Source organism: Streptomyces sp. LaBMicrA B280 (genome assembly GCF_049222185.1).
GTDB lineage: Bacteria > Actinomycetota > Actinomycetes > Streptomycetales > Streptomycetaceae > Streptomyces > Streptomyces murinus.
The window spans coordinates 226,838-281,782 of sequence record NZ_JBMJCT010000064.1 but is presented as its reverse complement, the minus strand read 5'-3'; the positions used below and the strand labels follow the sequence as shown (position 1 = coordinate 281,782).

The following is a 54,945-nucleotide window of genomic DNA, read 5'->3' as shown; positions in this document are numbered from 1 at the left end:
CGCGCCCGGTGGAGGGCGGGTTCCTGCTCTCCGGCTCCAAGAAGCCGTGCAGCCTGTCGCGTTCGATGAGCCTGCTCACGGCGTCCACCGCGATCCACGGCGAGGACGGCGGCGAGCCCGAGCTGGCGCTCGCGCTGGTCCCCTCCGACGCGCCCGGCCTGACCGTGCACCGGTTCTGGGGCAACGACCTGCTGGCCGGCGCGGAGAGCGACGAGGTGCGGCTGGAGGACGTGTTCGTGCCCAGCGAGATGGTGGTGCGGGCCGGGGCGGACGATCCCACCCGCCTGGACGACCTCCAGTCCGCCGGGTTCGTCTGGTTCGAGATGCTGATCTCCGCGGGCTACGCGGGTGCCGCGGCGGCGCTGGTCGAGCAGGTGCTGACCCGTAAGCGGGGCAGCGCGGACGAGCGGGCCGCGCTCGCCGTCGACATGGAGGCCGCGCTGGCCCTCCTCGAAGGCGTGGCCCGGGGCACCGGGCGCGAGCCGGGCGACGAGGAGTCGGTGGCGCGGGTGCTGGTGGCCCGGTACGCGGTGCAGAACGCGTTGCCGGGGATCGTGGCGCGGGCGCTGGAGCTGCTCGGCGGGATGGACTTCATCACGAACTCCGCCTCCGCGCAAAGCGCTGCCGCTACAAGGGCGTTGGCCTTCCATCCGCCGTCCCGCATAGCTGCCTCGGAGCCGTTGCTGGAGTACTTCGACGGAGGGCCGTTGGTTCTCGCGTAGTCGGTCGGCTGCGGGTCCGTTGTGGCTGAGCGCGCCCACGCGGCGGAGCCGCACATCGAACACAGCCCCGCGCCCCTGAAGGGGCGCTCCCATCAACGGCGTTGAAAAGTCCCCTCTCATGGAGTGAGTGACACGTGACCGTCTTGCACGATTCCCCCCACGCGCCCGTCGTCGACGACGAGGCCGAGATCCTCAACCTCTACCGGGCCCACCTGAGCAAGGGCCGGGCCACGCTCGCCGAGCTGTTCGGCAGTCATATGGAGGTGGCGTCCGAGGGCGCCTGGCTCACCACCAGTGACGGTGAGCGCTTCCTGAACGCGGGCGGCTACGGCGTGTTCATCATGGGCGCCCGGCACCCGATCGTCATGGAGGAGGTGGAGCGCCAGCTGCGCACCCACCCCACCGCGACCCGCATCCTGCTGGAGCCGACGGTGGCCCGCGCCGCCGAGGCGCTGGTGTCGGTGCTGCCCACCGGCCTGGACCGGGTGCACTTCGCGCTGTCCGGCGCCGAGGCGGTGGAGACCGGCCTGAAGCTGGCCCGCGCGGGCGGCTTCAAGCGGACCGTCTCGATGCGCGGCGGCTACCACGGCAAGACGCTGGGCGCCCTGTCGGCGACCGCGAAGGAGGTCTACCAGGCGCCGTTCCGGCCGCTGATCCCCGACTTCCAGCACCTGCCGTTCGGTGACGCGGACGCCCTGGAGGCCGAGCTGAAGGCCCACCCGGGCGAGGTCTGCGTGATCCTGGAGCCGGTCCAGGGCGAGGGCGGCGTGATCATCCCGCCCAAGGGCTACCTCAAGCGGGTCGAAGAGCTGGTCCGCGAGTACGAGGGCTTCCTCATCCTCGACGAGGTGCAGTCCGGGTTCGGGCGGCTCGGCGAGTGGTGGGGCGCCGACCTCGAAGGCGTCGTACCGGACGTGCTGCTGGCCGGCAAGGCGCTCGGCGGCGGTGTGATGCCGGTGTCCGCGGCCATCGCCACCCGCAAGGCGTTCCGCCCCTTCGACAAGGACCCCTACGTCCACACCGCCACCTTCTCCGGGCAGCCGGTGCTGATGGCCGCGGTGATGGGCGCGGTCCGCGCCGTCAAGGAAGAGCGCCTGGTCACCCGCTCCATGGACCTCGGTGCCCGGCTGCTGCCGCGGATCGCGGAGGTCGCCCACCGCAACATCCCCGAGCTGGTCGTGGACGTCCGCGGCCAGGGTCTGCTCATCGGCGTGGAGCTGGTCGAGGCGGGCCTCGCCGGTGAGCTGCTGATCGAGCTGTTCAACCACGGCGTCGTCGCCAACCACTCCATGAACGGCAGCTCGGTGATCCGGTTCACCCCGCCCGCGGTGCTGAACGACACCGACCTCGACTACCTCGTCAACTCCTTCGATCTGGCCACCCGAGACCTCATCAAGGGCGCGGCCACTATGCCGGAAGGCGGTAACTGATCGTGCGGCACGTCGAACTCGAAACCCTGATTCCCGCGGCGCAGGCAGAGGAGGTCCTGCACGCCGTACGGCGCTTTGAGAAGTACCCGGACCTCGCGCCGCACGTCAACGCGACCACCGTGCACTCCGCGTACCCCGAGCCCAAGCCCTCCTCCAGCTGGGAGCTGCACTTCCGCAGCGGTCTGCTGCGCTGGACCGAGGACGACACGGTGCTGCCGGAGGCGGGCGAGATCCGCTTCGAGCAGTCCGACGGCGACTTCGACTCCTTCACCGGTGTCTGGTCGGTCAAGCAGAAGGGCGATGACGTCGTCGTCCGCTTCGACGCCGACTTCGACTTCGGCATCCCGAGCCTCGAGGGCATCCTCGACCCGATCGCCGAGCGGGTCATCAAGGAGACGGTCGCCTGGGCCCTGACCGGTCTGTACCCGGCCGTGCGCATCCAGGGCGGCATCGAGCTGAACACGCCCGCCACGGTCGGCGCGTAACACGGGCCGAAGGAGCTGACCATGGACCAGGCGAACCCCTTCGAGACCCCACGCACCTACTCGCTGCACCGCGCCGAGTACCTGGTGGGCCTCGCCGTCACCACCGGGATGATCATCTACCACTTCGGTGACATCCGCTGGCTGCCGGCGCTCGGACTGTTCCTGTACATCGACGTGATCGGCTACATCCCCGGCGCCATCGCCTTCCGCAAGAGCGGCGGGCAGCCGATCCACAAGGCGTACTACGTCCTCTACAACGTCATGCACAGCCTCATCACCCAGGGCGCGGTCGCCGCGCTGTGGTGCCTGCTGGTCAAGCCGGAGTGGGCGCTGCTGGTGCTGCCGTTCCATCTCTTCGGCGACCGGGGCCTGTTCGGCAACTTCATGAAGTCCTTCGCGCTGCCCTTCGAGCCGGTGCGCCAGGAGGGATACCTCCGCCTCCTGGACGATCTGGGGCTGCCGCACCCCAAGCCGGTCGGGCACGCGATGGACCCGGTGCCGGTCGGGCACGTCCCCGCGCGTCCCGTCGTCCGCGAGACGGAGGCCGTACGATGACCACCGCCGCGACCCCGGTGCGCCGGGCGGTGCGCCAGGACCCGGCCGAGCGCCGGCGGGCCCTGTACCACCTGGCCTCCGCGGTGTCCGTGCTCACCACGGGCCCCGAGGAACGGATGCACGGCACCACCGCGAGCACCGTCACCCTGGTCTCGCGCTCGCCCCTGCTGGTCGGCGTGGTGCTGCGGGCGGGCTCGTCCTTCGCCCGGCTCGCCGCCGCCGAGGGCCGGTTCGCGATCAATGTGCTCGGCGGCGAACAGGCCGATGTGGCACGGCGGTTCGCGGACAGCTCGCGGCCCGACGGCAGCGCGTCCTTCGCCGGCCTCGCCTGGACCGCCGACCGCTACGCCCAGGCCCCGCTGATCGCGGGCGCCCTCGCCCACTATGTCTGCCGGTTCCACTCCGCGCACGCCGCGGGCGACAGCGAGCTGCTGCTCGGCCATGTCGTCCGGGCCACCACGGACGAGGGCCTGCCGCTGCTGAGCTACACCGGCGGGCTGTTCGCCGGTTCCCTGCGTCCGGCGAAGGAGACCGCCGCATCATGACCGCACCCGTTGCCCCCGAGGCCGACTGGGAGAAGGCTCCCGGTCTGCTGGACGGCGCGAAGGAACTCACCCTCGGCCCCGAGGACTGCGACCTCGCCTACTGGTTCACCTCCGTCGCCCAGGGCACCCTGCGCGACCGGGGTGCCACCGGCCACCACGCGAACGCCCTGACCCCCGACTTCCTGAAGGCCCCCGGCCCGCTGCGCGAGGCGCTGATCCTGGAGTTCGGCTTCCGGGCCCTCTCGGAGGAGCTGGCCACCCGGCTGCTCGGCCACTACGTGACCATCGCGCCCTCCATCCCCGACATGGAGTTCTACGCCACCCAGCTGATCGACGAGGCCCGGCACGCCCGCGTCTTCCGCCAGCACCTGGTGGACCTCGGCGTCCCGCAGAGCACCCTGCTGCGGGAGATCGAGGAGATGACCGAGGACTACCGCAAGCGGGTCCTGAACCCGGTGGTGGACTTCACCCTGGACATCGTCCGCGACAGGGCCGACTTCCCCGGCGGCGTCGGTGTGTTCGCCATCATCATCGAGGGCGTCCTCGCCCCCGCGGCCGAGCTGAGCGAGCGCAAGTGGACCCCGCTGTCCCCGGCGACCGGCGAGATCTCCCGCGGCACCGCCATCGACGAGATCCGCCACCTCACCGTGGCCAGCACCATCCTGCGCGACCACCTCATCGAGCACCCCGAGTACACCCCCCGGCTCCTGGAGATCCTGCGCTCGGGCGTCAAGCTGTGGGACGAGCTGCCGGACCGGGAGTTCGTCATCCACCGCGAGGAGCTGTTCCAGGACGGCATGTTCCGGCATGCCGACCTGATCGGCGACTACGAGGTCTGGCCGGGCGTCCGCCTCCTGGACACCAGCCCCGACCAGCGCTACGACATGGCCGAGCAGTGGACCGACGAGATGGCCGAGGTCCGTATGAAGTACATGGGCCTGCCCGTCGAGGTCCTCGCCTCGGAGGCCGGCGCATGAGTACCGGGCGGGCGGCGGTCGTCACCGGGATCGGCTCGTACGTCCCGCCCAACATCGTCACCAACGAGGACCTCTCGCAGCGCCTCGACACCTCCGACGAGTGGATCCGCACCCGTACCGGCATCGCCGAGCGGTTCTACATCACTCCCGGCACCTCCACCGGCGACCTCGCGGTGGAGGCGGGCCTGAGGGCCCTGAAGTCGGCGGGCGACGAGCAGGTCGGCGCGGTGGTGCTCGCCACCACCACCCCGGACCAGCCCTGCCCCGCGACCGCCCCCCAGGTGGCCGCGCGGCTCGGGCTCGGCCAGGTGCCCGCCTTCGACGTGGCGGCCGTCTGCTCCGGCTTCCTGTACGGCCTCGCGTCCGCCGCCGGGCTGATCGCCTCCGGGGTCGCCGACAGCGTGCTCCTGATCGCCGCCGACGCCTTCACCACGATCATCAACCCGGAGGACCGCACCACCGCCGTGATCTTCGCGGACGGCGCGGGCGCGGTGGTGCTGCGGGCCGGCTCGCCGGACGAACCCGGCGCGCTCGGGCCACTGGTGCTCGGCAGCGACGGGGAACTGAGCCATCTGATCGAGGTCCCGGCGGGCGGCTCCAAGCAGCGTTCCGCGGGCCGCCCGGCCGCCCCGGAGGACCACTACTTCCGGATGCTCGGCCGGGAGACCTACCGGCACGCGGTGGAGCGGATGACCAGCGCGTCCACCGAGGCCGTCGAGCGGGCCGGCTGGCGTCTGGACGACGTCGACCGGTTCGCGGCGCACCAGGCCAACGCCCGGATCCTGGAAGCCGTCTCGGACCGGCTCGACATCCCCGGGGAGCGGCGGCTCAGCAATATCGCCCGGGTCGGCAACACCGGTGCCGCCTCGATCCCGCTGCTGCTCGCGGAGGCCACCGCGGACGGCCGGCTGACCGCGGGGAACCGGGTGCTGCTCACCGCGTTCGGCGGCGGGCTCTCCTGGGGCGCGGCCACGGTCGTCTGGCCCGAACTCCAGACCATCTGACCGATCGTCAGAGAAGACCTTCGAAAGGAATCGTCATGCTGGAGCAGCTCAAGGAAATCCTGTCCAACAAGCTCAAGGTGTCGCCCGAGGCCATCACCCCCGAGGCCACCCGGGAGGACATCGAGCTGGACTCGCTGGCCGTCGTGGAGCTGTCGCTGCTGCTGAAGTCCGAGCTGGACCTGGACGTCAGCGACGACGACCTCCTGGAAGCCGAGACCGTGGCCGACATGGTCCGGCTGATGGAGGAGCGGAGCGCGAAGGTCTGATGGCCGCGATGGACATCGCCGTCACCGGGCTCGGTCTGATCACCCCCGGCGGGATCGGGGTCGGACCGAGCTGGGCGGCGGTCTGCGACGGCAGGCCGGCCGCGGCCCTCGATCCGGTGCTGGCCGACAATCCCGTACAACTCTCCTGCCGGGTGCCCGGCTTCGATCCCGAGAGTCTGCTGAGCGCACGCCGGGCCCACCGGCTCGACCGGTTCGTGCAGTTCGCGCTGGTCGCCGCGCACGAGGCGGTGGCCGACGCGGGCCTGGACCCGCAGACCTGGGACGGCGCCCGGGTGGGCGTGGTCCTCGGCTGCGCCGACGGTGGCCCGGGCACGGTCGAGGAGCAGCACCATGTGCTGCGCGAGCAGGGCGCGGACCGGGTGTCGCCGCTGCTGCTGCCGATGCAGCTGCCGAACATGCTGGCCGGTCAGACGGCCATCGAGTTCGGGGCGACCGGTCCCAACCTGGTGGTGGCCACCGCGTGCGCGTCCGGCGCGACGGCCATCGGCACCGCCCGGGACCTGCTGGCGCTCGGCCGCTGCGACATCGTGCTGGCCGGCGGCAGCGAGGCCATGATCACCCCGCTGGTCATGGCCGGGTTCGCCCAGATGGGCGCGCTGTCCAAGCGGCACGACGACCCGGCGTCCGCGTCCCGTCCCTTCGACGCCGACCGCGACGGGTTCGTGGCCGGCGAGGGGGCCGGGATCCTGGTGATGGAGCGCGTCGCCGACGCGCGGGCCCGTGGCGCGCACATCCACGGGCGGATCATCGGGTACGGCGCCACGGCCGACGCCCACCACATGACGTCGCCGCATCCCGACGGCGCCGGCATCGAAGCGGCGGTCCGCGCGGCGCTCGCCGACGCGGGGGCCGACCCCGACGACGTCCAGCACGTCAACGCGCACGGTACGTCGACGCCGCTGAACGACCTGTCCGAGGCACGGATGATCCAGCGGACGCTGCGCGGCGATCCGGTGGTGACGTCCACGAAGGGTGTCACCGGGCATCTGCTGGGCGCGGCGGGGGCGGTCGAGGCCGCGTTCACCGTGCTCAGCGTGGAGCACGAGATCATTCCGCCCACGGCCAACTTGGTGATGCCGGACGCCCGGATGGAGATCAAGCTGGCGCAGACCCTGACCGAGATGCCGATCGATCTGGCGCTGAGCAATTCCCTCGGGTTCGGCGGGCAGAACACCGCTCTGGCGATCGCGCCCGCCTGAGCGTCCGCCCCGAGTCACAACAGCCGTCCGCTGAGCACGTTCCGCGGGCGGCTGTTGGCCTTGATGTCACCCCCCACAGTCCCCACCCCACTCCCCATATCTGGAGCCCCCATGTCCACCACCAGTGGTTCGCCGCCCGTGTCCGGGCGGCTCGGTACCGCGCACATCCTGTTTCTCATCGTCGCCGCCGCGGCCCCGCTCTCCGCGATGGTCGGCACCGTCCCGCTCGCGTTCGCGTTCGGCGACGGGGCCGGGGTGCCGGCGGCGTTCCTGTTCGCCGGGGTGACCCTGCTCTGCTTCTCGGCCGGATACGCGGTCAGCGCGCGGCGCACCGGCGGGTCCGGCGGTTTCTACGCCTCCGTCGCCGACGGGCTCGGCCGGCCCCCGGCGGTCGCGGCCGGATACATGGCACTGCTGTCATACAACTGCGCGACCATCGGGCTGGCGGGCGCCCTCGGCTACTTCACCCAACTGGTGCTGGCCGCCCATGGGTTGACGGTGTCCTGGGAGTGGTGCGCGGCGGTCGGGCTGGTGCTGACCGCGGTGCTCGGCTACCGGGAGATCGCGCTGAGCGCCCGGGTGCTGGCCCTGCTGATGCTGGGCGAGATCGGGGTGCTGGCGGCGCTGGACGTGGCGATCCTGGTCCGGCACGGGGTGCACGCGCTGCCCGCCGCCTCGTTCTCCCCGCACACCGCCGCGGGCCCCGGCGTCGGTGTCTCGCTGATGTTCGCCTTCGTGTCCTTCATCGGGTTCGAGTCGGCGGCGCTGTACGGCAAGGAGGCGCGCAACCCGGAGCGCAGCGTGCCCCGGGCGACATACGCGGCCGCCGCGCTGATCGCCGGGTTCTACGCGCTGACCAGCTGGCTGGCGGTGGGCGCGATCGGCCCGGACCGGGTGCGCGAGGTCGCGGGCAAGCAGATGGGCGATCTGTTCTTCGGGCTCGGTGACGACTTCCTCGGCACGGCGGGCAGCACGATGCTCCAAGTGCTCCTTTGCACCAGCCTGTTCGCGGCGACGCTGGCCCTGCACAGCGCCGCCAACCGCTACGCCCAGGTCCTCGCCCAGGACGGGCTGCTGCCCCGGACGCTGGCCGCCGAGCACAAGCGGCACGGCTCCCCGCACCGGGCGAGCGTCTGGCAGAGCGTGGTGACCGCCCTGGTGCTGGCCGGGTTCGCGGTGGCGGGCCTGGACCCGTACGCCGACCTGACCACCAGCATGCTCGGCCTCGGCACCCTCGGCATCGTCACGCTCCAGGCGCTGGCGGCCCTCTCGGTGCTCGGGCTGCGGCTGCGCGCCGGGCACGGGCACTGGTGGAAGGAGACCCTCGCCCCGCTGCTGGGCTTCGCCGGGCTCGCCACCTCCGTGTGGCTGGTGGTCGGCAACTTCGACATGCTCACCGGCTCCCCCTCCAAGGTGATCGCGGCGCTGCCCTGGCTGCTGCCGCTGGTCGCGCTCGGCGGGCTGGCGTACGCGGCCCGGCTGCGCGGCGCCCATCCGCTGCGCTACCGGCAGCTCGGCACCCGGCACACCGCCGCCCCCGCCACCCCCGACCTCTCCCCCACCCCGTCAGGAGACCGCCATGCACGATCCCAATGAGCTGATCGAGGCCGGCGAGGACGCCAAGCGCCGCCTGGCCCGCCGCCGTTACGACCTCGACCTGGAGGCCGTGGGCGGTGCGCTGCGCGCCCGCTCGGCCGCCAACGCCGAGGTGACCCGGCTGCGCACCGAGCTGAACAGAACGGCCAAGGCGCGCCGTTCGGGCCCGCCCAGCGAGGCCGAGAAGGAGGCCGCGCGGGCACTGCGCGCCGAGGTGCAGCAGGCGGAGGGCCTCGCCCGGGTGGCCGCCGGGGACCTGACCGAGCTGCTGCTCGGCATCCCCAACCTGCCGCTGGACAGCGTCCCGGACGGCGACTCCGAGAAGGAGGCCGTGGAGGTACGGCGGGGCGGTCCCGCGCCGCGTCCGGCGAAGGGTGCCCGGCACCACGCGGAGATCGGCGAGACCCTCGGCATCCTCGACCCGCCGGCCGCGGCCAAGCTGTCCGGCGCCCGGTTCAGCGTGGCGCACGGCGCCGGGGCCCGCCTTGAGCGCGCCCTCGCCGACTTCTTCCTCGACCTGCACACCCGCGAGCACGGCTACACCGAGCAGTCGGTGCCGTTCCTGGTCTCCCGGGACACCATGACCGGTACCGGGCAGCTCCCCAAGTTCGAGGAGGACCTGTTCCGCACCCAGGTCGGCGAGCGGGAGCTGTTCCTGATCCCGACCGCGGAGGTGCCGCTGACCAACCTGGTCTCCGGCGAGCTGCTGGACGCGCGGGCGCTGCCGTACGCCTTCACCGCCCGCACCCCCTGCTTCCGCGCGGAGGCGGGCGCGTACGGCCGGGACACCCGCGGTGTGCTGCGGCTGCACCAGTTCGAGAAGGTGGAGCTGGTGCGGATCTGCGCGCCGGAAGAGGCACAGGAGCAGCTGGAGTTGATGGTCGGGCACGCCGAGGAATGCCTGCGGCGGCTCGAACTGTCCTTCCGCACCGTGCTGTTGCCCGCGGGTGACATGGGCTTCTCGGCGCGGATGACGTACGACATCGAGGTGTGGCTGCCGGGCGGTGACGCCTTCCGGGAGATCTCCTCGGTGTCCGACTGCGGCACCTTCCAGGCGCGGCGCGCGGACATCCGGGTCAAGCGGGCCGACGGCCGCAAGTCGCCCGCCGCCACGCTGAACGGCTCGGCGCTGCCGATCGGCCGGACGGTGGCGGCGCTGCTCGAACAGGGCGTGCAGGACGACGGTTCGGTGCTGCTGCCCGAGGCGCTCCGGCCGTACACCGGGTTCCGGCGGATCCTGCCGGGCGGCACGACCGAGTGACACCACGGGAAGGGGGCGGGTGCCGGTCCGGCACCCGCCCCCTTCCCGTGTCCGCGCCGTCAGGCGCCCATCATGTGCACCCCGCCGTCCACATGGACGATCTCGCCGGTGGTGCGCGGGAAGAAGTCGGACAGCAGGGCGACGACCCCGCGCGCGGCCGGCTCCGGGTCGGTGAGGTCCCAGCCTGCCGGGGCCCGTCCGGTGGTCCAGACGTCGGCCAGTTCGCCGAAGCCGGGGATGGACTTGGCGGCCATGGAGCGCAGCGGGCCCGCCGCGACCAGGTTGCTGCGGATGCCGAACTCCCCGAGGTCGCGGGCGAGATAGCGGCTGGTGGACTCCAGGGCGGCCTTGGCGACGCCCATCCAGTCGTAGTGCGGCCAGGCCACGGCCGCGTCGAAGGTGAGCCCGACGACCGAGCCGCCGCGCCGCTTGAGCAGCGGAAGGCAGGCGGTGGTCAGGGACTTGAGGGAGTACGCCGAGACGTGCACGGCGGTCGAGACGTCGTCCCAGGTGCCGTCGAGGAAGTTGAAGGCGCCCTGGGGGCCGAAGGCGATGGAGTGCACCACGCCGTCGAGGCCGTCGGTGTGCGCGCCGAGGCGTTCGGCCAGGGTGTCCAGGTGGTCCTGGTCGGTGACGTCCAGCTCGATGACGGGGGCGGGCTTCGGCAGCTTCGCCGCGAACCGTTCGATCAGGGAGAGCCGCCCGAACCCGGTGAGCAGCACCTCGGCGCCCTCCTCCTGGGCGATCCTGGCCACATGGAAGGCGATGGAGGCGTCGGTGACCACGCCGGTCACCAGGATGCGCTTGCCCGCGAGGATGCCGCTCATGCCGACACCTTCTTCGGCAGGGCGCTCACCAGCGGGGAGTCATGGTCCTGGGGGCCGACCGCGCTGCCGCCGCCGGGCGAGCCGAGGGCGGCGAAGAAGTCGGTGTTGGAGGCGGCGTGGTCGTCGCCCCACTCCTCGGGCAGGTCGTCCGCGAAGTAGATGGCGTCGACCGGGCACACCGGTTCGCAGGCTCCGCAGTCCACGCATTCCTCCGGATGGATGTACAGGGCGCGGCGGCCCTCGTAGATGCAGTCCACGGGGCATTCGTCGACGCAGGAGCGGTCCTTGATGTCGACGCAGGGCAGTCCTATGACGTAGGCCATGCTCAACTCCTTGATCAATAGGGGTTGTTCACTTCAGGGACACACCGGTGGTGCGCTCGCCGAGGGACAGCACGGTGACGGCGAGGACGGCCATGGCGGCGGCGATGACGGCGAACAGCGCGCCGGGACCGTGCGCGTCGAGGACCGGCAGCAGCGCGAACGGCAGGGCGCCTGCGCTGAGTTTGGACAGCGAGTAGGCGGCGCCCGCGGCGGTGGCCCGGATCTCGGTCGGGTACTGCTCGGAGAGGTAGACGTGCGAGACGCTGGAGAAGACGTTGCTGAACAGGGTGTAGGCGAACCCGCACAGCACGATGAGTTCCGCGGATCCGGCGTAGGCGAAGCCGAGCCCCGCGACCACCATCGCGGCGGCCGAGAGGGCGACGAGAGTACGGCGTTCCATGCGGTCCACGATCGGCAGGACGAGCGCGGAGCCCACCGGGTAGCCGAGGAAGGACAGCGCGGTGAAGCCGAGCCCGGCGACGACGCCGTAGCCCTTGGCGGCGACGATCTGCGGGGCGAGGGTGCCGAAGCCGTAGTAGCCGACGACGGACAGGATGCAGAACACCCACAGCACGAGGGTGCGGCGCAGCAGGCCGGGCCGGAAGATGTCGCGCAGCCGGGTGTCCCGCGCGGGGGCGCCGGTGTCCCGTTGCGGGGCGGGCGGCTCCAGGGGCAGGCCCGCTCCGGCCGCCTCGGCCTCCAGGCGGGCGACCAGGTGGTCGGCCTCCTCGGTGCGGCCGGCGGCGGCGAGCCAGCGCGGGGACTCGATCAGCTGCCGGCGCAGCACCCAGACGGCGGCGGAGCCGAGGGCGCCGAGCACGAACAGCCAGCGCCAGCCGGCCACCCCGAGCGGGGACAGCGGGACCAGCCACAGCGCGGCGAAGCCGACCGCGGGCACCCCGCAGAAGGCGAGGGTGTAGGCCCAGGCGATGAACCGGCCGCGTTTGGAGGCGGGCAGCACATCCGCCAGATAGCAGTCGGACAGGGCCTGTTCGGCGCCGATGCCGAGACCGGCGAGGAAGCGGGTGACGATCAGCCAGGCCGCGTTGGGCGCGAAGGCGCCGAGCAGCGAACAGGCCGAGTAGATCGCCAGGTTGATCAGGAAGGCCCGACGCCGGCCGAACCGGTCCGCGATCCGGCCGAGCGTCAGGGATCCGATGAACTGGCCGACGAACGCGGAGGCCAGGACGAGTTTGAGCGAGGTCGCACCGAAGCCGAAGTCGCTCTGCAGCACCTTGCCGATGGTGCCGGAGAGATTGTTCTCGAAGGTGTCGAAGAACAGTCCGACACCGATGACCGCGGTGAGTCTTCGATGCAGGGGAGTGATCGGCATGCGGTCCAGGCGGGCGCCGATCGAGGCGGGAGCGGTGAGACCGCCGGCCGCGGCGGTGGTCTGGGACATGGGGCTGGCTCCTTGGAAACTGCTGTCGCACGCTTTCGCTGCGCTTTTGGGGAAGGAACCGCCCGGGTCACCGGCGGACCCGGGCGTGCGGCCCGGGGGCCAGGTGTGGGGGTAAGTCGTAGGTGGTCAACGGGGGTTGGACGATCAGGCCGCTTCCATGGCCTGGCGGCGGATCTGCTCGTCGACGTCACCGCGCCGCACCGGCGCGCTGACCTTGTGGAGGAAGGAGGCGACCTCGCGGTACGAGCGCCAGAAGCCGACCTCGTGGTACGGCACGCCGCGTTCGGCGCAGTACTCCATGGTCAGTTCGCGGGCGCGCGGCAGGCTCTTCTGCGGCATGGCCGGGAACAGATGGTGCTCGACCTGGTAGTTGAGGCCGCCGTACAGGAAGTCGATGAACAGGCTGGGGCGGATGTTGCGGGAGGTGAGCACCTGGCGCTGCAGCCAGTCCAGGGTCTCCTCCTCGCCGTCGCGGACCTCCATGCCCTTGTGGTTCGGGGCGAAGATCATGCCGAAGTACACGCCGAGGGCGGCGTGCTGGACGACGATGAAGGCGACCGCGAGGCCCGGGGACAGGACGGTGAAGACGCAGGTGAGGTAGACGGCGGCGCGCAGCAGGATGAGGGAGGTCTCCAGCAGGGGACGTTTGGTCTTGCCACCGGTGATGGACACGACCGCGGTCTTCAGCATCTTGAAGCCCTCAAGGACCAGCAGCACGAAGAACATCACGCTCTGGTAGCGCACCACGAGCTTCTGGGTGCCCTTGCGGGTCGGGTACTGCTTGATGTCGAAGATGGCGGTACGCCGGCCGATGTCCGGGTCCATGTCGAGGTGGTTGGGGTTGGAGTGGTGCCGGTTGTGGTGGTTGACCCACCAGCCGTAGCTGACCCCGTTGACCAGGTTGGCGTGCACGTAACCGACGGCGGAGGCGGCCTTCTTGCTGCGGAACATGGCCTTGTGGCCGGCGTCGTGCCACATGAACGCCGACTGGCCGCCGCACAGGCCCATCCACACCGCGGTGAGCAACTGCCACCAGGTGTTGCCCAGTTCGAAGAACGCGACGAACCCGACGGCCAGCAGGGCGGTGTTGAGGGCGAGCTTGCCCACGTAGTAGCGCGGGTCCAGATCGAGGAGTCCCTCGGCCTTGACCCGTTTGAGCAGTTCGGCGAAGGTGGCCGACGCGCCGGTGCGTTCGCCGCCCGGTGCGGCCGCGGCCACGGCTTCCTGTATGTGCGGACGCTGCATGCGTTGCTCTCCTTGGGAGAAAGTGCCCGATAGCGGGCGGCGGCGCCGGGGCCCCGCGGACCTGCGGACCTGCGGGCGCCGCGAGTCGACTTCAGCTCCCGCGTGGCGTCACCGCCGCGGGCTGTGGCCCGCCCGGCGGACCCGGGCGACGGGAGTACAGTGCGGCACTCCCGGACCCGGACCACCGGGCGAACGTACGTCCAGCGTTCCGTGCACCACTGATGTGGCACTGATACCGGTCTGATCGGGCCAAGGTCGCCCCGGCGGCCGGTACCCGGGCCGCCCGTGCGGCCACTCAGGCGGTCGCCTCGGCGCGCAGGCGGTCGTCCAGGGCGCGCACCGCGGCGTCGGCGGTCTCGGCGACCTCGGCGTCGTCGGGGGCGCCGATGACGGCCATCAGCTGCTCGACCACGGCGTGCGAGAGGTCCTCGGTGGACTGGCTCATCTCATCGTCTCCTTATCGATGCGGGGCGGGGTGGAGCGGGGGTCAGAACGCCTTGCAGGCGCGGAAGATGTGCGCGAAGCCGGGCAGCGAGGCCTCGGGTCCGTCGAAGGCGACGTACTCGGGGATCGACAGATCGGGGGCCCACTTCTGCTTGTACGACAGCTGGGTCTGCGCCGGGTACAGCGCCGCGCCCTCGGCCCACAGGGCGTGCATCAGCCACTGGAACGCCGGGCTGTGGCCCTCCAGTTCGTTTCGGGCGTCGAGCCCGGTGAACGGCGTGAAGCCGAAGTGCAGCCACTCGACGCCCTCGGCCCGGAAGACCTCGATGGCGTGCGCGTTGATGGCCTCCATCAGGCCGGGCGAGCCCTCCGGGATGCGTCGGCTGAGGTCGTGCATCCAGCCGGCCCGGCTGCCGTAGACCGGCGAGTACGAGATGTAGGCGACCGGCTCGCCGTCGATGGTGCCGCTGAACAGCCGGCGCTGGGCCTGGGCGGGCCCGCCGATCTGGCCGACCAGGAACTCCAGTTGCTGCGCGCCGCCCTTGGAGCCGAGCCACGCCTTGTCGATCACGGCGATGTGGTCGGCGACCTCGGCCGCGTCCACCTCCTGGATCTGGAGGCCGTTGCGCAGCGCGCGGGAGATCTTGTTGCGCAGCTGCATGAACTTGGTGCCGCGCAGCGTGAAGTCCGCCAGGCTGACCGCCCAGGAGGCGCCGATCTGGTTGACGACGCAGCCGCGCGCCGCGTACCGCTCGGCGTCGGCCCGCTGGAGCTGCACGCCGACCAGGCTCAGGCCCTCGTCCCGGACGTAGGTCCGGAAGGCGTCCAGGAGGGTGTCGTAGTCGCCCTCGGCCGCGAACGGCCCGCCGAACTGCACGGCCCAGCGGCCGGTGCGGCGGTAGACGACGACACCGTCCACGCCCGGGACGGTGAAGACACTGTTTCCGCTGTTGAGCGCGAGGAAGGAACTCGGGTTCTCGCTCGTGGTGTGGGCGCGTATCGCGTCGAGAATCAGACTGTCCGCACCGGTCTCGGTGGTGATCGCGGTCATTCCCTTACCCCTTTCGGGAGCGTTTTCCGTCAAAGGGAGTACAGCACCGTGACGTTGCCCTGGAAAAGAGCAGTTGGGCATTCATTTACCTGTGTCAGAACCGCGTCAGCATTCCGTCAGCCCTTACTGGCAATGTGGTTGACGTGAACGGCACCGGAATCCGGAGCCGCAGTTCACATCCTGGCCTCTACGCCACGGCCGGAACCATGGCTGGACGCGCTTCCCGCCCCGGGCGGCGGGAAATATCAGGCGTCCGTCCATGAATTCGGCACCACCCAGAAGCCGCCGGCCGCCCCCCGTCCCGGCGGAACTAACGCCCCGGCGGGCCGCGGTACAGATCGAGGCCCGCCGGGGCATGGCGCGTTCGGCCATTCTTTCTTTCACGGCAGCACCACTCCGGAAACACCATCGGCGAGGAATTGTCACCTAGGGGGAAAGATATGCTGAGGTTCTCCGTTCTCGGAGCGCTGGAGATACGCACCGCCGCCGGTGAGGCGGACGTGAGCGGCGATCTCCAGCGCACTCTGGTGCAGACCCTGCTGGTCAGCGAGGGCCGGCCGGTGTCCGGGGAGAGCCTGGCGGAGGAGATGTGGGGCGATACCTTGCCCGACCACCGGGCCAACGCCCTCCAGGCACACATCAGCCGACTGCGGCGCAGACTGCGGGCGTTGGAACCGGACCGCCCGGCCTCCCGGGTGACCATCCACCCGGCCGGCTACCGGCTCAGCGTCGGCGAGGGCGAGTTGGACGCGGCGGAGTTCGTACGGGCCGTACGGCAGGCCGAGTCGGCGGGCCCGCGGGACGCGGAGCGCGCCGCCCGGATGCTCGGCGAGGCGCTCGCCCTGTGGCGGGGCCCGGTGTTCGGCGGCTTTCCCGGCGGCACCATGTGCCAGCTCGCGGGGGCGCGGTACGAGGAGTACCGGATGCGCGCGATGGAACTGCGCTTCGACGCCGAACTGCGGCTGGGCAGGCACGCCTCGGTGCTCGCGGAGCTGGCCGAGGCGCACACCAACCATTCGCTGCGCGAGCGCTTCTGCGAGCAGCTGATGGTCGCCCTGTACTGCTCGGGCCGGCAGGCCGACGCGCTCGACGTGTTCCGCCGGATGCGCCGGAGGCTGGACGAGGAGCTGGGGATCCAGCCGTCGCCCGCGCTGCGCAAGGTGGAGCTGGCGATCCTCTCGCACGATCCGGCGCTCACCGGCGATCACCTGGCCCCGACGGCGTTGCAGCTGGTGTGACCGTGACGGGCGCGGCGGGCCGGATCGTAAGCGGCCCGTCAGCGCCCGGTCAGACCGCGTTGCCACGATCGGGTCCGGATCGCACCGGCGGCGGCCCGGCGCGGGCAGCGTCCGATGTCACGTCACCTCACCGCAGAGGCAGGCAGAGATGAAGTCCCATATCGCGGAACTGGTCGGCATACGCGAGAGCGTGCTCGCCGGCCCGAGCGAGAAGGCGACCGCGGCGCAGCACGCCAAGGGCAAGCTGACGGCACGGGAGCGGATCGAGCTGCTCCTTGACCCCGGTTCCTTCCAGGAGGTCGAGCCGCTGCGGCGGCACCGCGCCACCGGCTTCGGCCTGGAGGCGAAGAAGCCGTACACCGACGGTGTCATCACCGGCTGGGGCACGGTCGAGGACCGTACGGTCTTCGTCTACGCGCATGACTTCCGCATCTTCGGCGGCGCGCTGGGCGAGGCCCACGCCACCAAGATCCACAAAATCATGGACATGGCCATCGCGGCCGGCGCGCCGCTCGTGTCGCTGAACGACGGCGCGGGCGCCCGCATCCAGGAGGGCGTGACCGCGCTCGCCGGCTACGGCGGCATCTTCCGCCGCAACACGGCCGCCTCCGGAGTGATCCCGCAGATCTCCGTGATGCTCGGCCCGTGCGCGGGCGGCGCGGCGTACTCCCCCGCGCTGACGGACTTCGTCTTCATGGTCCGCGAGACCTCGCAGATGTTCATCACCGGGCCCGACGTGGTCAAGGCGGTCACCGGCGAGGAGATCACCCAGAACGGCCTGGGCGGCGCGGATGTGCACGCCGAGACGTCGGGCGTCTGCCACTTCGCGTACGACGACGAGGAGACCTGCCTGGAGGAGGTCCGCTACCTCCTCTCGCTGCTCCCGGGCAACAACCGGGAGAACCCGCCGCGCACGGAGTGCTCCGACCCGGCCGACCGGCGCTGCGAGGCGCTGGCCGATCTGGTGCCGGAGGACGGCAACCGGCCGTACGACATGACGAAGGTGATCGAGGAGATCGTCGACGACGGCGAGTTCCTGGAGGTCCACCAGCGCTGGGCCCGCAACATCATCTGCGCCCTCGCCCGCCTCGACGGCCAGGTCGTCGGCATCATCGCCAACCAGCCGCAGACCCTGGCCGGCGTCCTCGACATCGAGGCGTCCGAAAAGGCCGCGCGCTTCGTGCAGATGTGCGACGCCTTCAGCATCCCGCTGGTCACCCTGCTGGACGTGCCGGGCTTCCTGCCGGGCGTCGGCCAGGAGCACGGCGGCATCATCCGCCGCGGCGCGAAACTGCTGTACGCCTACTGCAACGCGACCGTGCCGCGCATCTCGCTGATCCTGCGCAAGGCGTACGGCGGCGCGTACATCGTCATGGACTCCCAGTCGATCGGCGCCGACCTGACGTTCGCGTGGCCGACGAACGAGATCGCGGTGATGGGCGCGGAGGGCGCGGCCAACGTCATCTTCCGCCGCCAGATCGCCGACGCCGAGGATCCCGAGGCCATGCGCGCGCGGCTGGTCAAGGAGTACAAGTCCGAGCTGATGCACCCCTATTACGCCGCCGAGCGCGGCCTCGTCGACGACGTCATCGACCCCGCCGAGACCCGCGAGGTCCTGGTGCGGTCGCTGGCGATGCTCCGCACGAAGCACGCGGAGAGCCCCGCCCGCAAGCACGGCAACCCCCCTCAATGACGGAGGTCCCCATGTCCGTGTCCACCCCCTCCCCCACTCCCCCCATCCGGGTCGAGCGGGGCGAAGCCACCGACGAGGAACTGGCCGCCCTGACCGTCCTCCTGCTCAGCCGCAGCGCCCTGCCGGGCCCCGGCACCGACACGTCCTCCCCGGGCACGACGTCCTGGCGCCCGCACTCCTTCCACGCGCCGCACAGCTGGCAGCGCGCGTAAGCGCCCGGACGGCCCGGGGAGGCGCGGCACCGGTACGGGTGCGCCCGCCCCGGGCCCCGGCTCCCGCGCGGCCGCCCCACCTCACCCCCGGACCAGGGTGACGTCCTGGTCGGCGGTGGCGTGGAACACCGGCAGCGGCACCAGTCCCACCGGGCGCAGTTCCATCACCGTGGCCTGGACGTGGGCCGTGCCGGGCGTGAGGGTCTCGCCGCTGACCTGGCCGGAGTTGGACCAGGTGTGTGTCGTGCCGTCGCAGCGCGCGACGGTGCCGCCGATGCCGTGCCTCACCCGGGGGTCGCGCCGGCTCAGGGCGGACGTCACGAAGACCGGGCCGGTGTTGCCGGCGCAGCGGTAGGTGCCGGTCAGGGTGACGGTGCCGTCGGCGGCGAGGCGGCCGACCGTGTCGACGGTGACGAACTCGCCGGGCGCGGCGTGGGCCGGTGCCGCGGTGCGGGCCGATCCCGCGGCATGGGCCGGTGCCGCGGCGAGGGTCAGCAGGGCGGCGGCGCCGAGGGCTGCGGCGAGGGCGGGGCGGACGGGCATGGATACCTCCAGGTTTGCACCGTTTCGGGGGCCTCCACTGGTACCCGTCGCCCACCCCGGCGGGCGTGACCGTCACCCGGGCGGTGGCGCGTCACGGCAGTACGGCGAACCCGTCCAGCTCCACCAGCGCCGTTTCGTCCCACAGTCGTACGACCTGAACGACGGCCATCGCCGGATAGTCCCGGCCCGCCGCCGCACGCCACAGCCGCCCCAGTTCCCGCGCCTGCGCGCGGTACGCGGCGACGTCCGTGGCGTACACCGTGACCCGGGCCAGATCCGCGGGGGTGCCGCCGGCCGCGCGCAGGGCGGTGAGCAGATTGGCCAGCGCCCGCTCGAACTGCTCGGCCAGTGTGTCACCGGTGATCTTCCCGTCGGCGTCGAGCGCGGTCTGCCCGGCGAGGAACACCACCCTGGACCCGGTCGCGACGACGGCGTGCGAGAACCCCGTGGGCGGGGCCAGCTCGGGCGGGTTGACACGTTCGGCGGTCACCGGGCCTCCTGATCCTGAGCGGCGTACAACTCCTTGGCGATGATGCTCCGTTGGACCTCGCTGGCGCCCTCGTAGATGCGCGGCGCCCGCACCTCGCGGTAGAGGTGTTCCAGCAGATGACCGTGTTCGAGGGCGCGCGCGCCGTGCAACTGCACGGCGGTGTCGACGACATGCTGCGCGGTCTCCGTCGCGAGCAGCTTGGCCATCGCGGAGCGCCGGGGCACATCGGGCGCGCCCTCGTCGTACGCGCTCGCCGCCGCGTACACCATCAGCCGGGCCGCCTCGGTGCGCAGCGCCATCTCCGCGACCTGGTGCGACACCGCCTGGAGATCCATCAACCGGCCCTTGAACGCCTGCCGTTGCCGGGTGTGTGCCACGGTCGCGTCCAGCGCCGCCTGCGCCATGCCCACCGCGAACGCCCCGACGCTGGGCCGGAAGAGATTGAGCGTCCCCATCGCGACGGCGAAGCCCCGGTCGACCTCGCCGAGCACATCGTCCACGGTGACGGGCACCGCGTCGAAGCCGAGCGCGCCGATCGGGTGCGGGGAGATCATCTCCAGGGCGCGGCCGGTGAGTCCGGGCCGGTCGGCCGGGACCAGGAACGCCGTCACACCCCGGGCACCGGCGCGGGGCGCGGTGCGCGCGAAGACGGTGTAGAAGTCGGCCTCGGGCGCGTTGGAGATCCAGCACTTCTCCCCCGTGAGGCGCCACTTGCCCGCCCCGTGCTCCTCGGCCGCGAGGGCCAGCGCGGCCGCGTCCGAGCCCGCGCCCGGCTCGCTCAGCGCGAAGGCCGCGACCGCGTCGCCGTCGGCGACCCTCGGCAGCCAGCGCTCCCGCTGCGCCGGGCTGCCGTGCGCGTGCACGGGGTGGGCGCCGAGCCCCTGGAGGGCCAGCGCGGTCTCCGCCTCCGTACAGCCCTGCGCCAACGACTCCCGCATCAGGCACAGATCGAGCGCGCCGGACGTGAACAGCTTGGCCAGCAGGCCGAGTTGGCCCAGCTCGGCCAGCAGGGGCCGGTTGACGCGGCCGGGGGCGCCCTTGTCGGCGAGCGGGCGCAGCCGCTCGGCGGCGAGCGTCCGCAGGCGCGCGCACCAGGCCAGCCGCTCCGGTTCGAGTGAGAATGCGGGCACTGCCGGTCCTCCCTCCGGGACGGACCACGGCGACCGTCCACCCGACGACGTTATCGCGCACAGTTGACTGCCGTCACCAACACGATACGCTCCCCCCACGAGCCCACCAGGAATGCCCGTCCGGACGTGCGTCACGGCAAGGGGGCAAAGCCATGCATCTCTCGGCCCACGTGGACACCTTCGCGCGCGACCATCTCCCACCGCCGCAGGAGTGGCCCGAGCTGCGCTTCGACCTGCCGGAGCTGCGCTATCCCGCCCGGCTGAACTGCGCGGTGGAGCTCCTCGACCACGCCGACGGCGCCCGCCCGGCCTTCCGCACCCCGGACGGCCCGGCGTGGACGTACGACGAGCTGCGCGCCCGCGTGGACCGGATCGCCCATCTGCTCACCGGCGAGCTGGGCGTCGTACCCGGCAACCGGGTGCTGCTGCGCGGCCCCACCACCCCCTGGCTCGCGGCCTGCTGGCTGGCGGTGCTGAAGGCGGGCGCGGTCGCGGTCACCGTGCTGGCCCAGCAGCGCCCGCACGAACTGGCGACCATCTGCGAGATCGCCCGGGTGGACCACGCGCTGTGCGACGTCCGCGCGGTGGACGACCTGGCGAAGGCCGGGATCCCCGGGCTGCGCATCACGACGTACGGCGGCGACAGCGCCGACGACCTCCTCCACCGCTCCGCGCCCGCGACCCCCTACCCAGCGGTCGACACCGCAAGTGACGACGTCGCCCTGATCGCCTTCACCTCGGGCACCACGGGACGCCCGAAGGGGTGCATGCACTTCCACCGGGACGTACTGGCGATCGCCGACACCTTTTCCCGGCACGTCCTGCGCCCCCGCCCCGACGACGTCTTCGCGGGCAGCCCCCCGCTCGGCTTCACCTTCGGCCTCGGCGGCCTGGTGATCTTCCCCCTGCGGGCGGGCGCGAGCGCGCTGCTGCTGGAACAGTCCGGCCCCCGCCGTCTGCTCCCCGCGATAGCCGAGCACCGGGTCTCGGTCCTGTTCACCGCCCCGACCGCCTACCGCGCCATGCTGGACGAGCTGGACGGCCATGACCTCTCCTCGCTACGGCGCTGCGTGTCGGCCGGGGAGAACCTGCCCGCGGCGACCTGGCGGGCGTGGCACGAGCGCACCGGGGTGCGGATCATCAACGGCATCGGCGCGACCGAGCTGCTGCACATCTTCGTCTCCGCCGCGGACGAGGGGATACGACTGGGCGCCACGGGCGTGCCGGTGCCGGGCTGGCAGGCGCGGGTGCAGCACCCGGACGGCACCCCGCTGCCGGACGGCGAACCCGGGCTGCTGGCCGTGCGCGGCCCGGTCGGCTGCCGCTATCTGGCGGACCCCCGCCAGCGCCAGTACGTGCGCGGCGGCTGGAACATCACCGGCGACACGTACGTCCGTGAACCCGACGGCTACTTCCGCTACGTGGCCCGCGCCGACGACATGATCATCTCGGCCGGGTACAACATCGCGGGGCCCGAGGTGGAGGACGCCCTGCTGCGCCATCCGGACGTGGTGGAGACGGCGGTGGTCGGCCGCCCGGACGAGGTGCGGGGCCAAGTGGTGGTCGCCTACACGGTGCTGCGCGAGGGCGCGCGCCCCGACCCGGAGGCGCTGCGCGCGTTCCTGACCGCCGAACTGGCGCCGTACAAGTGCCCGCGCGAGTTCGTCTTCCTCTCCGCCCTCCCCCGCACCGCCACCGGCAAGTTGCAGCGGTTCCGCCTACGCACCCCAGGTGACCAGCAGTGATGCCGACGACCTAAGATGATCATCGTGTCCGAGCAGCACGCCCCCAGATCACTCATCGTCACGCTCTACGGCGCGTACGGCCGCTCCATGCCCGGTCCGGTGCCCGTCGCCGAGCTGATCAGGCTGCTGGCCGCGGTCGGCGTGGACGCGCCCTCCGTACGCTCCTCGGTGTCCCGCCTCAAGCGCCGCGGCCTGCTCCTGCCCGCCCGCACGGAGGCCGGCGCCGCCGGCTACGAACTCTCGCCCGAGGCCCTGCAGTTGATGGAGGACGGCGACCGGCGCATCTACGCCGCCGCGCCGCCCGAGGACGCGGGCTGGGTGCTCGCGGTCTTCTCGGTGCCGGAGACGGAACGCCAGAAGCGCCATGTGCTGCGCTCCCGCCTGTCCGCCCTGGGCTTCGGCACGGCGGCCCCCGGCGTCTGGATCGCCCCGTCCCGTCTCTACGAGGAGACCGAACACACCCTGCGCCGACTGCACTTGGACCCGTACGTCGACTTCTTCCGCGGCGACCACCTGGGCTTCGCCCCCACCCCCGAGGCGGTCGCCCGCTGGTGGGACCTCGCCTCGATCGCCAAGGAACACCTCCGCTTCCTCGACACCCACGCCCCGATCCTCCGCGCCTGGGAACGCCGCGCGGACACCCCGCCGGAGGACGCCTACCGCGACTACCTCCGCACGCTCGACTCCTGGCGCCATCTCCCCTACACCGACCCCGGCCTCCCCACCGACCTCCTCCCGGCCGACTGGCCGGGCGTGCGCTCCTCGGAGGTCTTCCGGGCCCTGCACGAGCGACTGCGGGACGCGGGCGCGGAGTTCGCCCGGCCGCCCTCCTGAACCGGCGGCGGGCCGGGGCCACTCAGCCGAAGCCGACGCCCCCCGACCCCTTGGCCCCGCTCCCTGACCCGCCCTCAGATCCGGCCGCCGGTCAGCCGGGTGATCGGCCCGTGCGTACGACGCCCGGCCCGGCGCCCCGCGAGGTACGAGGCCGCCCCCAGCGCCGACAGGGCGACTCCCGCCCCGGCGGCGACGGCCTTGCGCCGGGCGACGACGGTCCACGCCGTCCTGGCGAATCCGACGGCGTGCCCCGACGCGGCGACGACAGCCCGCCGCCCCGCCTGGACGCGCTGCGCCGCGCCCTGCACGACCGCGGCTCCCGCCCCCGCCGTACGCTCGGCCACCCCCACGGCCTCCGACGCCACGTCGTCCGACTTCTCCGCGGCCTTCCCTGCCGCCTTCGCCGCCGGCGCGGTCACCTTGGCGGTCGCCCGCCGTGCCTTGTTCACGGAATCCTGACTGGTGTCACTGTTCGTCTGAGTCATGAACTCCGCGTTGCCGCTGGCGCGGAGGACAAACTCATCGAGGCGTACCGGGCGTTGACGGGCCCGGGTCGGCGGCGGCTGCCGGCCGCTCGTGATCGGCTTGTCCGCTCTGGGCGCTCAAGATCATGGATGATCCGCCCACCCGCGTCGGGAGCAGGGCGCGCCCTGGTGGGCGGAAAGGGTGTCTCTGCCGGGGGTACGCGGGGCTAGGCGGCCTTGGAGCGTGGCCCGCGGGTGTTCGAGAGGGGCGGCTGGGCGTCGTCCGGCGGGAAGGTGTCGGCCTCACCGAAGTCGGGGGCCTGGAAGGGGTTGGTCGCCGGGGTCGGCGATGCCGAGGCGGGGCAGCGGGGCTGCCCTTCCGGGGCGGAGAACAGCGATGTCGAGTCGATGAGTGGGCTCTCTTTCGTGACAGGTCCCCGAACGGGGTCCTGGTGTGCCGTGACCGGGCACAGCGGTACTACAGCTTGGTCATCTTGCTGTACGGGCTCAAGATCCGCATCTGCGAGGAGCCGAAGTCCACGAGGGCCGCGACGCCCTCCTCGATGCCGATCACCCGGCCGAGACCGTACATGTCATGCGTGACCTGATCACCCAGGGCGAAGTGCTTGGGAACCGGTGCGACCGGGGCCTTGAAGGGGCTCGTCGGCAGGTGGCGCTTCGGCGCAGGAGGCTTTGTCATGGCTCATTATGCGCCTTCGCGCAACCCGTTCGCTGTGGCCGTCGGCACAATTCCGGCCACTCACACCCCCTTCACGCCCCTGACCTGCGGTTTCGAGCGGTGGCGGGGCGAAATTGGGCCGTAGATCTAAACTCACGGGTTGCGATCAGCCGGGCTGTCGGTCAAGGGGGGCTTACGTGAGGGTGAGGCAGGGCGCGGTGCCGCGCGGCATGCGGTTCGGGCCGCGGGTCGGGGTGATTCCCGCCGTCTTCTGGGGCATCTTCTTCCGCTTCGTGGCGGTGGCTCCGTTCGGGCCCGGTCCGCTCGCCGTCCTGCGGCCGGGGCTGATCGCCGTGGTGGGCAGCCTGGCGGCAGGAATACTGCTCGGCGTGCCGATGGGGGCGGCGCTCGCGGTCGCGCCGCGGTGGCTGGTCGCCCGCGGCCCGCTGCGGGGGCTGCCGGCGGCGGTCCTGGCGGGAGTGCTGTTCCAGGCCGAGGTGGCGGTCGTGGCCGTGGTCACGGAAGGCGGGTACGGGCCCACCCTGCTGGCCTTCCTGGCGACGCCGGTCGTGGCGGTCGCGGCGGCGGTGCACAGCGACGACATCGCGGGGCGGACCCGCCGCCACCCCTGGCTGTGGTCTCCCGGCACGGTCCGGTCACTGGTCGATCTCTGGGCCGCGCCGGACAGTTGGGGAAGCAAAGGGCGGCGGTTGCTGCGCATGCTGTGGTAGCCCGGCGGGAGGGCCGGGCCCCGAGGATCAGTAGAGGAACGGTGGCGAGGGGAGCGTCGCGGCGTGGTCTACGGCCAGGCCGGTGCCCGGGGAGCGGCCCAGCAGCCAGGACAGGAGGGCGTGTTGGGGGCCCGCCACCGTCGGCGGCAGGCGTTCGGTCCCGATGGTGTGGCGCGCGCCCGTGTCCGTTGCCCGTAGGCGCATCGCGGGGGCGTTCTCGCGGGCGGTGAACGACGCCACGACCCGGCCCAGCATCGTGCTCACGAAGTCCGGCGGCCAGTCGGCCGGGGTGTAGCCCGCGTCGAGGTCGGCATGGTGGATCAGCAGCTCGCTCAGGCGGGCGTCGGCGGCGCGGGCGGCGGGATGCTCCTGGCCGCGGGTCCAGCGGACCGGGCGCTGCCATGCCTCCGGCGGCATCCGGCGGTACTCGGCCTCGAAGGCGTCGGCGCAGGCCCTCAGGTCGGCCAGGAGTTCGGCGGCGGTACGGCCCGCGCCCGATGCGATCTGCTCGTCCCGGGCGGTCAGGCTCGGGTACTCCGGTGTCTTTGTCCCGGTCCTGGCCCAGCTCAGCAGGTTCCGGCCGCCGTCGGCGTTGCGGGCCAGGTGGGTCAGCACATGGCCCCGTGACCAGCCCGGCAGCAGCGACGGCGCGCGGACGTCGTCATCGGTGAACGCGGCCGCCGTGGCGAGGAGTCGAGAGGTGGCGCCGGTGATCCGCGCCAGTGCCGTCGCGGGGTCGAAGTCCGTACGGTCCCTCGTCATGTCGTCGCCTCCGGGAGCAGTCCGCGGGCCGGTGCCGGCGGCCTCAGTCTCCCAGGGACAGCCGGGGTCTGGGAGTGTCGGTGCGGCCCGTCTGGGGGCGGCGGCTGCCCGCGCGGTAGGGGGTGGGCCAGTGGATGCCGGGGCCCTCGTAGGACTGTTCGGCGGCGGCGTGCAGGGTCCAGTGGGGGTCGTAGAGGTGCGGGCGGGCCAGGGCGCAGAGGTCGGTACGGCCCGCCAGGATCAGGGAGTTGACGTCGTCCCAGGAGGAGATCGCGCCCACGGCGATCACCGGGACGCGGACCTCGTGCCGGATGCGGTCGGCGAACGGGGTCTGGTAGGAGCGGCCGAAGTCCGGCTGCTCGTCGGAGACGACCTGGCCGGTGGAGACGTCGATCGCGTCGGCGCCGTGGGCGGCGAAGGCGCGGGCGATCCCGACCGCGTCCTCGGCACTCGTACCGCCCTCGGCCCAGTCGGTGGCGGAGACGCGGACCGTCATGGGGCGTTCGGCGGGCCATACGGAGCGTACGGCGTCGAAGACCTCCAGCGGGAAGCGCAGGCGCCGCTCCAGTGAGCCGCCGTACGCGTCGGTGCGGCGGTTGGTGAGGGGCGAGAGGAAGCCGGAGAGGAGATAGCCGTGGGCGCAGTGGAGTTCGAGGAGGTCGAAGCCGGCGCGGGCGGCGCGCCAGGCGGCCGAGGTGAACTGCTCGCGGATGTCGGTGAGTTGGGCGCGGGAGAGTTCGCGGGGGGTCTGGCTGCCCGGGCGGTACGGGAGCGGGGAGGGGGCCACGATCGGCCAGTTGCCGGTGGGCAGCGGCTCGTCGATCCCCTCCCACATCAGCCTGGTCGAGCCCTTGCGACCCGAGTGGCCCAGCTGCACGCCGATCGCCGTGCCCGGCGCCTGCCGGTGCACGAAGTCGGTGACGCGCCGCCACGCCTCCGCCTGGCGTCCGGTGTAGAGGCCGGCGCAGCCGGGGGTGATGCGGCCCTGCTCGCTCACGCACACCATCTCGGTCATGACCAGGCCCGCGCCGCCCAGCGCGCGGGCGCCGAGGTGCACGAGGTGGAAGTCGCCGGGCACGCCCTCGGTGGCCGAGTACATGTCCATCGGGGAGACGACGACGCGGTTGCGCAGGGTCAGGCCGCGCAGCCGGAACGGGGTGAACATCGGGGGCGTGCCGGGCGGGCAGCCGAACTCGCGCTCCACGGACTCGGTGAAGCGGGCGTCGCGCAGCCGGAGATTGTCGTGGGTGACGCGGCGGCTGCGGGTGAGCAGGTTGAAGGCGAACTGGCGGGACGGCTGGTCCCGGTACCGGTCCAGGTCCTCGAACCATTCCAGGCTCGCCCGCGCGGCCCGCTGGGTGGAGGCGACGACGGGCCTGCGTTCCGCCTCGTACGCCGTCAACGCGGCCGGTACGTCCGGCTGTTCGCGCAGGCATGCGGCCAGGGCGAGGGCGTCCTCGACGGCCAGTTTGGTGCCGGAGCCGATGGAGAAGTGGGCCGTGTGGGCGGCGTCGCCGAGCAGCACCAGGTTGCCGTGCGACCAGCGGTCGTTGACCACGGTACGGAAGGTCGTCCAGGCGGAGTTGTTGGAGCGCAGGGGGCGGCCGCGCAGCGCCTCGGCGAAGATCTTGGCGCAGCGGTCGGTCGATTCGCGCGGGTCCATCTCGTCGAATCCCGCGGCCCGCCAGACCTCTTCGCGCATCTCGATGATGACGGTGGAGGCGTCGGGCGAGAACGGGTAGCCGTGCAGCTGCATGACTCCGTGCTCGGTCTCGGCGATCTCGAAGCGGAAGGCGTCGAAGGCGAAGTCGGCGGCGAGCCAGATGTAGCGGCAGCGGTGGCCGGTGATCCGGGGGCGGAAGACGTCCGCGTGGGCCCCACGGGTGGCGCTGTGGACGCCGTCGGCGGCGACGACCAGGTCGTACTCGGCGCGGAGCCGGTCGACGGGCGGGGCCTCGGTACGGAACTCGATCCGGACGCCCAGGTCCTGGCAGCGGGTGTGCAGGATCTCCAGGAGGCGGTGCCGGCCGAGGGCCGCGAAGCCATGGCCGCCGGAGGTGTGCCGGGTGCCGCGGTGCACGATGTCGATGTCGTCCCAGCGGACGAAGTGCCGTCGCAGGGCCTCGAAGACGACCGGGTCGGCGTGTTCGATGCCGCCCAGGGTCTCGTCGGAGAGGACCACGCCGAAGCCGAAGGTCTCGTCGGAGGCGTTGCGCTCCCAGACGGTCACCTCACGGGTGGGGTCGAGGCGTTTGAGGAGGGCGGCGGCGTAAAGGCCGCCGGGGCCCCCGCCGACGATGGCGATGCGCGGGGGGTGGTTGCTGGCCGCCTGCATGAAAGCTCACCTTCCCTGCCACTTGGGAGGCCGCTTCTCCATGAAGGACGCGTGGAACTCGCGGTAGTCCTCGCCGTTCATCAGCAGCGCCTGGGTCGCCGCGTCCAGTTCGACCGACGCGGCAAGGGGCATGTCCAGCTCCGCCGTCAGCAGCGCCTTCGTCTGGGCGTGGGCCAGGGCCGGGCCGTCGGCCAGGCGGCGGGCCAGCGCGCCCGCGGCCTCGTCGGCGTGGCCCTCCTCGGTCAGTTCGCTGATCAGGCCGATCCGCTCGGCCTCGGGCGCGCGGACCGGCTCGCCCAGCATCAGCAGGCGGGTGGCGTGGCCGAGGCCGACGACCCGGGGCAGCAGATAGGCCGCGCCCATGTCGCCGCCGGACAGGCCGACCCGGGTGAACAGGAAGGCGAAGCGGGCGCTCGGGTCGGCGACCCGGAAGTCCGAGGCGAGGGCGAGGACGGCCCCGGCGCCCGCCGCGACCCCGTGGACGGCGGCGATCACCGGGAAGGGGCATTCGCGGATCGCCCGTACCACCTGGCCGGTCATCCGGTTGAAGTCGAGCAGCTGGGCGGTGTCCAGGGCGAGGGTGGCGCCGATGATCTCGTCCACGTCGCCGCCGGAGCAGAACCCGCGTCCCTCCCCGGCCAGCACCAGGGCGCGCACCGCGCGCTCCCGGGACAGCTCGGCCAGCAGGTCGCGCAGGTCGGCGTAGGCGCCGAAGGTGAGGGCGTTGAGCTTGTCTGGGCGGGCGAGGGTGACCGTGGCGACCCCGTCGGCGATCTGGAGGCGCAGATGCTCCCAGTCGGCGGTGCGGGGGGCGGAGCCGGTGAAGGGACTCATGACGTGCGGCCTCCTTGGGCGGCGGTGCCGTACGTTGCGGGTCCCCCGAAGTTATCACCCGTTTGTGACTGTCGTCACGGGCGCGCGACAAGCCGGGGCGCCGAAGGTGTCTTTTCGGCCAGGATCGTGTCGGCCGTCCTGGGCCGGCCGTCGACTGTCACCGGTCGGCTGCAGCGCCGTAACAGAGGGCCTCGGCGCGCGAGGCGGGGCGCCGGAGGGGGTAGGGCGTCCGGTACCGGGGCGAGGGTCCCAGGCGAAGCCCGCCGACCATTTCGGACGACCGGGCCCGTACCATTCCTACAGTCGAAAGCAGGACAGCCTGCTCCATGAACGGACTCGCCTTGCACGAACGCCCCACCGAATCGGCCTCCTGGCGCATGGCGCTGCCGCACACCGCCGCCGCGGTGCCGGTGGCCCGCGCGCTGGTGCGTACGGCCCTTTCCGAGGTGGAGCACGCGGCCGACTGCGACACGGCGGAGCTGCTCACGGCCGAGCTGGTGGCCAACGCGGTGGAGCACACCGCGGGCCGCGGCCCGATAGAGCTGGTGGTGGAGCTGCTGCCGACCGGCTGCCAGGTCGAGGTGCACGACCCCGACCCCGCGCCGCCCGGCCAGCTGACCCGGCCGGTCATGGAGGAGCCCGACCTGTGGCAGGAGGGCGGGCGCGGGCTGCTGCTGATCCGCGCCCTGAGCGCCTCCTGCGGACACCGCCCCACCCCGAGGGGCAAGGCGGTGTGGTTCACGCTTCCTGCGGTGCCCGCTCCGCGCCGTCCGCTGTGACACCGGCCCGGTCCGCCTCGGCGGCCAGGTCGCGGCCCAGCGTGGAGTGCCGGCGCCCGTAGGCGACGTAGACGAGGAAGCCCACCGCGAGGAACAGCGCGAACTGCAGCCAGGTCCGCCAGCCGGTCTCGTAGATCAGGTACAGGCAGAAGGCGATGCCGAGCAGCGGGCCCACCGGGTAGAGCGGCACCCGGAAGCTGCGGGTCAGGCCCGGCTCGCGGCGGCGCAGGGTCATCACCGCGATGTTCACCACGGCCATGATCGCGAGCGTGCCGATGGTGCACAGGTTCATCACCGCGTCGAGCGAGGCGAAGGCCGCCGGGACCGCGAAGACGACCGCGACGATCAGGGTACCGGCGACCGGCGTGGAGGTCTTCGGGGAGACCTTCTCGAAGACGCGCGGGATCAGGCCGTCCCGGGACATCGACATCAGGATGCGCGTCTGGCCGTACATCACCGCGAGCACCACGGAGGCGATGGCGACGACCGCGCCGAAGGCGATCACGCCGCCGCCGACGGTGGAGCCGGTGACCTCGTTGACGACGTAGGACAGGGCGGCGGGGCGGCCCGCGACCTGCTTGCCGCCGATGGCGCCGATGGCCGCGAGCGCGACGGCGCAGTACAGCAGCGTCACGATGCCCATGCAGACCATGATCGCGACGGGGATGTCACGGCGGGGGTTCTTGGCCTCCTCGCCCGCGGTGGTGATCGCGTCGAAGCCGATGTACGAGAAGAACGCGGCGGTGGTGCCCGCGCCGATGCCGCCGAGGCCGGCCGGGGAGAACGGGGTGAGGTTTCCGTGCTTGAACGCGCTGTAGCCGATCGCGCAGAAGGCGATCAGGATCACCAGCTTGACGGCGGCCATGGCGGCGGTAGCGCCGGCGCTCTCGCGCACGCCGCGCACCAGCAGCACGGAGGCCATGGCGATCACCAGCACCGCCGGGAGGTTGACGATGCCGCCGTCGCCCGGACCCGCCGAGAGCACGGCGGGCAGCTGCCAGCCGATGAGGCTGTGCAGCAGCTCGTTGACGTACTGGCTCCAGCCGACCGCGACGGCCGAGATGGAGATGCCGTACTCCAGCAGCAGGCACCAGCCGACCAGGAAGGCGGTGGACTCGCCGAGTCCGGCGTAGGCGAAGGAGTACGAGGATCCGGAGACCGGGATCGCGCCGCCCAGCTCCGCGAAGGAGAAGGCGGTGAACACGCAGGTGATCGCGGCGAGGACGAAGGAGATGACGACGGCGGGGCCGGCCTGGGCGACGGAGTCGGAGAGGCCGACGAAGATGCCGGTGCCGACGATGGCGCCGACGCCGAAGCAGATGAGCTGGAAGAGCCCCATCGTGCGCTTCAGGCCGTGCCCCTCGCGGTCGGCGCCGGATTCGGCGACGAGCAGGTGGGGGGACTTGATGCGGGGAGCGGGCATTGCGGGCGGTGCTCGTTTCTGGTGGTGCGGGCGGCCGGGTGACGGCCGCCGGTGCGAGCGGCGGGTGCGACGGGTGGCGTCGCGGGTGCGAGCGACGGGATGACGGTCGCGCCGACGGCCTCGGAATGGGTGGTTCCGAGGCCGCCGATCAGGATAATCCCTGGTCCGGGACGGGAACCAGGCTCAGCGGCCGAGTGTGGCGACCAGCACGGCCTTGATGGTGTGCAGCCGGTTCTCGGCCTCGTCGAAGACGACGGAGTACGCCGATTCGAACACCTCGTCGGTGACCTCCAGGGAGGTCAGGCCGTACGCCTCGTGGATCTCCTGGCCGACCTTGGTGCCGAGGTCGTGGAAGGCGGGCAGGCAGTGCAGGAACCTGACGTCCGGGTTGCCGGTGGCGCGCAGCACGTCCATGGTCACGGCGTACGGCGCGAGCGCCTTGATCCGCTCGCCCCAGACCTCCTTGGGCTCGCCCATGGAGACCCAGACGTCGGTGGCGACGAAGTCGGCGCCGCGGACACCCTCGGCGACGTCCTCGGTCAGGGTGAGCACCGCGCCGCTGGTCCTCGCCAGCTCGCGGGCGCGGGCCACGATCCCGGGGGCGGGCCAGTACCGCTCGGGGGCGACGATCCGTACGTCCATGCCGAGCAGGGCGCCGGTGACGAGGTAGGAGTTGCCCATGTTGAAGCGGGCGTCGCCGAGGTAGGCGAAGGCGATCCCGGTCAGCGGCTTCGCGCAGTGCTCGGTCATGGTGAGCACGTCGGCCAGCATCTGGGTGGGGTGCCAGTCGTCGGTGAGCCCGTTGTAGACGGGCACCCCGGCCCGCGCGGCCAGCTCCTCGACCTTGGCCTGGCTGTCGCCGCGGTACTCGATGCCGTCGAACATCCGGCCGAGCACCCGGGCGGTGTCCCCCACCGACTCCTTGTGCCCGATCTGCGAGCCGGACGGGTCGAGGTACGTCGTGCGGGCACCCTGGTCGGCGGCCGCGACCTCGAACGCGCAGCGGGTGCGCGTCGAGGTCTTCTCGAAGATCAGTGCGATATTACGACCCTGGAGGTGCTGGACCTCGGCCCCGGCCCGCTTGGCGGCCTTCAGCTCCGCGGCCAGCTCGATCAGGCCGCGGAACTCCTCCTCCGTGAAGTCCAGCTCCTTGAGGAAGTGGCGGCCGGCGAGGGCGGTCGGGACTGTCGCCATGGGGGCGCTCCAGGGGTACGACTATAGATACTCCGAAATTCTATACGCCACTCAGTAAATTTATGCAGCCCTATGAGGTGCGGCTTCTCACACAGGATCCCGCTCCACCGGACAGCTCATGCAGCGGGGTCCGCCCCGGCCGCGCCCCAGCTCGCTGCCCGGGATCTCCACGACCTCGATGCCCTGCTTGCGCAGATGGGTGTTGGTGGTGGAGTTGCGTTCATAGGCGACGACGACACCGGGTTCGACGGCGAGCACATTGCAGCCGTCGTCCCACTGCTCGCGCTCGGCCGCGTGCACGTCCTGGGTGGCGGTCAGCACCCGGATCTCGCCGAGCCCGAGAGCGGCGGCGATCGCGCGGTGCATGTGCTCCGGCGGGTGGTCGGTGACCTTCAGCTCCTTCTCGCTCACGCCCGGTTCGATGGTGTACGAGCGCAGCATGCCGAGCCCTGCGTACTGGGTGAAGGTGTCGACGTCGACCATCGTCATCACCGTGTCGAGGTGCATGAAGGCGCGCCGCTTGGGCATGTCGAGCGCGACGATCGTCCGGGCGGAGCCGGCCGCGAACAGTTTGTGCGCGAGCATCTCCACGGCCTGCGGGGTGGTGCGCTCGCTCATGCCGACGAGGACCGCGCCGCCGCCGATCACCAGGACGTCGCCGCCCTCGATGGTGGAGGGGTAGTCGGCCTGTCCCTGGGACCAGATGTGGAACGGCTCGTCGCGGAAGAGCGGATGGTGCCGGTAGATCGCCTCGAAGTGGACGGTCTCGCGCTGCCGGGCGGGCAGCCGCATGGCGTTGATGGAGACCCCGTCGTAGATCCAGGCGGAGGTGTCGCGGGTGAAGAGGTGGTTGGGCAGCGGGGCGAGCAGGAAGCCGTCCAGGTCCATCACATGGAAACGGACAGAGGTCGGCTCCGCGTGCGCCGCCAGGAACTCCCGTTTGGTCATGCCGCCGACGAGGGCCTCGGCCAGTTCGCGGGCGGGCAGGTTCTCGAACGCGGCGCGCAGATGGGAGGTGGCGAGGGGGCCGTACTCCCGCTCGTCGAAGACGCGGTCCAGGACCAGGGCGCGGGCCTCGGGCAGCTCAAGGGCCTCGACCAGCAGATCGCCGAAGAGGTGGACGGCGACGCCCCGGTCGCGCAGCACGTCGGCGAATCCGTCGTGTTCGGCGCGGGCCCGGCGTACCCACAGGACGTCGTCGAAGAGGAGGGCGTCCTTGTTGCTGGGGGTGAGCCTTTTGAGCTCGAGATCGGGCCGGTGGAGGATGACGCGGCGCAGCCGCCCGGCCTCGGAGTCGACATGGAATCCCATGTGACCATCCTGACCACCGGGGACCGGATTCACCCGCCTGTCGGCCATTTCCGCACGCTCTTGTTGCGACTTCAGTTCGATCAACCGACCCGGGGGACGCTTTTCGTCCACTTGACGACAATCGGGTGTCCCGCTTATCGTCTTGACGACGAAAAGAAGTGAAGGGGGGCCTCATGGCCGACATCACCCGGCGCCTCGGCCGGCGCCATCTGCGGGGCACACCGACGGCGCACATCCGCCACCACCGCTCCGGGAAGTTGGTGCACGACGGCCCCGGACTCAGCTTCTGGTTCCGCTCGTTGACCGCGACGCTGTCCGAAATACCGGTGGACGACCGCGAGTTGACGATGACCTTCCACGCCCGTACGGCCGACTTCCAGGACGTGACGGTGCAGGCGACGGTCACCTACCGCATCGGCGACCCGGCGCTCGCCGCCGCCCGGCTCGACTTCTCGATCGACCCGGACACGGGGGTTTGGCGGGGCACGCCGCTGGAGCAACTGGCCACCCTGCTCACGGAGACGGCGCAGGAGCACGCCCTGGACGTGCTGGCCCGCACTCCGCTGTCGGCCGCGCTGACCGACGGGGTGAGCACGGTGCGCGAGCGGCTCGCGGCCGGACTCGCCGCGCAGCCCCGGCTGCCGGACACCGGGATCGAGGTGGTCGCGGTGCGCGTGGTGGCGCTGCGCCCGGAGCCCGAGGTCGAACGGGCGCTGCGCACCCCCGCACGGGAGCAGATCCAGCAGGAGGCCGACCGGGCGACGTACGAGCGGCGGGCGGTGGCCGTCGAGCGGGAGCGCGCCATCGCCGAGAACGAGCTGGCCAGCCGCATCGAACTCGCCCGGCGCGAGGAGCGGTTGGTGGAGCAGCGCGGCACCAACGCACGACGCGAGGCGGAGGAGCAGGCGGCCGCGGACGCGGTACGGGCGGACGCCGAGGCGGCGCGCACGGTACGGCTCGCTCAGGCGGAGGCGGACAAGGTGGTACGGCTGGCGCGCGCGGCGGCGGAGCAGGAGCGCGAGGTGGGCGAGGCGCGGGCGGGGGCGCGGGCGGCCTGGCTGCGGGTGCACGCCGAGGCGGACGTGGCAACGCTGCACGCGCTGGCGGCGATGCGGGTGGCGGAGAACCTGCCGGACATCGAGAGCGTGACGATCTCGCCTGATGTGCTGACGGGGCTGCTGGCGAAGCTCGGTGGGGCGGGTTCGGGCGCCGGCGGGGCCGGGGCGTGAGCCTCGCGCCGCGGGCCGTACTGGTCCATCGCACCACGGAGTACGAGGAGTTGGTGGCCCGCTACGGCACCCGCGGCCAGGCCGCGTTCGTGCTCGCCTCCCGGGGCCGGGACATCGAGGAGATCGCGGCCCGGCACCAGGGGACGCGGCGGGCGCTGGCGGAGGTGGCGGCGGCCGTCCCGCCGGCCTGGCGGCAGGCCCGGGTGGAACGCGCCGACCTGGAACGGTTCCTGTTCGCGCCCGAGGACGTCGTCGTGGTGGTCGGCCAGGACGGGCTGGTCGCCAACGTGGCCAAGTATCTGACCGGGCAGCCGGTGATCGGCATCGACACCGACCCGGGACGCAACCCGGGGGTGCTGGTGCGGCACCGCCCGCGGGACGCGGCGAAGCTGCTCGCGGCGCCGGGCGGCGGGTGCGAGGAGCTGACGATGGTGGCGGCGGTGGCCGACGACACGCAGCGGCTGGTCGCGCTCAACGAGATCTACCTCGGCGCCCCGGGCCACCAGACCGCCCGCTACCGCCTGGGTCTCGACGGCGACAGGGGTGTCGTCGAGGCCCAGGCGTCCTCCGGGGTCCTGGTGGGCACGGGCACGGGTGCCACGGGCTGGCTCCGCTCCCTCTGGCAGGAACGGGGCGGCCGGCTCCCCCTCCCCTCCCCCACCGAGCCCGGCCTCCTCTGGTACGTCCGCGAGGCCTGGCCGTCCCCGGCCACCGGCACGACCCTGGTCTCCGGCCGACTGGACGCGCCCGCCGCGCTGACCCTCACCGTGGAGTCCGACCACCTCATCGCCTTCGGCGACGGCATCGAGTCGGACGCCCTCCAGCTGACGTGGGGGCAGCGGGTGCGGGTCGGGGTGTGGGGGGAGAGGCTGCGCCTGGTGGGGTGAGGCCACCAGGCGCGGGCCGCGTTACAGCCGGGGGTCCACCGGTTCGGATTCCAGGGCCAGGACGCCGAAGACCGCCTCGTGGATCCGCCACAGGGGCTCGCCCGCGGCCAGGCGGTCCAGTGCTTCCAGGCCGAGGGCGTACTCGCGCAGGGCGAGGGAGCGCTTGTGGTTGAGGAAGCGGCGGCGCAGGAGGGCGAGGTTGTCGGGGCGGGTGTACTCCGGGCCGTAGATGATCCGGAGGTACTCGCGGCCCCGGCACTTGACGCCGGGCTGGACCAGGCGGCCGTCCGGACGGTGGGCCAGGGCGGTCAGGGGCTTGACGACCATGCCCTCGCCGCCGCGGCCGGTCATCTCCAGCCACCAGTCGACGCCCGCGGCGACCGACTCCGCGTCGCCCGTGTCGACGTAGAGGCGGCGGGTGGTCGACAGCAGGCCGGTGCCGTCGTGTTCCACCAGGCGGTCCAGCAGGGCCAGTTGCTCGTCGTGCGGGAGCGTGGCGAGGGTGCGGCCCTCGGTGGCGAGGATCTGGAAGGGCGCCAGACGGACGCCGGTCAGGCCGTCGGTGGGCCAGCAGTAGCGCCGGTACGCGGTGGTGAACGCGGCCGCGTCGAAGGCGCGTTCGCGCTGCCGGTCGAGCAGCTCGCCCACCTCCACGCCCCGGGACGCCGCCGCCTCCAGCGCGGCCAGCGCACCCGGGAACACCGCCCCGGCCGCCGCGCCGACGGCCGCGTACTGGCTGCGCAGCAGACCCGCGGCCTTCAGCGACCACGGCATCAGCTCGGCGTCCAACAGCAGCCAGTCCGTGTCCAGTTCGGCCCAGAGACCGGCGTCCGACACGGCCGTGCGCAGGCGGGTGAGGATTTCCTCGGTCATCGCCCCGTCGTCGAAGAAGGGGCGTCCGGTACGGGTGTACAGCGCGCCCGTGGGCCCGTCCACGCCGAACCGCTTCGTCGCCGCCGCCGCGTCCCGGCAGACCAGGACCACGGCCCGCGAGCCCATGTGCTTCTCCTCGCACACCACCCGCGCGACCCCGTCCGCCGCGTACTGCGCGAACGCCTCCCGCGGGTGCTCCAGATAGCCCTCCACCCCGGAGGTCGCCGTCGGCGCCATGGTCGGCGGGAGATACGGCAGCAGGCGCGGGTCGATCGCGAAGCGGCTCATGACCTCCAGGGCCGCCGCCGCGTTCTCCTCGCGGACCGCGACCATGCCCGCGTGCCGGGTCTCGACCGCCCGGCGGCCCCGCACATCGGCGAGGTCCAGCGGCCGTCCGTCCGCCCCGCCGGGCGCCTCGCCGCGCAGCGGGCGCGTCGGCTCGTACCAGACCCGCTCGGCCGGCACGTCGACCAGTTCCCGCTCCGGCCAGCGCAGCGCGGTCAGCTTGCCGCCGAAGACGGCGCCGGTGTCCAGGCAGATGGTGTTGTTGAGCCAGGTGGCGTCCGGCACCGGGGTGTGGCCGTAAACGACCGCCGCCCGGCCCCGGTAGTCCTCCGCCCACGGGTAGCGCACCGGCAGGCCGAACTCGTCGGTCTCGCCGGTGGTGTCGCCGTACAGGGCGTGCGAGCGGACCCGGCCGGAGGTGCGGCCGTGGTACTTCTCGGGCAGCCCGGCGTGGCAGACGACGAGCCCCCCGCCGTCCAGGACGTAGTGACTGACCAGCCCGTCGAGGAACGTCCGTACCCGCGCCCGGAACTCCTCGCTCTCGCCCTCCATCTGGGCGATGGTCTCGGCGAGGCCGTGGGTGTGCTGGACCTTGCGGCCCTTGAGGTGACGGCCGTACTTGTTCTCGTGGTTGCCCGGCACGCACAGGGCGTGGCCCGACTCGACCATCGCCATCACGCGGCGCAGCACCCCCGGGGAGTCCGGGCCGCGGTCGACCAGGTCGCCGACGAAGACGGCCGTACGGCCCTCGGGGTGGACGCCGTCCGCGTAGCCCAACTTCGCGAGCAGCGACTCCAGTTCGGCGGAGCAGCCGTGGATGTCGCCGATGATGTCGAAGGGGCCGGTGAGGTGGGTGAGGTCGTTGAACCGCTTCTCGGTGACGACGGTGGCGCTCTCGGCCTCCTCGACCCCGCGCAGCACATGCACCTTGCGGAAGCCCTCGCGCTCCAGGTGCCGCAGGGAGCGGCGCAGTTCGCGGATGTGCCGCTGGATGACCCGGCGCGGCATGTCGGCGCGGTCGGCGCGGGCCGCGTTGCGCTCGGCGCACACCTCCTCCGGGACGTCCAGGACGATGGCGATGGGCAGCACGTCGTGCTTCTTGGCCAGTTCGATCAGCTGGCGGCGGCTGTCCTGCTGCACGCTGGTGGCGTCCACGACGGTGCGGCGCCCGGCGGCGAGCCGCTTGCCCGCGATGTAGCGCAGGACGTCGAAGGCGTCACGGGTGGCGCCCTGGTCGTTCTCGTCGTCGCAGACCAGTCCCCGGCAGAAGTCGGAGGAGATCACCTCGGTCGGCTTGAAGTGCCGCCGGGCGAAGGTGGACTTGCCGGAGCCGGAGGCGCCGACGAGGACCACGAGGGAGAGGTCGGTGACGGGCAGGGCCCGTCCCTTGCGTGTCTCGGTCATGCCGCCTTCGCCTCCTTCTCGGCGCGGATGGTGAACAGGGCCAGCTGGGTGGGCGGGCCGACCTCGGGGTCGTCGGGGCCGACGGGCGCGAACTCGACGTCGTACGCGTGCCGTTCGGCCACTTCGAAGGCCCAGGCGCGGAACTCGGCGCGGGTCCACTCGAAGCGGTGGTCGCCGTGCCGGACGTGTCCCGCGGGCAGGGTCTCCCAGCGGACGTTGTACTCCACGTTCGGGGTGGTCACGATGACCGTCCGGGGGCGGGCGTGCCCGAACACGGCGTATTCCAGGGCGGGCAGCCGGGGCGGGTCGAGGTGTTCGACGACCTCGCTGAGCACGGCGGCGTCGTAGCCCTTGAGCCGCTTGTCGGTGTAGGTGAGCGAGCCCTGCGTCAACTGGACGCGGGACGCCTGCCGTTCGCCCATGCGGTCGAGCCGCAGCCGACGGGCGGCGATGGTGAGCGCCCGCACCGAGACATCGACCCCGACGATCTCGGTGAACCGGGCGTCCTTGAGGAGTTCCTGCACCAACTGGCCCTGCCCGCACCCGAGGTCGAGCACCCGGGCGGCACCGCAGGCGCGCAGCGCGCCGACGATCGCCTCCCGGCGGCGCACCGCGAGCGGGGTCGGCTTCTCCTCCGCCTCGGTCTCCTCGCCGACCGCGTTGTCGATGGCCTCGACCTCGCTGTCGTCGGCCTCGGCGAGCCGCACCAGCTCCAGCGCCTCGCGCGCCTGCCGGGTCAGCGACCAGCGGCGGGAGAGATAGCGGCTGGTGATCAGCTGCTGCTCCGGGTGGCCGGGCAGCCAGCCCTCGCCGGCCCGCAGCAGCTTGTCGACCTCGTCGGCGGAGACCCAGTAGTGCTTGGCGTCGTCGAGGACCGGCAGCAGGACGTACAGGTGACGCAGCGCCTCGGCGAGGGTCAGCGTCTCGGACGCGAGCACGAGACGGACGTACCGCGAGTCGCCCCACTGCGGGAACTCCGTGTCCAGCGGCACCGGTTCGGCGTCCACCCGCCAGCCCAGCGGCTCGAACAGCGCGCGCACGAGCGCGGCGCCGCCGCGGGCGGGCAGGGCCGGGACCTCGATGCGCAGCGGCAGCGGCGCCGCGGCCCGCTCGGGGCGGGCGGCGCACACCCCGCGCATGGCGCTGGAGAAGACTCCGCTCAGCGCGACGGCGAGGAGCGAGGAGGCGGCGTAGGGGCGGTCGTTGACGTACTGCGCGAGCGCCGCGTCGGGGGCGCCGCCGCGGCCCTTGCCCCTGCCGCGCCGCACCAGCGCCGCGGGATCGGTCTCCAGCAGCAGCGCGGCCGTGCAACGCGCGTCGTCCGCCTCTGGGTAGAAGACGTGCGCGGTGCCGTAGGACGTGGAGAAGCGCTGTGCCTTGCCCGGGTGCTTGTGCAACAGATACCCGAGGTCGGTGGCCGGGTGGGCGGCGTCGCCGCTGAGAGAGATCGTCAGGAACACGTGTCCGAGTCTGACGACCCGAGCACCCCGCCGACCACCGGTTTTCACGCCTCCGGGCGGCTTGCGCATGGTTGCGTGCGCAACGGCATGCATGATGGGCGTATGGATCTTCGAGTCTTCACCGAACCCCAGCAGGGCGCGACCTACGACACGCTCCTGCGTGTCGCCAAGACCGCCGAGGAGCTCGGGTACGACGCATTTTTCCGCTCTGACCATTTTCTCCACATGGGCAATGTGGACGGCCTGCCCGGCCCCACCGACGCCTGGATCACCCTCGCCGGTATCGCCCGGGAGACCAGCCGCATCCGGCTCGGCACCCTGATGACGGCCGGCACCTTCCGCCTCCCCGGTGTGCTGGCCATCCAGGTGGCGCAGGTCGACCAGATGTCCGGCGGCCGGGTGGAGCTGGGCCTGGGCTCGGGGTGGTACGAGGACGAGCACAAGGCGTACGGCATTCCGTTCCCGAAGGAGAAGTTCGGGCGGCTGGAGGAGCAGCTGGCGATCGTCACGGGGCTGTGGGAGACGCCGGTCGGCGAGCGGTTCGGCTACGACGGTGCGTACTACCAGTTGCAGGACTCCCCCGCGCTGCCGAAGCCGGCGCAGAGCCGGGTGCCGGTGCTCATCGGCGGTCACGGTGCCAAGCGGACGCCGGCGCTGGCCGCGAAGTACGCCACCGAGTTCAACATCCCCTTCGCCTCCGTCGAGGACAGCGAGCGTCAGTTCGGGCGGGTGCGGGCGGCGGCCGAGGAGCGCGGGCGCAAGGGGGACGACCTGGTGTACTCCAACGCGCTGGTGGCCTGTGTCGGCAAGAACGACGCCGAGGTCGCGCGGCGGGCGGCGGCCATCGGCCGCGAGGTGGACGAGCTGAAGGCCAACGGCCTCGCGGGCTCTCCCGCGGAGGTCGTGGAGAAGCTGGGGCGCTATGCCGCGGTGGGTGCGGGGCGGGTCTATCTGCAGATGCTGGACCTGGCCGATCTGGACCACCTGGAGCTGATCGCGTCCGAGGTCATGCCGCACGTCGCCTGACGAAGCGGCCGGCACCGTCTCCCGCGGGCGGTGCCGCGCGCCGCCGCGGGGCTCCCGGCGCGAACCGTCGTACCGATCCCTGCGCGGCGGCTACGCGCAGGGCGCGCCCCCGAAGGGGCTTCTGCGGTTGTCGTCCGCCGATAACACCTCCTCCCGCGCGGCCAGCTTGCGCAGCATCTCGCGGACCCGGTCGCGGGACTCGTCGGCCGCGTCGATGGCCTCCATGCACTGCCAGTACGTCGTCTCGTCCGCCGCGGCGCTGGCCAGGCCGACCAGGGCCATGCCGACCTCGCCGAGCAGCCCGCCGAGGCAGAGCAGGGTCTCGCGGGCGTCGTCCAGCCGGGTGAGCTGGGCGGCGCGCAGATCGCCGAGGTCCAGTTCGGGCGGATCGAGGGCGCCGCAGCCCCGGCCCGCCAGCTCTGTCAGCCCGAGCGCCTCGCCGCGCAGCTCCGGCGGTCCGGAGACCGCGAGCCTGCTGCCGATCGCCTGGGCGAGGGCCTGTGCCTGCCACACCTCCGCCATCAACTCGCGCGTGTCCGCGCCGCTCGCCAGGGCTCGCCTGCCGGTGAGGATGAGTCGTACCGCGTCCATCCGTCGCCCCCGTCCCTCCACGCACTCGCTCGTACGTTCACTGGCTCTCCTGTCCACTACCCAGAGTGAGGGTCGTTGGTGCGAAAAGCCAGAGGACGCCCGAAATCTGTGGACAACAATTCGGATTCGGCAGGTGAATTGACTGCGAAGAGTGATAACGGAACCGGGGAGTCCGCCTGTTGTCAGTCCTCGGGCGCCGGAAAGCGGTGTTCGTTGCGGTCGATCTTCTCGGACAGGGCGGTCAGCGGGTCGATGTCCAGGACCTCGCAGAACTGGAGGAGATAGGCGAGGACGTCGGCGACCTCGTCGCGCACGCGGTGCGCGGTGGCCGGGTCGGACATCACCCGGGCCGACTCCTCGGGGGTCAACCACTGGAAGATCTCGACCAGTTCGGAGCTCTCCACGCTCAGCGCGGAGGCGAGGTTCTTGGGGGTGTGGTACTGCCCCCAGTTCCGGGCGGCGGCGAACTCGGCGAGCCTGCGCCGGAGTCGGGGGAGGTCAGGGTGTTCCGTCACGGTTCAGGTGTACCACTGTGACGCCCTCGGCCCCCACGCACCAGGAGGCGTCGTTCACCGCGGCGGCGAGCCGGATGTGCCCGGACTCGCCCGTCCCGGCCGCGAGCCGCAGCAGCGACCGGCGCTGGACCGGGTCGAGGGGGCGGTCGAAGCCGTCGGCGAGGACGGTGAGGGAGCGCAGGGCGTCGGGGACCTCGCCCGGCGGGTCCATGGCCAGCACACCGGGGCCGGTCAGCAGCACCAAGGTGTGCGCGAGGTAGCGCAGTTCGCCCTCGCCGAGGCGGGCCAGTTCCGTGCGATGGCCGTCGCCGCGGTCGAGGAGGGCGCGCACCGTGCCGTCGAAGAGGGGCTCGGCGATCAGGTCGTACACCGGTCCCGCGCAGCCCGCGCGCAGCGCCTCGACCAGCCGGCCGTGCCTGCGGGCGCACTCGGCGCGGGTGCGCCACAGCACGTCGGCGAGGTTGTCGCAGCCGGGCATCAGGCGGCCGGAGCCGGTGGGCACGGGGGTGCGCATGCAGTCGGGGCGGGGATCGCAGACGAAGACCGAGCGCAGGGCGACGACCATCTGCTCGGCCGCGGCCAGCACCCTGCGCTGCCCGTCGGTCTTGCCGGCCACGCGCAGCGGGAGCAGGGCGGTGCCGAGCCGGTCGTCGGGCAGGGGCGCGCGGGTCACCGGCGCGGTGCCCGCGGTGTGCCAGGCGGCCTGCACGGCGCGGCGCCCCGGGTCCCGTAACGCGGTCTGGAGCAGGACGACCTCGCCCGCGCTCAGCCGCTCGCCGACGATCCGCAGCTGCGGTTCGGCCTGTACGGCGATGTCGAGCCGCACCGGGCCCTCGGCGCCGTCGGCCGTACAGCCGATCCGGAAGCCGCGCCGGCCCTCGCCGTCGGGCCTGGCCCGGTCCGGCACACACGCGACCGGGTCCGGGAACGCCTCCATGAGCGGGGCGCCGGCGGCGAGCCGGGCCAGCGCCTCGTAGGCCGCCAGCGCGGTCGTCTTGCCCGACCCGCTGGGGCCCGCGAACAGCGTGACCGCGCCCAGCGGAAATCCCGCGCCCCGGTGCCCGGCGAACGCCGACAACCGCAGCTCGGTGATCCGGGGCCGCACATCGAGGGGCTCGCGGGGTTCCGGCGGGACGGTCCCGCCGAAGCCTTCGACCAGCGGCGGCTCGGCGGACGCGAAAGGCATGGCCATGCCCGGAACGTAGGGCTCCGCCGAGGGGGTGAACCGTTTACCCGGCGGAGGTTCCCACGATCGGGGGCCTTCACGGCAACAACGGGGGCCGAGCCTCACCCGGGGGAGCTATGGCTCACCCCGCCCCCTCCAGCAGCCCGCTGACCTCCGTGCCCGGCGGTGTCAGCAGGAAGACGTTGCGGTCCACCCGGTGCATCCCGCTGCCCAGGCCGAAGACCACGCCCGTGCTGAAGTCGAGCACCCGCTTGGCGACATCCCCCTCGGCGCCGGAGAGGTCGAGGAGGACGGGCGCGCCCGCCATCACCGTCTCGGCGACGTCCCGGGCGTCGGCGAAGACGTTGACGCGGAGGACCACGAAGCGGCGCCGGGTCTCGGTCTCGTCGTCCGGTAGGGAGCGGTGGTTGACCGCCGAGGGCCACGCGTCGCGGCCCCGTAGTGGCACGACCTGGGCGAGCCCTTCCCACTGTTCATCGGTGACGTCATAACGGCTCACCGGCTCCCCCCGACCTGACTCGCTTTCCATGCCTGCACCAGCCAATTCTTACGCCAAGTCACCCGTTCGGCCCAACAACGACACACAACGACACGGAAGCGATCGGTCCGGTGGCGCCAACCCCGCCCCATCTCTGGGCAGATGTGCGAATATGCCCGCTTCTTACCGCCCTCATACCGGACTCTTCACCGCTGGTCGCGCGCCGGTCACGCACCGCCGCTAGCGTCCCCTCCCGTGCACTTGGCAGAAACACAGCAGGTGACGCCCGGCCGGCGGACGCAGTCGGCGGTGTCCGCCGTACCCGGACCGCGCGCACAGGCGCCCGACGGGCCCGCGCAGTGGCATCGCGTCCTCACACTCCTCGCCGATGTGAGCCTCTTCATCGGTACCCGTTCCATCTGGACCCAGGCGGCCACGCACCGCCTGGTCCTCGCCGCGGTCATCTCCCTGTGCTACGCGGCGATCCTGGTGACCGGGGTCCTCGCGCTGACCGTCCGCCGGGCCCGCTCGCTGGCCCGCCTGGACCTGGTGGTGCTGGTGACCGCGGTCGTGCTCGCCCTGTGCGCGTGGGCGCTGAACCACGGCGGCGGCGACGAGGCGCTCCTGACCACCCAGGCCGCCAAGGAACTCGTCCACGGGCACCACCTCTACGACCACCCCTGGCCCTGGCTGTTCCGCATCAGGGGCGTCGCCCTGACCGCGACGACGACCGGCGGATACGACTACACCTACGGCTATCCGCCGCTCGCGCCGCTGCTCACCGTCCCGTTCCTGTGGCTGGGCCACGGCGGTGCCCCGGCGACGGCGGTGGCCACCCTCGCCCTGATCGCGGGCGCGATCGCGCTGTGGCGGCTGGTCCCGGCGCAGTGGCGGTCGGCGGCCACGATGGTCTTCCTCGGCTTCGGGCTGCTGCCCAACTACGCCCGCCAGGGCTACCCGGCGATCGTCGCCCTCGCGCTGCTGATCCCGGTGGTGGTCCGCTGGCCCCGGCTCGGCGCGCGCGGCCGGCTCGGCGCGGTCGGCGTCGCCCGTGCCGCCTGTCTCGGCGCGGCCTGCGCCGCCCAGCAACTCCCCTGGTTCGTCGCGCCGTTCCTGCTCGCCGGGATCTACGCGGTGCGCCGCGGCGAACTGGGCGGCCGGGCTGCCGCGCGCGTGGTGCTGCGGATCACCGGGATTGCCGTCCTGGCCTTCCTGCTGATCGACGCGTATCTGATCGTGACCGAGCCGGGACCGTGGCTGCGCGGCATCGTGCTGCCGCTGACCCAGGGCGCGGTGCTGCACGGACAGGGCATCGTCGGCATCTCGCTGTACTTCACCCACGGCAGCGACCGGCTCGACTGGTACGGCCACGCGAGCATGCTGCTGGCCGCCGCCCTGCTGGCCCTGTTCGTGCTGTTCGTACGGCGCCTCGGACCGGCCGCGACCGTGCTGCCGTGGTGCGCGTTCTTCCTGGCGACACGCTCGCAGGACGGTTATTACCTGATGATGACCCCGCTGTGGCTGGCGGCGGCGGTCACCGCGCCGCTGCCGGAGTTCGCGGGCGCCTGGCAGCCCCGGCCGCACTGGCTCGCCGGGGCGCGGCGCCGGCCCGTCCGGCTCGCGGCCGTCCCGGTACTGCTCGCGCCCGCGCTGCTCAGCGCGGTCCTCGCGGCCACCGGGAGCCCGCCGCTGCGGATGGACATCACGGCGGTACGGCCGCTCGCGCCCGGCACGGTCTCCGGGGTGACCCTGCGGGTGGCGAACACCGGCGACGACCCGCTCACCCCGCACTACATGCTCACCACCGGGCAGGGCATGACCCGCTACTGGCCGCTCGCCCACGGTCCGGCCACCATTCCCGCGCACGGCACGGCGACGGTCGAACTCCGGGCGCCCTCCGGTAGCTTCACGCTCCCGAAGAAGCGGAGCACCCGGCTGCGGCTGCGCGCCTTCACCGGCGGCCCCCAGACGCTCTCCACCCGGGACGTACGCCGGTCCGAGCTGCGCGTCAAGGGCTGACCGCCCCCGCCCGCCCGCCGCGGTCCGGCCGTCCTCGGGGCCGGGCCGCACCGTCGTGCCAGGTGACCGGCCACGGGAGCGGTGCGGGTCACAGCCGCAAGAGGAGAAAACTCACAAGCGTTTGCTCTGCACTCCTTTGAGCACCCTGGCCTAGCATCCGAGCCATGACGGTCCTGCCTGACGACGGGCTCCCACTGGCCGCCGAGTTCCCTGACGCGACACACGAGCAGTGGCAACGCCTGGTCGAGGGTGTGCTGCGCAAGTCGGGCAAGGAAGTCTCGGGCACGGCAGCTGAGGACGCTCTGTCCATGACGCTGGAGGACGGGCTGCGCACCCGTCCCCTGTACACGGCGCGCGACACCGCGCCCGAGCCCGGTCTGCCCGGCTTCGCCCCGTTCGTACGGGGCGCGCGCCCCGAGGGCGGGGTCACGGACGGCTGGGGTGTACGCCAGCGGCACACGACGCTCGCCGACGGCGCGGTCCTCGCCGATCTGGAGAACGGCGGCACCTCGCTGTGGCTGGCCCTGGGCGAGGGCGGCATCCCGCTCGCCGACCTGGGCCGGGCCCTGGAGGGCGTCTATCTGGACCTCGCGCCCGTCGTGCTGGACGCCGGGCGGGACACCGCCGAGGCGGCCGAGGCGCTGCTGGCCCTGTACGCGGACAAGGGCGTCGAGCCGAAGGCCGCACGCGGCAACCTCGGCGGCGACCCGCTCGGCTACGAGGCCCGCACCGGCGCCGCGCAGGACTTCGCGCCGTACGCCGCCCTGGCCGCGCGCTGCGCCGAGAGCTACCCGGGGCTGCGCGCCCTGACCGTGGACGCGCTGCCGTACCACGAGGCCGGCGGCTCGGCGGCGCAGGAGCTGGGCGCCTCGCTCGCCACCGGGGTGGCCTATCTGCGCGCGCTGACCGAGGCGGGCCTGACCGTCGAACAGGCCGCCGGGCAGCTGGAGTTCCGGTACGCGGCCACCGCCGACCAGTTCCTGACCATCGCCAAGCTGCGCGCGGCGCGCCGGCTGTGGGCACGGGTCGCGGAGGTCAGCGGGGCGCCCGGCGCCCAGACGCAGCACGTGGTGACCTCACCGGTGATGATGTCCCGCCGCGACCCGTGGGTGAACATGCTGCGCACCACGATCGCGACGCTCGCGGCCGGGGTGGGCGGCGCCGACTCCGTGACGGTGCTGCCGTTCGACCACGCGCTCGGCCTGCCGGACGCGTTCGCCCGGCGCATCGCCCGCAACACCTCCACGATCCTGATCGAGGAGTCGTACCTCGCGCGGGTCATCGACCCGGCGGGCGGCTCCTGGTACGTGGAGCGGCTGACCGACGAACTGGCCGAGGCCGCCTGGGAGTTCTTCCGGACCATCGAGCGCGACGGCGGCCAGGCGGCCGTGCTGCGCTCCGGGCGGCTGCGCACCGACCTCGCGACGACCTGGGCACAGCGCTCCAAGAAGCTCGCCAAGCGGCGCGAACCCATCACCGGGGTCAGCGAGTTCCCGCTGCTGGCCGAGAAGCCGGTGGCGCGCGAGCCCGCGCCGAAGGCGCCGTCCGGCGGGCTGCCCCGGGTGCGCCGGGACGAGGCGTTCGAGGAGCTGCGGGCCCGCTCCGACGCCCATCTCGCGGCGACCGGCGCCCGGCCGCGGATCTTCCTGGCCACGCTCGGCTCGGCCGCCGAGTACACCGCGCGGGCCTCCTTCGCCGCCAATCTGTTCCAGGCCGGCGGCATCGAGCCGGTCACCGAGGGAACCTTCGAGGACAGCGGCGCCACCGAGGCCGTGCTGTGCTCCAGCGACGCGATGTACGCGGAGCAGGCCGAGGAGACCGCCGCTGCACTGCGCGCCGCGGGCGCCCGGCAGGTGTTCCTGGCGGGCCGGGGCGAGTACGCCGGTGTCGACCGCCATGTCTTCGCGGGCTGCGACGCCGTCGATGTGCTGACCGCGACTCTCGACCGTATGGGAGTGTCCTGATGGGAATCCCCGACTTCTCCGGCATCGAGCTGGGGACCCCGGTGGCCGGCGGCAGCGCCGAGGAGTGGCAGGCGGCCGTCAAGCAGGCCACCGGCGGCGCCGAGCCGCTGTGGGAGACCCCGGAGGGCATCGGGGTCAAGCCGCTGTACACCGGGCGCGACCTGGAGGGCCTGGACTTCCTGGGCACCTACCCGGGCATGGCGCCGTATCTGCGCGGCCCCTACCCGACGATGTACGTCAACCAGCCCTGGACGATCCGCCAGTACGCGGGCTTCTCCACCGCCGAGGAGTCCAACGCCTTCTACCGGCGCAACCTAGCGGCCGGGCAGAAGGGCCTGTCGGTCGCCTTCGACCTGCCCACGCACCGCGGTTACGACAGCGACCACCCGCGGGTGACCGGCGACGTCGGCATGGCGGGCGTCGCGATCGACTCGATCTACGACATGCGGCAGCTGTTCGACGGCATCCCGCTCGACCGGATGACCGTGTCGATGACGATGAACGGCGCCGTGCTGCCGGTGCTCGCGCTGTACATCGTGGCGGCGGAGGAACAGGGCGTACCGCCCGAGAAGTTGGCCGGGACCATCCAGAACGACATCCTCAAGGAGTTCATGGTCCGCAACACCTACATCTATCCGCCGAAGCCGTCGATGCGGATCATCTCCGACATCTTCGCGTACACCTCGCAGCGGATGCCGCGCTACAACTCCATCTCCATCTCCGGCTATCACATCCAGGAGGCGGGTGCGACGGCCGATCTGGAGCTGGCGTACACCCTCGCCGACGGTGTGGAGTACATCCGCGCGGGGCGCGAAGCCGGCCTGGACGTGGACGCGTTCGCGCCGCGCCTGTCGTTCTTCTGGGCGATCGGCATGAACTTCTTCATGGAGGTCGCCAAGCTCAGGGCGGCCCGGCTGCTGTGGTCCAAGCTGGTCGCGCAGTTCGAGCCGAAGAACACCAAGTCCCTGTCGCTGCGCACCCATTCGCAGACCTCGGGCTGGTCGCTGACCGCGCAGGACGTGTTCAACAACGTCACGCGCACCTGTGTGGAGGCGATGGCCGCGACCCAGGGCCACACCCAGTCGCTGCACACCAACGCGCTGGACGAGGCGCTCGCGCTGCCCACCGACTTCTCGGCGCGCATCGCCCGCAACACCCAGCTGCTCCTCCAGCAGGAGTCGGGCACCACCCGGACCATCGACCCGTGGGGCGGCAGCGCCTATGTGGAGCGGCTGACGTACGACCTCGCCCGCCGGGCCTGGGCGCACATCCAGGAGGTGGAGCAGGCGGGCGGCATGGCGCAGGCCATCGACGCCGGCATCCCCAAGCTGCGCGTCGAGGAGGCGGCGGCCCGGGTCCAGGCCCGCATCGACTCCGGGCGCCAGCCGGTGATCGGCGTCAACAAGTACCGCGTCGACAGCGACGAGCAGATCGACGTCCTCAAGGTCGACAACTCCTCGGTGCGCGCCCAGCAGATCGAGAAGCTGCGCCGACTGCGCGCGGAGCGGGACGAGCAGGTCTGCCGGGACGCGCTGGACGCGCTCACCCGGGCCGCCGAGGGCACCGAGAACCTGCTGGAGCTGGCGGTGCGGGCGGCCCGTGCCAAGGCGACCGTCGGCGAGATCTCCGACGCCCTGGAGAAGGTGTACGGCCGGCACGCGAGCCAGATCCGTACGATCTCCGGTGTGTACCGCAACGAAGCAGGCGAGTCGCCGTCCGTGGACCGCACCCGCGCCCTGGTGGACGCCTTCGAGGAGGCGGAGGGGCGGCGGCCGCGCATCCTGGTCGCCAAGATGGGCCAGGACGGCCATGACCGCGGCCAGAAGGTGATCGCGACCGCGTTCGCCGACCTCGGCTTCGACGTCGACGTCGGCCCGCTGTTCCAGACGCCGGACGAGGTCGCCCGGCAGGCGGTCGAGGCGGACGTCCACGTGGTCGGCGTGTCCTCGCTGGCCGCGGGGCACCTCACCCTCGTACCGGCGCTGCGCGAGAAGCTGGCGGAGGAGGGCCGGGAGGACATCATGGTCGTGGTCGGCGGGGTGATCCCGCCGCAGGACGTGCCCACGCTGCTGGAGATGGGCGCCACGGCCGTGTTCCCGCCCGGGACGGTGATCCCGGACGCGGCCTACGACCTGGTCCGGCGCCTGGCGGCCGACCTCGGCCACGAGCTGTAGGCGCCGCGATGGCCCCGATCGATCTCGACACATATGTGAAGGGTGTGCTCGACGGGAAGCGGGCCCTGGTGGCCCGTGCCATCACGCTCGTCGAGTCCACCCGGCCGCAGCACCGGGTGCTGGCGCAGGAGTTGCTGACCCGGCTGCTGCCGCACAGCGGCCGGGCCCGGCGGATCGGCATCAGCGGGGTGCCGGGGGTCGGCAAGTCGACGTTCATCGACGCGTTCGGCACCATGCTGACCTCGCTGGGCCACCGGGTCGCGGTGCTCGCCGTCGACCCCTCCTCGACCCGCACCGGCGGTTCCATCCTCGGCGACAAGACGCGGATGGAACGGCTGTCGGTCGATCCGGCGGCCTTCGTACGGCCCTCCCCCAGCGCGGGCACGCTGGGCGGGGTCACGAAGGCCACCCGGGAGTCGATGGTGGTGATGGAGGCGGCGGGCTACGACGTGGTCCTCGTGGAGACCGTCGGCGTCGGGCAGTCGGAGACGGCGGTCGCCGACATGGTCGACACGTTCCTGCTGCTCACCCTGGCCCGCACCGGCGACCAGTTGCAGGGCATCAAGAAGGGCGTCCTGGAGCTGGCGGACGTGATCGCCGTCAACAAGGCGGACGGTCCGCACGAGCGCGACGCGCGGGCGGCGGCACGGGAACTCGCGGGCGCGCTGCGGCTGATGCACGGCAAGGACGCGTTCTGGACGCCGCCGGTGCTGCACTGCAGCGCGCGTGAGTCCATGGGGCTCGACACGGTGTGGGAACGGCTGGAGCAGCACCGTACGCTGCTGGACTCCACGGGCCGGCTCACCGCCAAGCGGCGGGACCAGCAGGTCGACTGGACCTGGGCGATGGTCCGTGACGAACTCCTCGGCCGGCTGCACGCGGACCCGGCGGTACGGGCGGCGGCGCCGGACCTCGAACGACAGGTCAGGGAGGGGACGTTGACGGCGACGCTGGCGGCGGAACGGATCCTGGGGGCGTTCGAGGGGGGCGGCGCGGGGCGGCCGTGAGCGGGAGCGCGTGGACGGGAGACGGCGGGTCCTTCGCGGAGCCCGAGCGGGCCGAGCCCGGTCGGTGGCCGGCTCTTGAGGCCGCGCTCGCCGTGGTCAACCGCGATGTGCGGGCGACCCTGCCGGGTCAAGGGCCGCTGATACTGATGGCCGCCCCGGCTCCGGACGGGTTCGACGGGGAACAGGTGTACGTGGCGATGGCGGACGGCCGCTGGCACGGCAATCCGGTGCACTCGGACGACCTGGAGGAGGGCGCCCCACCGGAGCCGGGCGAGGCGGGGGTCCTGCGCGTGGTCGCGGAGGCGGCGCAGGAGACCGTCGTGGAGCTGCTGTGGCGGGTCTGGCCGCTCTGCCGGGAGCACGGAACCGGAATGCATCCGCGGCCCGCGGGGACGTCCGAGGACTGGTACCCGGGCGAGTCGGGTACGGCCGGGCCCCCGGTGTGGTGGTGCCGGGGCGGCCGGGGCGGCGGCTGTCACGACGCCTCGCCGATCGGTGAGCTGGCGGGCCCCTGCGGCGGGACGGCCGCCGGTGGCGTCCCGGGGCCCTAGGTGAGCCCGCCGCGTTCGCAGATCCGCCGGGCCACTTCCCTCAGTTTGACGTTCTTGTCCTGGGAGTAGCGGCGCAGTACGTCGAATGCCTGGTCCTCGGTGAGCTCGTGGCTGCCCATGAGGATGCCCATGGCCTCGCCGATGATGTGCCGGGTGGCGACGGCCTCCTCCAGCTGGGCGTGGGTGCGGGCGCTGGAGAAGGCGACGGCGGCGTGCGAGGCGAGCAGCCAGCCGGCCGTCTCGCTGGCCTCGGTGAAGGCGCCCGGGCTGCGGGAGTAGATGTTCAGCGCGCCGAGGTCCTCCTCGTCGGTGTAGAGCAGGAAGCCCATCATGCTGCCGAGGCCGAGCTTGCGGGCCTCGGCCACGTAGCGGGGCCAGCCCGGGTGGTCCTCGCGGAAGTCGGCGATCCGGAACACCCGCTCATCGCTCTCCGGGCGGGCGACGTCGTAGCAGGGGCCTTCCTGGAGACGCTCCTGCAACTGGTCACTGTCGGTCACCACCTGGTCCGTCGGCGCGAGGGTGCGGACGCCCTTGGCGTGCAGGAGGAGGATGCCTGCCGCGTCACAGCCGGGCACGAGCTCGGTGGCGGACCGGGTGATCCGCTCCAGGGTGTCGGTCACCGTCTCCTGTGCCAGCAGATCCCGCGCCAGTGCTGCCATCCGTTCGGCGAACGTGCGCCAGTCCATCGTTCTCCTCCCTGCCCACCTTCACCAGACCGACCACCTGCCCTGTTTCCACCATCGCATCCCCACCCACCCCCGGCCGACCGGCGCACGGAGGAGGGGTAGAGGGGCGCTGGGTGAGGGGGTGGCGAGGGGGTGGGGGGAGGAGGGGGCGCGCCGGGTGGGGAGGCGGGAGCGGCCCGGACGCATGTCGCCGTCCACCTCATGGGCCCGGTAACTCGGCAGGGGGTGCCGACGGTCATCACCGCCCGGATGTCGCCGCGCAGGGTGCCGTCCAGGTGCAGGGCCTCGCGGGTGAGCAGACCGCCCATGGAGTGGGCCACGAAGACCAGCCGGGCGGGTCCCGCCCCGGGGTCGGCGTCCAGGTGACGGCGGCCGGCACGTTCGTCCTCGGTCACCGCGAGTTGCCGCAGCCGCTCGGTGTGGGCCCGCGCGGTGTAGGTGAGAAGCTTTCCGACCCCCCATAGCTTCCGGCCGGTCCCGGCCTCCCTGAGTTCGCTGCCCATGATGCCTGGCGCGATCACCACGGTGTTGTGCAACCTTCGTCCCGGATTGCTTCTGCGCATGAGCTTCGCCTCGAACGCTCTGACGGCCCGCGTGTCTCGCGTGCCCTGGGGCCGATGTCATGGACGGAATCCAAGAGGCCAGCACAGCGCAACACGCTCCGTGACTGCCTCAACTGACCTGTTTGACCTGGGAGTTACCCCTTCCGCTTGGGTCGTGTCCGGTCGCGTTCGAGAGTCCGGGGCGCCGGGCCGGGGCGGCCACCGAGCACATGTTTCGAGGTCCGCCCGCGTGTCGGGGCCCCGGGCGAGCGGCGGGATGGCGCACACTGCCCTATTTTTTGACAGATGACCGAAAGGCCAGTTTCACCGTGCCGTGCCCCAGCCCCTGATGACTCAGGGTCACTCCAAGAGGGCACCATGTACCGCTCCAGGACCGGACGACCAGCCGCGGGGAGCACCTGATGGCCGGGCCCGAGAACGGGGCGTCGCCCGGGCAGCCGGATGACTCCGATCTGCATGTCCGCCTGCGGACCGAGCTGGGCCGCATGGACGAGCAGATGCGCAGCCTGCTGGACGCCATGGACCGGCTCCAGGGCCTGCTGGACGCGGTGGTCGCCATCACCCGCGAGAACGAGCTGCCCTCGGTCCTCTACCGCATCGTGACCACCGCCATGGACCTGGTGGGCGCCCGCTACGGAGCCCTCGGTGTGCTCGCCCCCTCCGGCGACGAGCTGGAGCAGTTCATCACCGCCGGCCTCACCGAGGAGGAACGGGCCGCCCTCGCGGGAACCGACTTCCCCCACGGCCGGGGCGTCCTCGGCCAGCTGATCCACCACCCCGAGCCGCTGCGGGTCGAAGACATCGCCGCCCATCCGTCCTCCGTGGGCTTCCCGCCCAACCATCCGTACATGGGCACCCTGCTCGGCGTCGCCATCAGCGTCCGCGGCGAGATCTACGGCGACCTCTATCTCTCCGAGCGCCAGGACGGACAGCCCTTCGACGCCGACGACGAGAGCGTGGTCATCGCCCTGGCCGGCGCCGCCGGCATCGCCATCGAGAACGTCCGCCTCTTCGAACGGGTCCGCGAGGGCGCCGAGCAGTTCCAGCGCCTGCTCCTGCCCACCCTGCCCGACCTGCACCCCTTCACCGCCGCCGCGGTCTACCGGCCCGCCGCCGAGCCCAGCCAGCTCGGCGGTGACTGGTACGACGCCATCCCGCTGCCGGGCAATGTGGTGGCGGTCGTCATCGGGGACGTGGTCGGCCACGATCTGCCGGCCGCGGCCGCGATGGCCTCCACCCGCAATATGCTGCGCGCCCTGCTGTTCGACCGGAGCAGCGCGCCCGGCACCATCCTGTCCCAACTGGATCACACCCTTCAGGCCATCACCGAGAACCCCATCACCACCACCACGCTGGCCCGTATCGAACCGGCCGAGGGAGGCTGGCGGCTGTCCTGGAGCACCGCCGGCCACGTCCCGCATCTGCTGCTCGCGCCGGGCCGCCCGGCGGAGTATCTGTTCGCCGATCCCGGGCTGCCGCTGGGCGTCGACCCCGGGCTCCCCCGCCCGGACCACTCCTGCTCCGTGCCGCCCGGCGCCACCGTGGTCTTCTTCACCGACGGCCTGGTCGAACACCCCGACCACCCGATTGACCAGAGCCTCGCCGAACTGATCGAACTCGCCACCGAGTACGCCTCCCTCCCTCTGGACGACTTCGTCCGGGCCCTCGCCGACCACCATCCCAGCGACGGCCACGACGACATGGCGGTCCTGGCCCTGCGCACCCCACCGGCCTGACCCGGCACCGACCCACCCCGGCCCAGGGGACCCGACCCACCACCGACCCGGGCACCACAACCCCGCCGCTCCACCGACGCCACCCGGCCACCCGGCCACCCGGCCACCCGGCCACCCGGCCACCCGGCCACCCGGCCACCCGGCCACCCGGCCACCCGGCCACCCGCGAGTCTGGCCGACCGCTGCCGTGCCATCCGTCGATCGGCTTCGCCCAGCCGCCCGCCGAGCCGACCGATCGCCGATCGCCCGCCTCCGCCCGAGCCAGCCGCCGCCGATCCGGCCGCCCCGGTCCGGCTGCCTGCGCCCCGAGCACAGGCGGTCCAGTCCGCTGCCCCTCGGCCGCCCTCGGTCGTCTCGCGGACCCAGCCTCCGGCCGACCGATGCCTCACCGAAGCTCCCCGACCCGGCCGCCCCCTGCCCTGGAGGATCCCCCGGATACGGCGGATGATGGTGGCCGGGGCGGTTCGATGCGGAGGTCGCCCGATGACGGTCGCGCGGCGTGGAGAACTCCGGCGCGGCGGTGTCGCCGCCCTGGAGATCTGCGCGGTCGCGGCGCTGTAC

53 protein-coding genes (2 of these 53 only partly in view) are annotated in these 54,945 nt (G+C 72.4%); 28 read left to right on the top strand and 25 right to left on the bottom strand.

All coding sequences use genetic code 11. The annotated features are described in order from the left end of the window. The 11 genes from ACLF5H_RS35720 to serS all read left to right on the top strand — a co-directional run. Positions 1-722, top strand: the 3' portion of a protein-coding gene (locus tag ACLF5H_RS35720) for an acyl-CoA dehydrogenase family protein (protein ID WP_421680152.1). It extends 421 nt beyond the left edge of the window; only the last 722 of its 1,143 coding nucleotides appear in the window; the start codon falls outside the window, past its left edge; it ends in the stop codon at positions 720-722. 134 nt (positions 723-856) lie between these two features. Beyond that, positions 857-2,152: an aspartate aminotransferase family protein gene (locus tag ACLF5H_RS35715; protein ID WP_421680151.1), complete on the top strand. Its 1,296-nt coding sequence runs from the start codon at positions 857-859 to the stop codon at positions 2,150-2,152. Positions 2,153-2,154: 2 nt separating this feature from the next. Continuing rightward, on the top strand, positions 2,155-2,637 hold the full coding sequence (locus ACLF5H_RS35710) for a type II toxin-antitoxin system RatA family toxin (RefSeq protein WP_421680150.1): 483 nt from the start codon (positions 2,155-2,157) through the stop codon (positions 2,635-2,637). A 21-nt stretch (positions 2,638-2,658) separates the two neighbouring features. Then, positions 2,659-3,192, top strand: a complete 534-nt coding sequence (locus tag ACLF5H_RS35705) for a hypothetical protein (protein ID WP_421680149.1) — start codon at positions 2,659-2,661, stop codon at positions 3,190-3,192. Then, positions 3,189-3,737, top strand: a complete 549-nt coding sequence (locus ACLF5H_RS35700; protein ID WP_421680148.1) for a flavin reductase family protein — start codon at positions 3,189-3,191, stop codon at positions 3,735-3,737. The genes ACLF5H_RS35705 and ACLF5H_RS35700 overlap by 4 nt, the downstream gene beginning before the upstream one ends. Further along, complete coding sequence (locus ACLF5H_RS35695) at positions 3,734-4,714, top strand: VlmB-like protein (protein ID WP_421680147.1); 981 nt, start codon at positions 3,734-3,736, stop codon at positions 4,712-4,714. Before ACLF5H_RS35700 ends, ACLF5H_RS35695 begins: the two co-directional genes overlap by 4 nt. Further along, the gene (locus tag ACLF5H_RS35690) at positions 4,711-5,718 is read left to right on the top strand and encodes a beta-ketoacyl-ACP synthase III (protein WP_416485636.1); all 1,008 of its coding nucleotides are present in this window, start codon (positions 4,711-4,713) and stop codon (positions 5,716-5,718) included. The genes ACLF5H_RS35695 and ACLF5H_RS35690 overlap by 4 nt, the downstream gene beginning before the upstream one ends. 35 nt (positions 5,719-5,753) lie before the next feature. Continuing rightward, positions 5,754-5,984 (top strand): phosphopantetheine-binding protein, encoded by a 231-nt coding sequence (locus tag ACLF5H_RS35685; RefSeq protein WP_010983730.1) that lies wholly within the window; start codon positions 5,754-5,756, stop codon positions 5,982-5,984. Continuing rightward, positions 5,984-7,204: a beta-ketoacyl-[acyl-carrier-protein] synthase family protein gene (locus ACLF5H_RS35680; RefSeq protein WP_421680146.1), complete on the top strand. Its 1,221-nt coding sequence runs from the start codon at positions 5,984-5,986 to the stop codon at positions 7,202-7,204. Before ACLF5H_RS35685 ends, ACLF5H_RS35680 begins: the two co-directional genes overlap by 1 nt. Before the next feature lie 111 nt (positions 7,205-7,315). Continuing rightward, entirely contained in the window at positions 7,316-8,800 is a 1,485-nt protein-coding gene (locus tag ACLF5H_RS35675; RefSeq protein WP_421680145.1) for an APC family permease, read from the top strand. Beyond that, positions 8,784-10,061 (top strand): serine--tRNA ligase, encoded by a 1,278-nt coding sequence (gene serS / locus ACLF5H_RS35670; protein WP_421680144.1) that lies wholly within the window; start codon positions 8,784-8,786, stop codon positions 10,059-10,061. Before ACLF5H_RS35675 ends, serS begins: the two co-directional genes overlap by 17 nt. Positions 10,062-10,120: 59 nt before the next feature. Here serS and fabI read toward each other — a convergent pair whose 3' ends face one another. The 6 genes from fabI to ACLF5H_RS35640 form a co-directional block, all read right to left on the bottom strand. Then, the gene (fabI, locus tag ACLF5H_RS35665; RefSeq protein ID WP_199571368.1) at positions 10,121-10,888 is read right to left on the bottom strand and encodes an enoyl-ACP reductase FabI; all 768 of its coding nucleotides are present in this window, start codon (positions 10,886-10,888) and stop codon (positions 10,121-10,123) included. Then, positions 10,885-11,211 carry a ferredoxin gene (gene fdxA, locus ACLF5H_RS35660; RefSeq protein WP_421680143.1) on the bottom strand — a complete coding sequence of 109 codons (327 nt, stop codon included), beginning with the start codon at positions 11,209-11,211 and terminating at the stop codon, positions 10,885-10,887. The genes fabI and fdxA overlap by 4 nt, the downstream gene beginning before the upstream one ends. 28 nt (positions 11,212-11,239) lie before the next feature. Then, positions 11,240-12,613: an MFS transporter gene (locus tag ACLF5H_RS35655; RefSeq protein ID WP_421680142.1), complete on the bottom strand. Its 1,374-nt coding sequence runs from the start codon at positions 12,611-12,613 to the stop codon at positions 11,240-11,242. A 144-nt stretch (positions 12,614-12,757) separates the two neighbouring features. Beyond that, positions 12,758-13,858, bottom strand: a complete 1,101-nt coding sequence (locus tag ACLF5H_RS35650; protein ID WP_421680141.1) for a fatty acid desaturase family protein — start codon at positions 13,856-13,858, stop codon at positions 12,758-12,760. A gap of 295 nt (positions 13,859-14,153) precedes the next feature. Continuing rightward, positions 14,154-14,303 carry a hypothetical protein gene (locus ACLF5H_RS35645; protein ID WP_421680140.1) on the bottom strand — a complete coding sequence of 50 codons (150 nt, stop codon included), beginning with the start codon at positions 14,301-14,303 and terminating at the stop codon, positions 14,154-14,156. Positions 14,304-14,345: 42 nt separating this feature from the next. After that, the gene (locus ACLF5H_RS35640) at positions 14,346-15,353 is read right to left on the bottom strand and encodes a DUF2156 domain-containing protein (RefSeq protein WP_421680139.1); all 1,008 of its coding nucleotides are present in this window, start codon (positions 15,351-15,353) and stop codon (positions 14,346-14,348) included. A 440-nt stretch (positions 15,354-15,793) separates the two neighbouring features. Between ACLF5H_RS35640 and ACLF5H_RS35635 the strand changes: the two genes are divergently transcribed. The 3 genes from ACLF5H_RS35635 (at position 15,794) to ACLF5H_RS35625 (ending at position 18,496) form a co-directional block, all read left to right on the top strand. Further along, a complete protein-coding gene (locus ACLF5H_RS35635; protein ID WP_421680138.1) occupies positions 15,794-16,591 on the top strand; it encodes an AfsR/SARP family transcriptional regulator in 798 nt (265 codons plus the stop codon). A 148-nt stretch (positions 16,592-16,739) separates the two neighbouring features. Continuing rightward, complete coding sequence (locus ACLF5H_RS35630; RefSeq protein WP_421680137.1) at positions 16,740-18,284, top strand: acyl-CoA carboxylase subunit beta; 1,545 nt, start codon at positions 16,740-16,742, stop codon at positions 18,282-18,284. 11 nt (positions 18,285-18,295) lie between these two features. Next, positions 18,296-18,496, top strand: a complete 201-nt coding sequence (locus tag ACLF5H_RS35625; protein WP_037654298.1) for an acyl-CoA carboxylase subunit epsilon — start codon at positions 18,296-18,298, stop codon at positions 18,494-18,496. A gap of 81 nt (positions 18,497-18,577) precedes the next feature. Here ACLF5H_RS35625 and ACLF5H_RS35620 read toward each other — a convergent pair whose 3' ends face one another. The 3 genes from ACLF5H_RS35620 to ACLF5H_RS35610 form a co-directional block, all read right to left on the bottom strand. Next, complete coding sequence (locus ACLF5H_RS35620) at positions 18,578-19,039, bottom strand: DUF6299 family protein (RefSeq protein WP_421680136.1); 462 nt, start codon at positions 19,037-19,039, stop codon at positions 18,578-18,580. A 91-nt stretch (positions 19,040-19,130) separates the two neighbouring features. After that, on the bottom strand, positions 19,131-19,529 hold the full coding sequence (locus tag ACLF5H_RS35615; RefSeq protein WP_421680135.1) for a RidA family protein: 399 nt from the start codon (positions 19,527-19,529) through the stop codon (positions 19,131-19,133). Further along, positions 19,526-20,659, bottom strand: a complete 1,134-nt coding sequence (locus ACLF5H_RS35610; RefSeq protein WP_421680134.1) for an acyl-CoA dehydrogenase family protein — start codon at positions 20,657-20,659, stop codon at positions 19,526-19,528. Before ACLF5H_RS35610 ends, ACLF5H_RS35615 begins: the two co-directional genes overlap by 4 nt. Before the next feature lie 152 nt (positions 20,660-20,811). On the opposite strand from ACLF5H_RS35610, the gene ACLF5H_RS35605 reads away from it, so the two are divergent. Together ACLF5H_RS35605 and ACLF5H_RS35600 are read left to right on the top strand one after the other, a co-directional pair. After that, entirely contained in the window at positions 20,812-22,404 is a 1,593-nt protein-coding gene (locus tag ACLF5H_RS35605) for an AMP-binding protein (RefSeq protein WP_421680133.1), read from the top strand. A gap of 15 nt (positions 22,405-22,419) precedes the next feature. Then, the gene (locus ACLF5H_RS35600) at positions 22,420-23,238 is read left to right on the top strand and encodes a PaaX family transcriptional regulator C-terminal domain-containing protein (RefSeq protein ID WP_421680132.1); all 819 of its coding nucleotides are present in this window, start codon (positions 22,420-22,422) and stop codon (positions 23,236-23,238) included. A 74-nt stretch (positions 23,239-23,312) separates the two neighbouring features. Here ACLF5H_RS35600 and ACLF5H_RS35595 read toward each other — a convergent pair whose 3' ends face one another. Together ACLF5H_RS35595 and ACLF5H_RS35590 are read right to left on the bottom strand one after the other, a co-directional pair. Beyond that, a complete protein-coding gene (locus ACLF5H_RS35595) occupies positions 23,313-23,687 on the bottom strand; it encodes a hypothetical protein (protein ID WP_421680131.1) in 375 nt (124 codons plus the stop codon). A 493-nt stretch (positions 23,688-24,180) separates the two neighbouring features. Next, positions 24,181-24,402, bottom strand: coding sequence for a hypothetical protein (locus ACLF5H_RS35590; protein WP_046422025.1), 222 nt, complete (start codon positions 24,400-24,402; stop codon positions 24,181-24,183). A 176-nt stretch (positions 24,403-24,578) separates the two neighbouring features. Between ACLF5H_RS35590 and ACLF5H_RS35585 the strand changes: the two genes are divergently transcribed. Further along, positions 24,579-25,112, top strand: a complete 534-nt coding sequence (locus ACLF5H_RS35585) for a hypothetical protein (protein WP_421680130.1) — start codon at positions 24,579-24,581, stop codon at positions 25,110-25,112. A gap of 27 nt (positions 25,113-25,139) precedes the next feature. Here ACLF5H_RS35585 and ACLF5H_RS35580 read toward each other — a convergent pair whose 3' ends face one another. The 3 genes from ACLF5H_RS35580 to ACLF5H_RS35570 are packed head-to-tail and all read right to left on the bottom strand — an operon-like array spanning position 25,140 to position 29,043. Beyond that, the gene (locus tag ACLF5H_RS35580; protein WP_421680129.1) at positions 25,140-25,874 is read right to left on the bottom strand and encodes a maleylpyruvate isomerase family mycothiol-dependent enzyme; all 735 of its coding nucleotides are present in this window, start codon (positions 25,872-25,874) and stop codon (positions 25,140-25,142) included. Between the two features lie 43 nt (positions 25,875-25,917). Further along, entirely contained in the window at positions 25,918-28,209 is a 2,292-nt protein-coding gene (locus ACLF5H_RS35575; protein WP_421680128.1) for a bifunctional salicylyl-CoA 5-hydroxylase/oxidoreductase, read from the bottom strand. A gap of 6 nt (positions 28,210-28,215) precedes the next feature. Continuing rightward, complete coding sequence (locus ACLF5H_RS35570; RefSeq protein WP_421680127.1) at positions 28,216-29,043, bottom strand: enoyl-CoA hydratase family protein; 828 nt, start codon at positions 29,041-29,043, stop codon at positions 28,216-28,218. Between the two features lie 326 nt (positions 29,044-29,369). Between ACLF5H_RS35570 and ACLF5H_RS35565 the strand changes: the two genes are divergently transcribed. Beyond that, on the top strand, positions 29,370-29,822 hold the full coding sequence (locus tag ACLF5H_RS35565) for an ATP-binding protein (RefSeq protein ID WP_421680126.1): 453 nt from the start codon (positions 29,370-29,372) through the stop codon (positions 29,820-29,822). On the opposite strand, the gene ACLF5H_RS35560 is transcribed toward ACLF5H_RS35565, so the two are convergent. From ACLF5H_RS35560 to ACLF5H_RS35550, 3 genes are all read right to left on the bottom strand, one after another. Continuing rightward, the gene (locus ACLF5H_RS35560) at positions 29,782-31,245 is read right to left on the bottom strand and encodes an amino acid permease (protein ID WP_421680125.1); all 1,464 of its coding nucleotides are present in this window, start codon (positions 31,243-31,245) and stop codon (positions 29,782-29,784) included. The genes ACLF5H_RS35565 and ACLF5H_RS35560 overlap by 41 nt on opposite strands. Positions 31,246-31,428: 183 nt before the next feature. After that, on the bottom strand, positions 31,429-32,439 hold the full coding sequence (gene argF, locus ACLF5H_RS35555; RefSeq protein ID WP_421680124.1) for an ornithine carbamoyltransferase: 1,011 nt from the start codon (positions 32,437-32,439) through the stop codon (positions 31,429-31,431). An 87-nt stretch (positions 32,440-32,526) separates the two neighbouring features. After that, a complete protein-coding gene (locus ACLF5H_RS35550) occupies positions 32,527-33,750 on the bottom strand; it encodes an arginine deiminase (RefSeq protein ID WP_421680123.1) in 1,224 nt (407 codons plus the stop codon). 173 nt (positions 33,751-33,923) lie between these two features. On the opposite strand from ACLF5H_RS35550, the gene ACLF5H_RS35545 reads away from it, so the two are divergent. Beyond that, positions 33,924-34,979, top strand: coding sequence for an SPFH domain-containing protein (locus tag ACLF5H_RS35545; RefSeq protein ID WP_421680122.1), 1,056 nt, complete (start codon positions 33,924-33,926; stop codon positions 34,977-34,979). Beyond that, a complete protein-coding gene (locus tag ACLF5H_RS35540) occupies positions 34,976-35,866 on the top strand; it encodes a hypothetical protein (RefSeq protein ID WP_421680121.1) in 891 nt (296 codons plus the stop codon). The genes ACLF5H_RS35545 and ACLF5H_RS35540 overlap by 4 nt, the downstream gene beginning before the upstream one ends. A gap of 21 nt (positions 35,867-35,887) precedes the next feature. Here the strand turns inward: ACLF5H_RS35540 and ACLF5H_RS35535 are convergent, their stop codons facing one another. Together ACLF5H_RS35535 and ACLF5H_RS35530 are read right to left on the bottom strand one after the other, a co-directional pair. After that, positions 35,888-38,428 (bottom strand): polynucleotide kinase-phosphatase, encoded by a 2,541-nt coding sequence (locus ACLF5H_RS35535; protein ID WP_421680120.1) that lies wholly within the window; start codon positions 38,426-38,428, stop codon positions 35,888-35,890. Further along, positions 38,425-39,888 (bottom strand): 3' terminal RNA ribose 2'-O-methyltransferase Hen1, encoded by a 1,464-nt coding sequence (locus tag ACLF5H_RS35530; RefSeq protein WP_421680119.1) that lies wholly within the window; start codon positions 39,886-39,888, stop codon positions 38,425-38,427. The genes ACLF5H_RS35535 and ACLF5H_RS35530 overlap by 4 nt, the downstream gene beginning before the upstream one ends. 102 nt (positions 39,889-39,990) lie before the next feature. Here ACLF5H_RS35530 and ACLF5H_RS35525 point away from each other — a divergent pair, with 102 nt between their 5' ends. Next, positions 39,991-40,914, top strand: coding sequence for an LLM class F420-dependent oxidoreductase (locus tag ACLF5H_RS35525; RefSeq protein ID WP_421680118.1), 924 nt, complete (start codon positions 39,991-39,993; stop codon positions 40,912-40,914). A gap of 90 nt (positions 40,915-41,004) precedes the next feature. On the opposite strand, the gene ACLF5H_RS35520 is transcribed toward ACLF5H_RS35525, so the two are convergent. The 4 genes from ACLF5H_RS35520 to ACLF5H_RS35505 form a co-directional block, all read right to left on the bottom strand. Next, the gene (locus ACLF5H_RS35520; RefSeq protein WP_421680117.1) at positions 41,005-41,505 is read right to left on the bottom strand and encodes a DUF6099 family protein; all 501 of its coding nucleotides are present in this window, start codon (positions 41,503-41,505) and stop codon (positions 41,005-41,007) included. Positions 41,506-41,687: 182 nt separating this feature from the next. Then, positions 41,688-42,020 carry a nucleotide pyrophosphohydrolase gene (locus ACLF5H_RS35515; protein ID WP_421680116.1) on the bottom strand — a complete coding sequence of 111 codons (333 nt, stop codon included), beginning with the start codon at positions 42,018-42,020 and terminating at the stop codon, positions 41,688-41,690. Further along, entirely contained in the window at positions 42,004-43,212 is a 1,209-nt protein-coding gene (locus tag ACLF5H_RS35510) for an ATP-binding protein (protein ID WP_421680115.1), read from the bottom strand. Before ACLF5H_RS35510 ends, ACLF5H_RS35515 begins: the two co-directional genes overlap by 17 nt. Before the next feature lie 115 nt (positions 43,213-43,327). Beyond that, positions 43,328-43,735 carry a cell division protein SepF gene (locus ACLF5H_RS35505; RefSeq protein ID WP_085566991.1) on the bottom strand — a complete coding sequence of 136 codons (408 nt, stop codon included), beginning with the start codon at positions 43,733-43,735 and terminating at the stop codon, positions 43,328-43,330. A gap of 258 nt (positions 43,736-43,993) precedes the next feature. Here ACLF5H_RS35505 and ACLF5H_RS35500 point away from each other — a divergent pair, with 258 nt between their 5' ends. The 5 genes from ACLF5H_RS35500 to ACLF5H_RS35480 all read left to right on the top strand — a co-directional run bounded on the left by ACLF5H_RS35500 (position 43,994) and on the right by ACLF5H_RS35480 (position 51,399). Continuing rightward, positions 43,994-45,703 (top strand): hypothetical protein, encoded by a 1,710-nt coding sequence (locus tag ACLF5H_RS35500; RefSeq protein ID WP_421680169.1) that lies wholly within the window; start codon positions 43,994-43,996, stop codon positions 45,701-45,703. A gap of 164 nt (positions 45,704-45,867) precedes the next feature. Further along, the gene (locus ACLF5H_RS35495; RefSeq protein ID WP_421680114.1) at positions 45,868-47,667 is read left to right on the top strand and encodes a methylmalonyl-CoA mutase family protein; all 1,800 of its coding nucleotides are present in this window, start codon (positions 45,868-45,870) and stop codon (positions 47,665-47,667) included. Beyond that, the gene (gene scpA, locus ACLF5H_RS35490; RefSeq protein ID WP_421680113.1) at positions 47,667-49,841 is read left to right on the top strand and encodes a methylmalonyl-CoA mutase; all 2,175 of its coding nucleotides are present in this window, start codon (positions 47,667-47,669) and stop codon (positions 49,839-49,841) included. Before ACLF5H_RS35495 ends, scpA begins: the two co-directional genes overlap by 1 nt. 8 nt (positions 49,842-49,849) lie before the next feature. Beyond that, on the top strand, positions 49,850-50,848 hold the full coding sequence (gene meaB / locus ACLF5H_RS35485; protein WP_421680112.1) for a methylmalonyl Co-A mutase-associated GTPase MeaB: 999 nt from the start codon (positions 49,850-49,852) through the stop codon (positions 50,846-50,848). Further along, positions 50,845-51,399, top strand: coding sequence for a hypothetical protein (locus ACLF5H_RS35480; protein WP_421680111.1), 555 nt, complete (start codon positions 50,845-50,847; stop codon positions 51,397-51,399). The genes meaB and ACLF5H_RS35480 overlap by 4 nt, the downstream gene beginning before the upstream one ends. Here the strand turns inward: ACLF5H_RS35480 and ACLF5H_RS35475 are convergent. Both ACLF5H_RS35475 and ACLF5H_RS35470 read right to left on the bottom strand, forming a co-directional pair. Then, complete coding sequence (locus ACLF5H_RS35475) at positions 51,396-52,085, bottom strand: GAF and ANTAR domain-containing protein (protein WP_421680110.1); 690 nt, start codon at positions 52,083-52,085, stop codon at positions 51,396-51,398. The two genes, ACLF5H_RS35480 and ACLF5H_RS35475, sit on opposite strands and share 4 nt — an antisense overlap. Beyond that, positions 52,016-52,588 carry a hypothetical protein gene (locus tag ACLF5H_RS35470; RefSeq protein ID WP_421680168.1) on the bottom strand — a complete coding sequence of 191 codons (573 nt, stop codon included), beginning with the start codon at positions 52,586-52,588 and terminating at the stop codon, positions 52,016-52,018. Before ACLF5H_RS35470 ends, ACLF5H_RS35475 begins: the two co-directional genes overlap by 70 nt. A 461-nt stretch (positions 52,589-53,049) precedes the next feature. Between ACLF5H_RS35470 and ACLF5H_RS35465 the strand changes: the two genes are divergently transcribed. Further along, positions 53,050-54,384 (top strand): PP2C family protein-serine/threonine phosphatase, encoded by a 1,335-nt coding sequence (locus tag ACLF5H_RS35465; RefSeq protein WP_421680109.1) that lies wholly within the window; start codon positions 53,050-53,052, stop codon positions 54,382-54,384. Between the two features lie 483 nt (positions 54,385-54,867). Further along, positions 54,868-54,945, top strand: partial view of an MASE1 domain-containing protein gene (locus tag ACLF5H_RS35460; RefSeq protein WP_421680108.1) — the 5' portion only. Its footprint extends 1,038 nt past the window's final position; only the first 78 of its 1,116 coding nucleotides appear in the window; it begins with the start codon at positions 54,868-54,870; its stop codon lies off the right edge, out of view.

What these genes read in the sequence shown, in the direction of transcription:
- ACLF5H_RS35520 (WP_421680117.1), bottom strand. Translation starts at nt 41,505, where the DNA reads ATGGACGCGGTACGACTCATCCTCACCGGCAGGCGAGCCCTGGCGAGC.
- ACLF5H_RS35685 (WP_010983730.1), top strand. Translation starts at nt 5,754, where the DNA reads ATGCTGGAGCAGCTCAAGGAAATCCTGTCCAACAAGCTCAAGGTGTCG.
- ACLF5H_RS35575 (WP_421680128.1), bottom strand. Translation starts at nt 28,209, where the DNA reads ATGCAGGCGGCCAGCAACCACCCCCCGCGCATCGCCATCGTCGGCGGG.
- meaB (WP_421680112.1), top strand. Translation starts at nt 49,850, where the DNA reads ATGGCCCCGATCGATCTCGACACATATGTGAAGGGTGTGCTCGACGGG.
- ACLF5H_RS35680 (WP_421680146.1), top strand. Translation starts at nt 5,984, where the DNA reads ATGGCCGCGATGGACATCGCCGTCACCGGGCTCGGTCTGATCACCCCC.
- scpA (WP_421680113.1), top strand. Translation starts at nt 47,667, where the DNA reads ATGGGAATCCCCGACTTCTCCGGCATCGAGCTGGGGACCCCGGTGGCC.
- ACLF5H_RS35625 (WP_037654298.1), top strand. Translation starts at nt 18,296, where the DNA reads ATGTCCGTGTCCACCCCCTCCCCCACTCCCCCCATCCGGGTCGAGCGG.
- ACLF5H_RS35690 (WP_416485636.1), top strand. Translation starts at nt 4,711, where the DNA reads ATGAGTACCGGGCGGGCGGCGGTCGTCACCGGGATCGGCTCGTACGTC.
- ACLF5H_RS35605 (WP_421680133.1), top strand. Translation starts at nt 20,812, where the DNA reads ATGCATCTCTCGGCCCACGTGGACACCTTCGCGCGCGACCATCTCCCA.
- ACLF5H_RS35620 (WP_421680136.1), bottom strand. Translation starts at nt 19,039, where the DNA reads ATGCCCGTCCGCCCCGCCCTCGCCGCAGCCCTCGGCGCCGCCGCCCTG.
- ACLF5H_RS35495 (WP_421680114.1), top strand. Translation starts at nt 45,868, where the DNA reads ATGACGGTCCTGCCTGACGACGGGCTCCCACTGGCCGCCGAGTTCCCT.
- ACLF5H_RS35705 (WP_421680149.1), top strand. Translation starts at nt 2,659, where the DNA reads ATGGACCAGGCGAACCCCTTCGAGACCCCACGCACCTACTCGCTGCAC.
- ACLF5H_RS35655 (WP_421680142.1), bottom strand. Translation starts at nt 12,613, where the DNA reads ATGTCCCAGACCACCGCCGCGGCCGGCGGTCTCACCGCTCCCGCCTCG.
- ACLF5H_RS35560 (WP_421680125.1), bottom strand. Translation starts at nt 31,245, where the DNA reads ATGCCCGCTCCCCGCATCAAGTCCCCCCACCTGCTCGTCGCCGAATCC.
- ACLF5H_RS35630 (WP_421680137.1), top strand. Translation starts at nt 16,740, where the DNA reads ATGAAGTCCCATATCGCGGAACTGGTCGGCATACGCGAGAGCGTGCTC.
- ACLF5H_RS35570 (WP_421680127.1), bottom strand. Translation starts at nt 29,043, where the DNA reads ATGAGTCCCTTCACCGGCTCCGCCCCCCGCACCGCCGACTGGGAGCAT.
- argF (WP_421680124.1), bottom strand. Translation starts at nt 32,439, where the DNA reads ATGGCGACAGTCCCGACCGCCCTCGCCGGCCGCCACTTCCTCAAGGAG.
- serS (WP_421680144.1), top strand. Translation starts at nt 8,784, where the DNA reads ATGCACGATCCCAATGAGCTGATCGAGGCCGGCGAGGACGCCAAGCGC.
- ACLF5H_RS35505 (WP_085566991.1), bottom strand. Translation starts at nt 43,735, where the DNA reads ATGGAAAGCGAGTCAGGTCGGGGGGAGCCGGTGAGCCGTTATGACGTC.
- ACLF5H_RS35695 (WP_421680147.1), top strand. Translation starts at nt 3,734, where the DNA reads ATGACCGCACCCGTTGCCCCCGAGGCCGACTGGGAGAAGGCTCCCGGT.
- ACLF5H_RS35565 (WP_421680126.1), top strand. Translation starts at nt 29,370, where the DNA reads ATGAACGGACTCGCCTTGCACGAACGCCCCACCGAATCGGCCTCCTGG.
- ACLF5H_RS35510 (WP_421680115.1), bottom strand. Translation starts at nt 43,212, where the DNA reads ATGGCCATGCCTTTCGCGTCCGCCGAGCCGCCGCTGGTCGAAGGCTTC.
- fabI (WP_199571368.1), bottom strand. Translation starts at nt 10,888, where the DNA reads ATGAGCGGCATCCTCGCGGGCAAGCGCATCCTGGTGACCGGCGTGGTC.
- ACLF5H_RS35475 (WP_421680110.1), bottom strand. Translation starts at nt 52,085, where the DNA reads ATGGACTGGCGCACGTTCGCCGAACGGATGGCAGCACTGGCGCGGGAT.
- ACLF5H_RS35545 (WP_421680122.1), top strand. Translation starts at nt 33,924, where the DNA reads ATGGCCGACATCACCCGGCGCCTCGGCCGGCGCCATCTGCGGGGCACA.
- ACLF5H_RS35700 (WP_421680148.1), top strand. Translation starts at nt 3,189, where the DNA reads ATGACCACCGCCGCGACCCCGGTGCGCCGGGCGGTGCGCCAGGACCCG.
- ACLF5H_RS35650 (WP_421680141.1), bottom strand. Translation starts at nt 13,858, where the DNA reads ATGCAGCGTCCGCACATACAGGAAGCCGTGGCCGCGGCCGCACCGGGC.
- ACLF5H_RS35580 (WP_421680129.1), bottom strand. Translation starts at nt 25,874, where the DNA reads ATGACGAGGGACCGTACGGACTTCGACCCCGCGACGGCACTGGCGCGG.
- ACLF5H_RS35470 (WP_421680168.1), bottom strand. Translation starts at nt 52,588, where the DNA reads ATGGGCAGCGAACTCAGGGAGGCCGGGACCGGCCGGAAGCTATGGGGG.
- ACLF5H_RS35640 (WP_421680139.1), bottom strand. Translation starts at nt 15,353, where the DNA reads ATGACCGCGATCACCACCGAGACCGGTGCGGACAGTCTGATTCTCGAC.
- ACLF5H_RS35590 (WP_046422025.1), bottom strand. Translation starts at nt 24,402, where the DNA reads ATGACAAAGCCTCCTGCGCCGAAGCGCCACCTGCCGACGAGCCCCTTC.
- ACLF5H_RS35465 (WP_421680109.1), top strand. Translation starts at nt 53,050, where the DNA reads ATGGCCGGGCCCGAGAACGGGGCGTCGCCCGGGCAGCCGGATGACTCC.
- ACLF5H_RS35525 (WP_421680118.1), top strand. Translation starts at nt 39,991, where the DNA reads ATGGATCTTCGAGTCTTCACCGAACCCCAGCAGGGCGCGACCTACGAC.
- ACLF5H_RS35600 (WP_421680132.1), top strand. Translation starts at nt 22,420, where the DNA reads ATGATCATCGTGTCCGAGCAGCACGCCCCCAGATCACTCATCGTCACG.
- ACLF5H_RS35535 (WP_421680120.1), bottom strand. Translation starts at nt 38,428, where the DNA reads ATGACCGAGACACGCAAGGGACGGGCCCTGCCCGTCACCGACCTCTCC.
- ACLF5H_RS35635 (WP_421680138.1), top strand. Translation starts at nt 15,794, where the DNA reads ATGCTGAGGTTCTCCGTTCTCGGAGCGCTGGAGATACGCACCGCCGCC.
- ACLF5H_RS35645 (WP_421680140.1), bottom strand. Translation starts at nt 14,303, where the DNA reads ATGAGCCAGTCCACCGAGGACCTCTCGCACGCCGTGGTCGAGCAGCTG.
- ACLF5H_RS35675 (WP_421680145.1), top strand. Translation starts at nt 7,316, where the DNA reads ATGTCCACCACCAGTGGTTCGCCGCCCGTGTCCGGGCGGCTCGGTACC.
- ACLF5H_RS35550 (WP_421680123.1), bottom strand. Translation starts at nt 33,750, where the DNA reads ATGGGATTCCATGTCGACTCCGAGGCCGGGCGGCTGCGCCGCGTCATC.
- fdxA (WP_421680143.1), bottom strand. Translation starts at nt 11,211, where the DNA reads ATGGCCTACGTCATAGGACTGCCCTGCGTCGACATCAAGGACCGCTCC.